Annotated in this window: 50 protein-coding genes (1 of these 50 running past the window's edge); 30 read left to right on the forward strand and 20 right to left on the reverse strand. The window is 58.8% G+C overall.

Annotated features, from left to right (window positions below):
• Window positions 1-111: 111 nt before the first annotated feature.
• Window positions 112-324 carry a hypothetical protein gene (locus tag G6R15_RS21115; protein WP_164661972.1) on the forward strand — a complete coding sequence of 71 codons (213 nt, stop codon included), beginning with the start codon at window positions 112-114 and terminating at the stop codon, window positions 322-324.
• 69 nt (window positions 325-393) lie between these two features.
• Window positions 394-1,158: a metallophosphoesterase gene (locus G6R15_RS21120; RefSeq protein WP_164661974.1), complete on the forward strand. Its 765-nt coding sequence runs from the start codon at window positions 394-396 to the stop codon at window positions 1,156-1,158.
• 26 nt (window positions 1,159-1,184) lie between these two features.
• Here the strand turns inward: G6R15_RS21120 and G6R15_RS21125 are convergent, their stop codons facing one another.
• The 12 genes from G6R15_RS21125 to G6R15_RS21180 all read right to left on the reverse strand — a co-directional run bounded on the left by G6R15_RS21125 (window position 1,185) and on the right by G6R15_RS21180 (window position 13,833).
• Entirely contained in the window at window positions 1,185-2,159 is a 975-nt protein-coding gene (locus G6R15_RS21125) for a GDP-L-fucose synthase (RefSeq protein ID WP_164661976.1), read from the reverse strand.
• Between the two features lie 6 nt (window positions 2,160-2,165).
• Window positions 2,166-3,287, reverse strand: coding sequence for a GDP-mannose 4,6-dehydratase (gmd, locus tag G6R15_RS21130; RefSeq protein WP_164661978.1), 1,122 nt, complete (start codon window positions 3,285-3,287; stop codon window positions 2,166-2,168).
• 225 nt (window positions 3,288-3,512) lie between these two features.
• A complete protein-coding gene (locus G6R15_RS21135) occupies window positions 3,513-3,767 on the reverse strand; it encodes a hypothetical protein (RefSeq protein WP_164661980.1) in 255 nt (84 codons plus the stop codon).
• Window positions 3,768-3,874: 107 nt separating this feature from the next.
• Complete coding sequence (locus G6R15_RS21140; protein WP_164661981.1) at window positions 3,875-4,564, reverse strand: YjbF family lipoprotein; 690 nt, start codon at window positions 4,562-4,564, stop codon at window positions 3,875-3,877.
• Between the two features lie 17 nt (window positions 4,565-4,581).
• Window positions 4,582-6,825 (reverse strand): YjbH domain-containing protein, encoded by a 2,244-nt coding sequence (locus G6R15_RS21145; protein ID WP_240336827.1) that lies wholly within the window; start codon window positions 6,823-6,825, stop codon window positions 4,582-4,584.
• Between the two features lie 177 nt (window positions 6,826-7,002).
• Window positions 7,003-7,896 (reverse strand): UTP--glucose-1-phosphate uridylyltransferase GalU, encoded by an 894-nt coding sequence (galU, locus tag G6R15_RS21150; RefSeq protein WP_164661983.1) that lies wholly within the window; start codon window positions 7,894-7,896, stop codon window positions 7,003-7,005.
• Window positions 7,897-8,060: 164 nt separating this feature from the next.
• Window positions 8,061-9,311, reverse strand: coding sequence for a glycosyltransferase family 4 protein (locus G6R15_RS21155; protein ID WP_164661984.1), 1,251 nt, complete (start codon window positions 9,309-9,311; stop codon window positions 8,061-8,063).
• Entirely contained in the window at window positions 9,308-10,189 is an 882-nt protein-coding gene (rfbA, locus tag G6R15_RS21160) for a glucose-1-phosphate thymidylyltransferase RfbA (protein ID WP_164661986.1), read from the reverse strand. The genes G6R15_RS21155 and rfbA overlap by 4 nt, the downstream gene beginning before the upstream one ends.
• Window positions 10,186-11,031 carry a dTDP-4-dehydrorhamnose reductase gene (rfbD, locus tag G6R15_RS21165; protein ID WP_164661988.1) on the reverse strand — a complete coding sequence of 282 codons (846 nt, stop codon included), beginning with the start codon at window positions 11,029-11,031 and terminating at the stop codon, window positions 10,186-10,188. The genes rfbA and rfbD overlap by 4 nt, the downstream gene beginning before the upstream one ends.
• 115 nt (window positions 11,032-11,146) lie before the next feature.
• Window positions 11,147-12,187 carry a dTDP-glucose 4,6-dehydratase gene (gene rfbB, locus G6R15_RS21170; protein ID WP_164661990.1) on the reverse strand — a complete coding sequence of 347 codons (1,041 nt, stop codon included), beginning with the start codon at window positions 12,185-12,187 and terminating at the stop codon, window positions 11,147-11,149.
• 2 nt (window positions 12,188-12,189) lie between these two features.
• A complete protein-coding gene (rfbC, locus tag G6R15_RS21175; RefSeq protein WP_164661992.1) occupies window positions 12,190-12,744 on the reverse strand; it encodes a dTDP-4-dehydrorhamnose 3,5-epimerase in 555 nt (184 codons plus the stop codon).
• Between the two features lie 72 nt (window positions 12,745-12,816).
• Window positions 12,817-13,833: a replication initiator protein A gene (locus G6R15_RS21180; protein WP_164661994.1), complete on the reverse strand. Its 1,017-nt coding sequence runs from the start codon at window positions 13,831-13,833 to the stop codon at window positions 12,817-12,819.
• A gap of 444 nt (window positions 13,834-14,277) precedes the next feature.
• Here G6R15_RS21180 and G6R15_RS21185 point away from each other — a divergent pair, with 444 nt between their 5' ends.
• On the forward strand, window positions 14,278-15,666 hold the full coding sequence (locus G6R15_RS21185; RefSeq protein WP_164661996.1) for an AAA family ATPase: 1,389 nt from the start codon (window positions 14,278-14,280) through the stop codon (window positions 15,664-15,666).
• 34 nt (window positions 15,667-15,700) lie between these two features.
• Window positions 15,701-16,762: a ParB N-terminal domain-containing protein gene (locus tag G6R15_RS21190; RefSeq protein WP_164661998.1), complete on the forward strand. Its 1,062-nt coding sequence runs from the start codon at window positions 15,701-15,703 to the stop codon at window positions 16,760-16,762.
• 140 nt (window positions 16,763-16,902) lie between these two features.
• On the opposite strand, the gene G6R15_RS21195 is transcribed toward G6R15_RS21190, so the two are convergent.
• The gene (locus G6R15_RS21195; RefSeq protein ID WP_164661999.1) at window positions 16,903-18,207 is read right to left on the reverse strand and encodes a UDP-glucose/GDP-mannose dehydrogenase family protein; all 1,305 of its coding nucleotides are present in this window, start codon (window positions 18,205-18,207) and stop codon (window positions 16,903-16,905) included.
• Window positions 18,208-18,613: 406 nt separating this feature from the next.
• On the opposite strand from G6R15_RS21195, the gene galE reads away from it, so the two are divergent.
• Together galE and glmU are read left to right on the forward strand one after the other, a co-directional pair.
• On the forward strand, window positions 18,614-19,597 hold the full coding sequence (gene galE / locus G6R15_RS21200; RefSeq protein ID WP_164662001.1) for a UDP-glucose 4-epimerase GalE: 984 nt from the start codon (window positions 18,614-18,616) through the stop codon (window positions 19,595-19,597).
• A 120-nt stretch (window positions 19,598-19,717) separates the two neighbouring features.
• Window positions 19,718-21,067: a bifunctional UDP-N-acetylglucosamine diphosphorylase/glucosamine-1-phosphate N-acetyltransferase GlmU gene (gene glmU / locus G6R15_RS21205; RefSeq protein ID WP_164662003.1), complete on the forward strand. Its 1,350-nt coding sequence runs from the start codon at window positions 19,718-19,720 to the stop codon at window positions 21,065-21,067.
• A gap of 79 nt (window positions 21,068-21,146) precedes the next feature.
• On the opposite strand, the gene G6R15_RS21210 is transcribed toward glmU, so the two are convergent.
• On the reverse strand, window positions 21,147-22,901 hold the full coding sequence (locus tag G6R15_RS21210; RefSeq protein WP_164662005.1) for a DUF2793 domain-containing protein: 1,755 nt from the start codon (window positions 22,899-22,901) through the stop codon (window positions 21,147-21,149).
• Between the two features lie 94 nt (window positions 22,902-22,995).
• Window positions 22,996-25,134: a polysaccharide biosynthesis tyrosine autokinase gene (locus tag G6R15_RS21215; protein ID WP_164662006.1), complete on the reverse strand. Its 2,139-nt coding sequence runs from the start codon at window positions 25,132-25,134 to the stop codon at window positions 22,996-22,998.
• 221 nt (window positions 25,135-25,355) lie between these two features.
• On the opposite strand from G6R15_RS21215, the gene G6R15_RS21220 reads away from it, so the two are divergent.
• The 19 genes from G6R15_RS21220 (at window position 25,356) to G6R15_RS21310 (ending at window position 46,200) form a co-directional block, all read left to right on the forward strand.
• The gene (locus G6R15_RS21220) at window positions 25,356-27,197 is read left to right on the forward strand and encodes a nucleoside-diphosphate sugar epimerase/dehydratase (RefSeq protein ID WP_240336828.1); all 1,842 of its coding nucleotides are present in this window, start codon (window positions 25,356-25,358) and stop codon (window positions 27,195-27,197) included.
• Window positions 27,198-27,395: 198 nt separating this feature from the next.
• Complete coding sequence (locus tag G6R15_RS21225) at window positions 27,396-28,514, forward strand: N-acetyl sugar amidotransferase (protein WP_164662008.1); 1,119 nt, start codon at window positions 27,396-27,398, stop codon at window positions 28,512-28,514.
• Between the two features lies 1 nt (window position 28,515).
• Window positions 28,516-29,145: an imidazole glycerol phosphate synthase subunit HisH gene (hisH, locus tag G6R15_RS21230; RefSeq protein ID WP_164662010.1), complete on the forward strand. Its 630-nt coding sequence runs from the start codon at window positions 28,516-28,518 to the stop codon at window positions 29,143-29,145.
• Window positions 29,146-29,195: 50 nt separating this feature from the next.
• Window positions 29,196-29,924 (forward strand): HisA/HisF-related TIM barrel protein, encoded by a 729-nt coding sequence (locus G6R15_RS21235; protein WP_240336829.1) that lies wholly within the window; start codon window positions 29,196-29,198, stop codon window positions 29,922-29,924.
• A gap of 64 nt (window positions 29,925-29,988) precedes the next feature.
• Entirely contained in the window at window positions 29,989-31,464 is a 1,476-nt protein-coding gene (locus tag G6R15_RS21240; RefSeq protein ID WP_205520609.1) for an aminotransferase class I/II-fold pyridoxal phosphate-dependent enzyme, read from the forward strand.
• Window positions 31,465-31,468: 4 nt separating this feature from the next.
• On the forward strand, window positions 31,469-33,295 hold the full coding sequence (asnB, locus tag G6R15_RS21245; protein ID WP_164662014.1) for an asparagine synthase (glutamine-hydrolyzing): 1,827 nt from the start codon (window positions 31,469-31,471) through the stop codon (window positions 33,293-33,295).
• 52 nt (window positions 33,296-33,347) lie between these two features.
• Window positions 33,348-34,196, forward strand: a complete 849-nt coding sequence (locus G6R15_RS21250; RefSeq protein WP_164662016.1) for an aldolase/citrate lyase family protein — start codon at window positions 33,348-33,350, stop codon at window positions 34,194-34,196.
• Complete coding sequence (locus G6R15_RS21255) at window positions 34,193-35,242, forward strand: N-acetylneuraminate synthase family protein (RefSeq protein WP_164662017.1); 1,050 nt, start codon at window positions 34,193-34,195, stop codon at window positions 35,240-35,242. Before G6R15_RS21250 ends, G6R15_RS21255 begins: the two co-directional genes overlap by 4 nt.
• The gene (locus G6R15_RS21260) at window positions 35,232-35,879 is read left to right on the forward strand and encodes an acetyltransferase (RefSeq protein ID WP_164662019.1); all 648 of its coding nucleotides are present in this window, start codon (window positions 35,232-35,234) and stop codon (window positions 35,877-35,879) included. The genes G6R15_RS21255 and G6R15_RS21260 overlap by 11 nt, the downstream gene beginning before the upstream one ends.
• A 25-nt stretch (window positions 35,880-35,904) precedes the next feature.
• Window positions 35,905-37,176 carry a hypothetical protein gene (locus G6R15_RS21265; protein ID WP_164662020.1) on the forward strand — a complete coding sequence of 424 codons (1,272 nt, stop codon included), beginning with the start codon at window positions 35,905-35,907 and terminating at the stop codon, window positions 37,174-37,176.
• 3 nt (window positions 37,177-37,179) lie between these two features.
• Window positions 37,180-38,271: an acyltransferase gene (locus G6R15_RS21270; protein ID WP_164662021.1), complete on the forward strand. Its 1,092-nt coding sequence runs from the start codon at window positions 37,180-37,182 to the stop codon at window positions 38,269-38,271.
• 58 nt (window positions 38,272-38,329) lie between these two features.
• On the forward strand, window positions 38,330-39,265 hold the full coding sequence (locus G6R15_RS21275; RefSeq protein ID WP_164662023.1) for a hypothetical protein: 936 nt from the start codon (window positions 38,330-38,332) through the stop codon (window positions 39,263-39,265).
• Between the two features lie 74 nt (window positions 39,266-39,339).
• On the forward strand, window positions 39,340-40,821 hold the full coding sequence (locus G6R15_RS21280) for a lipid II flippase MurJ (RefSeq protein ID WP_164662024.1): 1,482 nt from the start codon (window positions 39,340-39,342) through the stop codon (window positions 40,819-40,821).
• Window positions 40,822-40,825: 4 nt separating this feature from the next.
• Window positions 40,826-41,752, forward strand: coding sequence for a Gfo/Idh/MocA family protein (locus G6R15_RS21285; protein WP_205520611.1), 927 nt, complete (start codon window positions 40,826-40,828; stop codon window positions 41,750-41,752).
• Window positions 41,749-42,438 (forward strand): acylneuraminate cytidylyltransferase family protein, encoded by a 690-nt coding sequence (locus G6R15_RS21290; protein WP_205520613.1) that lies wholly within the window; start codon window positions 41,749-41,751, stop codon window positions 42,436-42,438. The genes G6R15_RS21285 and G6R15_RS21290 overlap by 4 nt, the downstream gene beginning before the upstream one ends.
• A gap of 15 nt (window positions 42,439-42,453) precedes the next feature.
• Window positions 42,454-43,218 (forward strand): oxidoreductase, encoded by a 765-nt coding sequence (locus G6R15_RS21295; RefSeq protein ID WP_164662027.1) that lies wholly within the window; start codon window positions 42,454-42,456, stop codon window positions 43,216-43,218.
• 11 nt (window positions 43,219-43,229) lie between these two features.
• Window positions 43,230-44,369: a UDP-N-acetylglucosamine 2-epimerase gene (gene neuC, locus G6R15_RS21300; protein WP_164662029.1), complete on the forward strand. Its 1,140-nt coding sequence runs from the start codon at window positions 43,230-43,232 to the stop codon at window positions 44,367-44,369.
• 34 nt (window positions 44,370-44,403) lie between these two features.
• Window positions 44,404-45,051 (forward strand): sugar transferase, encoded by a 648-nt coding sequence (locus G6R15_RS21305; protein WP_164662031.1) that lies wholly within the window; start codon window positions 44,404-44,406, stop codon window positions 45,049-45,051.
• 15 nt (window positions 45,052-45,066) lie between these two features.
• Window positions 45,067-46,200 carry an acyltransferase gene (locus G6R15_RS21310; RefSeq protein ID WP_164662033.1) on the forward strand — a complete coding sequence of 378 codons (1,134 nt, stop codon included), beginning with the start codon at window positions 45,067-45,069 and terminating at the stop codon, window positions 46,198-46,200.
• An 83-nt stretch (window positions 46,201-46,283) separates the two neighbouring features.
• Here the strand turns inward: G6R15_RS21310 and G6R15_RS21315 are convergent, their stop codons facing one another.
• The 3 genes from G6R15_RS21315 to G6R15_RS21325 all read right to left on the reverse strand — a co-directional run bounded on the left by G6R15_RS21315 (window position 46,284) and on the right by G6R15_RS21325 (window position 48,397).
• Window positions 46,284-46,688 carry a hypothetical protein gene (locus G6R15_RS21315; protein WP_164662035.1) on the reverse strand — a complete coding sequence of 135 codons (405 nt, stop codon included), beginning with the start codon at window positions 46,686-46,688 and terminating at the stop codon, window positions 46,284-46,286.
• A 123-nt stretch (window positions 46,689-46,811) separates the two neighbouring features.
• Window positions 46,812-47,147, reverse strand: a complete 336-nt coding sequence (locus tag G6R15_RS21320; protein ID WP_164662037.1) for a hypothetical protein — start codon at window positions 47,145-47,147, stop codon at window positions 46,812-46,814.
• Between the two features lie 119 nt (window positions 47,148-47,266).
• A complete protein-coding gene (locus G6R15_RS21325; RefSeq protein ID WP_164662038.1) occupies window positions 47,267-48,397 on the reverse strand; it encodes a glycosyltransferase family 4 protein in 1,131 nt (376 codons plus the stop codon).
• Between the two features lie 253 nt (window positions 48,398-48,650).
• Between G6R15_RS21325 and G6R15_RS21330 the strand changes: the two genes are divergently transcribed.
• The 5 genes from G6R15_RS21330 (at window position 48,651) to tviB (ending at window position 55,143) form a co-directional block, all read left to right on the forward strand.
• Complete coding sequence (locus tag G6R15_RS21330) at window positions 48,651-50,699, forward strand: glycosyl hydrolase family 28-related protein (RefSeq protein ID WP_164662040.1); 2,049 nt, start codon at window positions 48,651-48,653, stop codon at window positions 50,697-50,699.
• A gap of 201 nt (window positions 50,700-50,900) precedes the next feature.
• Window positions 50,901-51,914 carry an NAD-dependent epimerase/dehydratase family protein gene (locus G6R15_RS21335; protein ID WP_164662042.1) on the forward strand — a complete coding sequence of 338 codons (1,014 nt, stop codon included), beginning with the start codon at window positions 50,901-50,903 and terminating at the stop codon, window positions 51,912-51,914.
• A gap of 19 nt (window positions 51,915-51,933) precedes the next feature.
• Window positions 51,934-52,770 (forward strand): bifunctional 2-polyprenyl-6-hydroxyphenol methylase/3-demethylubiquinol 3-O-methyltransferase UbiG, encoded by an 837-nt coding sequence (locus tag G6R15_RS21340; protein ID WP_164662044.1) that lies wholly within the window; start codon window positions 51,934-51,936, stop codon window positions 52,768-52,770.
• Between the two features lie 354 nt (window positions 52,771-53,124).
• On the forward strand, window positions 53,125-53,850 hold the full coding sequence (locus G6R15_RS21350; protein WP_164662046.1) for a class I SAM-dependent methyltransferase: 726 nt from the start codon (window positions 53,125-53,127) through the stop codon (window positions 53,848-53,850).
• Between the two features lie 18 nt (window positions 53,851-53,868).
• The gene (tviB, locus tag G6R15_RS21355) at window positions 53,869-55,143 is read left to right on the forward strand and encodes a Vi polysaccharide biosynthesis UDP-N-acetylglucosamine C-6 dehydrogenase TviB (protein WP_164662047.1); all 1,275 of its coding nucleotides are present in this window, start codon (window positions 53,869-53,871) and stop codon (window positions 55,141-55,143) included.
• Window positions 55,144-55,220: 77 nt separating this feature from the next.
• Here the strand turns inward: tviB and asnB (G6R15_RS21360) are convergent, their stop codons facing one another.
• Together asnB (G6R15_RS21360) and G6R15_RS21365 are read right to left on the reverse strand one after the other, a co-directional pair.
• Window positions 55,221-57,164 (reverse strand): asparagine synthase (glutamine-hydrolyzing), encoded by a 1,944-nt coding sequence (gene asnB / locus G6R15_RS21360; protein ID WP_164662049.1) that lies wholly within the window; start codon window positions 57,162-57,164, stop codon window positions 55,221-55,223.
• Window positions 57,164-57,671, reverse strand: the 3' portion of a protein-coding gene (locus tag G6R15_RS21365; RefSeq protein WP_164662051.1) for a glycosyltransferase. The gene runs 632 nt beyond the window's last position; 508 of the gene's 1,140 nt are visible here — the last part of the coding sequence; its start codon lies off the right edge, out of view; it ends in the stop codon at window positions 57,164-57,166. Before G6R15_RS21365 ends, asnB (G6R15_RS21360) begins: the two co-directional genes overlap by 1 nt.

Raw genomic sequence — 57,671 nt, forward strand, 5'->3', positions numbered from 1 at the left:
GKATAAGAGACAGGCTATACCCTGCCTTTTGATCGTCAGACGACACTGGCTGACGCGCTGTTCGACGGCAACGGTTTTTCCAGCGAAACCTCGGACCCGTCGGAAATCTATGTGCTGCGCGCGGCCCCCAAGAAGGGCCACCAAGAGCGTGTGCTCGCCTTGCATCTGGATGCCGAAAACGCCGCCGCCTTTGTTATGGCCACCAAGCTGGAACTGCGGCCCAACGACATCGTCTTTATCGCCGAGCAGCGCGTGACCCGTTGGGGCCGCGTCGTCAATCAGCTTGGCCCCGGCCTGATCGCAGCAGCCATCGCCGGGTTGTGATGGCCTAAGACCTACGGCATGAGGGGTCCGGACTGGACCCCTCATGCCGGTTCCTATATTTCCCGGTACATGTCACTTCTCAAACGCCTCTTCTCCGGCAAGCCCAAGGCCGTGCCCTTCATCGCCGAGCTGGCCCCCGATACCCCGTTCTATGTCATCGGGGATGTGCATGGTCGTATGGACCTGCTGGACAGGCTGTTGACCAAGATCGACGCCGAAGATGGCGCCTTGGGCGTGCCGCTGGTCTTTGTCGGCGATTACATCGACCGGGGCGAACAAAGCGCCCAGGTGTTGCGCCATGTCCATGCTCTAAGTCAGAGCGCGGGCCGCCAGGTGATCTGCCTGACCGGCAACCACGAAGACATGCTGCTCAAGTTCCTCGAAGATCCGGCCGAGCGTGGCGCCCGTTGGCTGCGCTATGGTGGGTTGCAGACCCTGTTCAGCTTTGATGTCGGCGCGATTTCCGACCAAAGCACGGATGGCGCGATGGAACAGGCCCGCAATGCGCTCGAAGACGCCATGGGCCCTGAGATGATCAAATGGCTCGAGGACATGCCAACTTCATGGCAGACCGGCAATGTTGCAGTGGTTCATGCCGCCGCCGATCCGGCTGAACCTATCGCCACACAAAGCCCGCGCATCCTGAAATGGGGGCACCCGGATTTCCACCACAAGGCCCGCAGCGACGGTACTTGGGTGGTGCATGGCCATACCATCGTGGACGAAGCCAACGCAACCGACGGGCGTATCGCCACTGACACCGGCGCCTTTGCTACCGGCAAGCTGACAGCGGCTTATATCGAGCCGGGCAATCTGCGCTTTATCCAGGCCTAATAAGGGCGACAAAGCCCTATTAGACCCTATTTTTGGCGCAGATCGGCTGTATCCAGGGACAGGAACCACGCATAGGTCTGGCGAATGCCCTCTTCCAGAGGGATGGTCGCGCTCCAGCCCATGTCGGCCAGACGGGACACATCCATCAGCTTGCGCGGTGCGCCATCGGGTTTAGAGCTGTCAAACGCCAGCCGACCTGTAAAGCCGGTCACCCGCGCCACGGTTTCGGCCAGCTCGCGGATGGTCACATCGGTGCCCGAACCCACGTTGATGTGGCTCAGCATCTCTTGCGTATTGGCCCCATAAGTGTCCGCGTCCAGATCGGCCACAAACAACGAGGCCGCCGCCATGTCATCCACATGCAGGAACTCGCGCATGGGTGTGCCGCTGCCCCAGATCACCACCTCGTCCAGCCCATCGCGGGCGGCCTCGTGGAATCGGCGCATCAGCGCGGGCAGCACGTGGGAATTCTCGGGGTGGAAATTGTCGCCGGGCCCATAAAGGTTCGTGGGCATCACCGAGCGATAGTCGCGCCCGTACTGGCGGTTGTAGCTTTCGCACAGCTTGATGCCCGCGATCTTGGCGATGGCATAAGGTTCGTTGGTGGGCTCCAGCGTGCCAGTCAGCAGCGCGTCCTCGGACATCGGTTGTGCGGCCATCTTGGGATAGATGCAGGATGACCCCAGCTGCAACAGACGCTGCACATCCGCCTGATGGGCGGCATGGATCACGTTGCATTCGATCATCAGGTTTTCATAGATGAACTGCGCCGGATAGGAGTTGTTGGCCACGATCCCGCCCACGCGTGCTGCGGCCAGGATCACCTGATCAGGACGCTCGGCAGCCATGAAATCTTGCACCGCGGCCTGGTTGGTCAGGTCCAGCTCCGCACTGGTGCGGGTGATCAGATCCAACTCTTCGCCCGCATCCTTGCGCGCCTGCAACTGGCGCAGGATCGCGCCCCCCACCATGCCCCGGTGGCCTGCCACATAGATCTTCATTGCGACTTACCCCTCGTGTGAGACCGGCACATCCATGCCGTGCTCTTTCAACAGTGCATGGCGGCGGGCGGTTTTCAGATCCTCGGCCACCATCTCGGCGCACATCTCCTGCACGGTGATCTCGGGCGTCCAGCCCAGTTCCGATTTCGCCTTGGAGGGATCGCCCAACAGGGTTTCAACCTCGGCGGGGCGGAAATAGCGCGTGTCGATGCGCATGATCACATCGCCCACCTTCAGCGCCGGGGCGCTGTCGCCTTCAATCGCCGTCACGGTGGCGATCTCTTCAACCCCCTCGCCGGTGAACTCTAGCGAGATGCCCAGCTCCTCGGCCGACCAGGCGATGAACTGGCGCACGGAATACTGCACGCCGGTGGCGATGACAAAATCCTGGGGCTCATCCTGCTGCAGCATCATCCACTGCATGCGCACGTAATCCTTGGCGTGACCCCAGTCGCGCAGCGCGTCGATGTTGCCCATGTACAGGCCCTCTTCGAGCCCTTGGGCGATATTGGCCAGACCACGGGTGATCTTGCGGGTCACAAATGTCTCGCCACGGCGCGGGCTCTCGTGGTTGAACAGGATGCCGTTGCAGGCATACATGCCGTACGCCTCGCGGTAGTTCACCGTGATCCAATAGCTGTAAAGCTTGGCCACCGCATAAGGGGAACGCGGGTAGAAAGGCGTTGTTTCCTTCTGCGGGGTTTCCTGCACCAAGCCATAGAGTTCCGATGTCGAGGCCTGATAAAATCGCGTCTTCTTTTCCAGCCCCAGAAACCGGATTGCCTCGAGCAGACGCAGCGTGCCCATGCCATCGACGTCAGCGGTGTATTCCGGGCTTTCAAACGACACGGCCACATGGGATTGCGCGCCCAGGTTATAGACCTCGTCGGGCTGGACCTCTTGAATGATGCGGGTCAGGTTCGACGTGTCGGTCAGATCGCCGTAATGCAGCTTGAACCGGGCATTGTCGACATGGGGATCTTCATAGATATGATCGACCCGGGCGGTGTTGAACAGCGACGAGCGGCGCTTGATGCCGTGCACCTCATAGCCTTTTTCCAGCAAGAACTCTGCCAGATAGGATCCATCCTGTCCGGTCACACCGGTGATAAGCGCCGTCTTTGTCATGTGATCCTACCTATTTAACCCGCCCCCCGATTGGGGTCTGTTCAGACTTTGGTCATACCCAGAGCCAGGGCCACTGGCAATGCATCGCCCCTGGCCCCACTACGCTTCCGGCATAGGCCCGCCCGTCCGCGGCTTCAAAGGAAAAGGGGGCAAAAACGAAAACAGGCCCCGAAGCGGGACCTGTTTCCAAATTCATCCAATCCATCAGCTGGATCGCAAAAACGATCAGTTGGTGGTGGTGGTGGTGCTGGCGTTGTTGTCGTCGTCGTCGGCGATAACCGCAACGATGCCGATCACGCCCAGACCGATGGCTGCTGCTGCAACCGGGGCTGCTGCGATTGCGCCGCCCAGACCACCAGCGCCGCCCAGACCCACGGGGGCTGGCTGAGCTTGGGTTACCTGCACGGGCAGATCTTCAGCTACAACAGCGACCGGAGCCATCAGTGCGCATACTGCGATAATTCCTGCAATTTTTTTCATAATCCAGATTCCTTTGACCAAGATGTGACACACGTCTACCGAAACGTTCACGACCTTATTTACATGATACACTTCGGAATTCCAAACGTATTTTTACTTCTGCTTCGTTAATCCGTCAGGCGGCGAAATCGCAGATAACCGATGTTGGGTCCGGCCCATTGGCGCGACTGCATTACCACGCCACGACGCTTGTCGACCCAATATTCATTGGTGATTGAGCCCTTTCGCCCCTCACAGCTCTGGCGAATGTGCTGCGTGGTGTGGCGTCGTTCGACGATTTCGATGGTTTCCTGACCCAAGTCAGTCAACTCACAGCCAAAGGCAAAAGGCACCTCGCGGTTGTCGCGGGCAAGAATCATCTGGATGTGCTCGCCCTCATGGCTGGGTCCGGGTTCAGACCCGCTGACCTGCACCGAGCTCGAGAGCAGGTCGCCCCAGAACCCTCGCGTCGAAATCAGAACACCGTTGCGCATGGCAACCGAAAAATCGTCGTTGGTGCGCCAGACCTGCACCTGGCCCGGCAGATTGTCGCGGGTCTCAAAGTGCTTGATGACATAGGCCACCACATTGCTGCGTTCGACGATCATCTCTTGCACTGGTACATCTAAGCTGTCCAGAAATGCCCGCGTCGGTGCGGGCTGTGTGCCTGTGTCCCGTGCCTGGGTCCGCTTGGCGATGGCCTGCTGACCGGCACGATAGATTTCCACCTGCAGCGGTGCGGGCTCGGGCCCCTCGGCGCAGCCGACCAACACCAAACCGCCCAGCAACAGCCCGGCTGCCCGCGTCCATCGCACCATCTGTCCTGCTCCCGTTCTCATTCCCAGAACCTCGGCCATTGATCCGACAGCACGTTGCGATGCGCGCCGCGGACCTGATTGTACAACCGTCCCGGTACATGTACGCGGGCGCCGCCGTCACGCTGAATCGGCCGGATGGTGGTGCCGACTCCGCGCTTGCTGGGGCTGCCCAGGAACCAGGTGACCGGGATACGGAAGCGGATCCCCTTGTCGAACGAGCCTTCACCGAATTCGGCCGCCGAGACATTGGTTCTGGTAAAGAAGCCGCCCACCGACCAGCCATTGTTGAACACCCGGTCGACACCCAGGGTGGCACCGAAATCTCCGGCCAGATAACGCCCGACATCCAACTGTGCCAAAAAGCCGTTTTCAAAGTCGTAATAGGCCGATGCATGGCCCGTGGCGACGCGGTAATCCCGAAACCCGAACAACTGGTCGTAATCGCGCTTAAGCGCATAGTTCGCCTCGACTCCCAGGGCCAGACGACTGTTGACCGGTTTCCACAACAGCTCGGTCGACAGCCCACCATAGCCATATTCGAAATACCCCGCCGTCACCCGCGCATAGAGATCCGGTGAAGGTTTCCAGTAGCGCGCCAGATACAGCTGGTTCAGCGTGGTACCATATTGGGCATAAAGCACCCGGTCCGTCCGCACCGGCGGCAAGGCCGTGGCCGACGAAGTCCCGCCATCCAGGTTGCCAAAGAGCCGCTGGTTGATACGGCCGGCAATCACCCAGCCCGGCGCGGGCTGATAGCTGCCCCGCAGCGATACGCCCACATCCAGACGGAGGGGCGCTGTAACGTCAAAAAAGCCCGGCGTAAAATAGGGCGCCACCGACCAGCTGGTGTTGGGATAAAGATCTTCGGCCTGAACTGCCGCCTCCGACAGGGGCCGCGGATCGGTAAAGCGGGTTTCCACCAGCATCTGATCCGAAGCGAAATTTTCGAATTCAAGCTGTTCCAGGTCGGACCGGTGGATCACCACCGTCGACAACGGCAAACCCTGCGACACCAGCGTCAGCCGGAAAATCTCGATCGAGGCGGGCAGCACCCGCGTCATCGCCCGCGCCGCACGCCCGATGGCCACCGCGTTTGATCCGTATCGCAGGTTGCGGAATCGCAGCTCGGCAGTTTCAGCCGAGATGTCCAACGCCTCAAGCAGCAGCCCGTCTTCGACCAGCAGCGGGGCCAGCTGGTCGCGCAGATAAGGGGCCACTGCCGCCGTCGAGGCCGTCCATTCGGTCGACCAGGCCACCGGATCGACCTGGGGATCGGGACGCGGCTGTACCGGATAAGGGGCCGGCAGGCGCGGCTGCACGTTGGGCTTGTAGGGACTCAACTGGATCTGAAAGTTCACCCCGATCTCGGAGCCGTAAAGATAATAGGCGCCCACGCGGGTGCGCGGTGTCCACTGATATTCCACACCAAAGTTGAAGGGCGAGCGCCGCTTAAACACCGAGGTGGTCTGAGTCTCGGTCACATAGGCATCCGAGGAATATTCCACCTTGAAGCCCAGCCGGTCATTGGCCTGCCATTCGATCCCGCCAAAGGCGGCAACAGGCCCCCGGAACCACTGGCTGTAGCCCGGATTACCACCCAGATCCCCAGCCGGTCGAGCAGGCCGGTTTCCGGTGCTGCCAAAAGATCCGTACGAGCCGAGCCGCCCCCAACCCAGACCCGCTGTTACCTTGAGCCGCCCCGGCAAGCGCGAGGTGCCCCAGGCCTGAGTGTTGAAGGTCTTTGTCGCAGCGATGAATTCACCCGCATAGATGCCGGTGCCCGCCAAATCCCGCATGCCCAGGGTCACACTGGGAAAGCGCCGGGTTTCCTTGAACAGGCGCATGCGGACGTCAAAGCTGCGGTCGTAATACGTCGCGATATTGCCGATGTTCCAATCTTCGACCACAATATAGCGGAACGAGGCCGTCATCCAGTCAAACGGCTGAAAGGCCAGCGTGATCCGGGTCTGGCCCCCAAAATTCGACACCGTGGTGGCAAACTGCCCCTCGGGCAGCATCTCGGCCGAGGGCATGTCCACGATCCCCGGCATGCCGTAAAAGTTCAGTGTGGTCTGCGGCAGGGGCTCAAGCGTGGGCTCTTCCTGCGCGACCTGTGGGCTCTGACCGGTCTGTGCGGCCTGAGCAACCTGGTTCTCGGCAGTATCCGACGCGTCTTCGGCAAACACGGCACCCGAGCACAGCATCACCAGCCCGCTGACTATTCCCCCAAGCCGCATTTCCAATCCCGTCTTAACTTTCATCACGAACAGAATCCTGTCCGCTCATACCGTCGAATAATTTCTGCTGTAGACCACAGCCGCGCGCACCAAACAATGCGCCACCACCACAAAATAGCGCCACAGACCGGAGTCTGTGGCGCAAATACAGCATGGATTGGGCTGTGGTTCCCGTCCCCCTTCAGACACGCTTCTAGGGGCTTATTCAGCAGCTTTGCGGCTCATTTCGATCTCGCTCAGATAGCGGCTCAGATCATCACGCAGATCATCGCGAGCCAAAGCAAAAGCCACGGTTGCCTGCAAAAACCCCGCCTTAGAGCCACAATCGAACCGCTGCCCGCGGAAGCGATACCCGTAGACAGGCGTGCCCCTGTCGATGTCAGCAGCAATGGCGTCGGTCAGCTGAATTTCACCGCCCGCGCCCGACTTGATCTGGTTGAGCGTCTTGAGCACCGAGGGCGCCAGGATATAGCGGCCAATGACGGCCAGGTTCGATGGCGCGTCTTCGGCGGATGGCTTTTCCACCATGCCCTTGGCGGACACCACACTGCCCATGTCCTCGGCCACATCGAGCACCCCATACGAACTGGTCTGCTCGGGCGGCACCTCCATCGCGGCAACCATATTGCCCCCGGTATCGGCATAGGCTTCGACCATCTGCTGCAAACAGGGTTTTTCGGCCGCGATCACATCGTCGGGCAGGATCACCATGAACGGCTCGTTGCCGATCAGACGGCGCGCGCACCAGACCGCGTGGCCCAGGCCAAGCGCCTTGTGCTGGCGGATATAAGCGATGGCGCCGCTGTCCATGTTGGTGGCTTTCAACGTGTTCAGCAGCTCGGTCTTGCCCTTCTTGCGCAGCTCCTGCTCCAGAATGGGCGAATGGTCGAAATAATCTTCAAGCGCGGATTTCCCGCGCGAGGTGACAAAAATGAATTCCTTGATGCCCGCCGCGCGGGCCTCGTCGATGGCATATTGCACCAACGGACGGTCGACAAGGGTCATGATTTCCTTGGGCACCGATTTGGTCGCCGGCAGGAACCGGGTCCCCATACCGGCTACGGGAAAAATAGCCTTGGTGACTTTGCGTGTCATATGGCTGATCCTCAAATACTGATTAAGTCTGCTCTGATAACGGCGATGTTACACCGCCGCCTTGGTATAGGCGTGAACGGACCCTGCAATCAATGATGTTGCAAGGTTCTGACAGGAACCTGATCACGGTTTCATTCCTCCCCTTCACACCCCCTTGGCGCGCATCATGGGGCCGGGATGTGACACGATTGCGGCACCAATGCGTTCATTTGCCGAATGTGTTCCGGCAGGCAACGGGTCATGAAATCATAAGCCCCCACCACATGGGCCCGCGCCGCAGGCCCCAGATGCGCATAAGCGCCGGGATGGGTCAGCACATCAATCACCTGATCAGCGATGGCCTTGGGATCAAAGAAATCGACCAGCAGACCGGTTTCACCGTGGGTCACCGCCTCGCGCACGGGCGCCACATCCGCAGCCACCACCGTGGCCTGCATCGCCATCGCTTCGAGCACCGACCAGCTGAGCACAAAGGGCATCGTCAGATAAAGGTGACAGCGGCTCAGCTGCACCACCTGGCAAAAGTTTTCATACGGCAACCGGCCCAGGAAATGCACCCGGCTCCAGTCGACGCTGTCGCCCACCTCCTCCTCCATCTCGCCGCGCAGCCCCTTGGGGTGTTTACTCTTGCGCCCATAGGACACATCGTTGCCGCCCAGGATCAGCACCCGTGCGTTGGGGCGGGCCGCCAGGATATGGGGCAGCGCGCGCATAAAGACGTGAAAGCCGCGGGCATGCTCCAGATTGCGCGCCAGATAGGTGAACACCTCATCATCGCGTGTCAGTGGCCGCTCCATCCGCCCCAGCGTCAGCGCCACATCTGTGTTGGGGCGCAGATGGTCGGTGCGGATGCCGTCGTGACAGACATACATCTTGTCATGAAACAGCTTTGGGAAAGCATCGCGCTGCCAAAAGGTCGGTACGTGCCCCACGTCCACCGTGTGCAGGTTCATGTTCGGCACCACATTGCGCGCCCGCATCAGATAAGGCGTGTGCTCCGACACCGGTTCCTCGGGGTCGAACCCCACCAACCCGCCGGTCATGTTGTAGTAAAACTCAAAGAACCCAAGGATTGGCACGTCCGGCCACAGATCCTTGAAGAACGTCAGCTCGCCCCAGCCGGTGTGCCCCAGGATCAGATCCGGGCGAAACCCCTCGTCGCGTTCCAGCTTGCGCGCCGCCTCCATCGCGCCAAAGCCGACCCCGGCGGCGTTTTCCCAGACCTTGGACAACCCATAAGCCTTGTCAGCGGCCACATGGTGGGTCTTGTAAATGCAGGGGGTGACACCGGCGATCTTGGGTGCCGGGTTGCGTTGGGTCAGAAAGACGATCTGATGCCCGCCCTGCGCCACCAGCCATTGCACCAGCTCGCGGTATTGACCGGGCATGTTCTGATGCACGATCAGCAGCTTCATGAAAGCAGCCCCAACAGATACTGGCCATAGGCGTTCTTGGCGAACATCTCGGCCCGCGCGCGCAACTGCTCTGCGTCGATCCAGCCCGCCTCAAACGCGATCTCTTCGGGGCAGCCCGTCTGAAGGCCCTGCCGTTCCTCGAGTGTGCGCACAAAGTTGCCCGCATCCAGCAGGCTGGCGTGGGTGCCCGTGTCGAGCCAGGCATAGCCGCGCCCCATGGTTTCCACGCGCAGCGCGCCCTCTTCCAAATACATCTGCAACAGGTCGGTGATCTCCAGCTCGCCACGCGGCGACGGCTGCACCCGTTTGGCGCGTTCCGGCGCGGTGCCATCCAGGAAATAAAGCCCGGTCACCGCATAGTTCGACGGCGCCACATCCGGTTTCTCGATGATCTCGCGCGCGCGGCCATCATCGTCAAACGCCACCACGCCGTACCGTTCCGGATCGGCCACGTGATAGCCAAAGACCGTGCCGCCCTGGGTCTGCGCATCCGCCACCGCCATCAGCTTGGGCAGCCCGTGGCCAAAGAAAATGTTGTCGCCCAGAACCAGCGCTGCGGGTGATCCGTCAAGGAACTCCTCGGCCAGGATGAACGCCTGCGCCAGACCATCGGGGCTGGGCTGGACCACATATGTCAGCGAAATCCCCCATTGGCTGCCATCGCCTAAGGTCCGCTTGAACTGGTCCTGATCCTGCGGCGTGGTGATCACACAGATCTCGCGGATACCGGCCAACATCAGCACGCTGAGCGGGTAATAGATCATCGGCTTGTCATAAAGCGGCAACAGCTGCTTTGAAACAGCCATGGTGATCGGATAGAGCCGCGTGCCGCTGCCCCCTGCCAAAATGATCCCTTTGCGCCCTGTACGATCGCTCATCCCAAAACCTCTTTCACAATGTCCCGCAGGCCAACCCGCCAGTCGGGACGCTTAATACCAAAAACAGTCCCTAATGTGGCGCAATCCAGCCGGGAATTCAGCGGGCGTTTGGCCGGTGTAGGATAGTCCGAGCTGGGAATATCCGTGACCGCACAAGACAGTCCCGCAACGGCAAATGTTTCGCGTGCGAAATCTGCCCAGCTGACATCTGGCGCACCCGCAAAATGATAGACCCCCGACTTGGCCGGATCCGTCGCCAGCTGCCGGGCCATTTCGATGCAAGCCGCCGCAATATCGCGCGCAGGCGTCGGCCCGCCGATTTGATCACCCACGATGGTCAGCGCATCGCGTTCCGCCCCCAGCCGCAGCATGGTCTTGACGAAGTTGTGTCCATGCGCTGAGACCACCCACGACGTGCGCAGGATCGCATAAGCCCCACCTGCGGCGTGCACTGCTTGCTCCCCTTTCAGTTTGGAGCGCCCATAAACCCCAAGGGGGCCGGTCGGATCATCCACCTGCCAAGGCTGATCCCCCGCGCCGGAAAACACGTAATCCGTCGAGATCGTGACAAAGGGGATGCCCAAATGCGCACAGGCCCGCGCCATGGCGCCGGGTGCATCGCCGTTGATCATGGTGGCGCGCGCCTCAACCTCTTCGGCCTTATCGACAGCCGTGTAAGCTGCCGCATTGATCACCGCATCGGGGCGCCGCACAGCAATCACCGCCGCACAAGCGTCGGGGTCTTCCAGATCCGCCATCGTCCGATCCAGACAAGTCACGCCCTCATACATCGCCAGTTCCCGCGCCACCTGCCCGGTCTGTCCAAACACCAGAATGTTCACGCGCCCTGCCCTTCATCTTTTCTCAAATACTCTCGCCGAAGGCGAAATGAATTGGGTTTTCCCTGAAAACCCAAGCCTCCGGCGGGAGTACTTGAGAAAAGGTGAAGAGAAAGCCTCATGCCTTGACCCCCAGCCGTTCGCCAACTCCGTGACGGTCCTGCAGGGCGCGCCACCAGGGTTCGTTGTCCAGATACCAGCACACGGTCTTCTCTAGCCCCTCTTCCACCGTCACCGAGGGCCGCCAGCCCAGCTCGTCGCGAATGCGGGTCGGGTCGATGGCATAACGCGCATCATGACCGGGGCGGTCGGTGACGAATGTGATCAGGTCGGCATATGGCTGCTCCCCGGGGCGCAGCCGGTCAAGGATGGCGCAGATCGTCTGCACCAGCTCCAGGTTCGACCGCTCGTTCTCGCCGCCAATATTATACGACCGGCCCAGCTGTCCGCGCTGTAGCACCGTCAGCAGCGCATCAGCGTGATCCTCGACATACAGCCAGTCGCGCACGTTGGAGCCATCGCCATAGATCGGCAGCAACTTGCCCGCCAGCGCATTCAGGATCACCACCGGAATCAGCTTTTCGGGAAAATGATAGGGGCCGTAATTGTTCGAGCAATTGGTCAGCACCACCGGCAGGCCATAGGTCTCGGCCCAGGCGCGCACCAGATGGTCGCTGGCCGCCTTGGACGCCGAATAGGGCGAGCGGGGGTCATAAGGCGTGTCCTCGGTAAACTGGCCGGTGTCGCCGAGCGAGCCATAAACTTCATCCGTCGAGATGTGGTGAAAGCGAAAACCATCGGGCCGCCCCTGCCCCAGCCAGAACTCACGCGCGGCCTCAAGCAGCGTATAGGTGCCGGTGATGTTGGTTTCGATAAAGGTGCCCGGCCCGTCGATGGACCGGTCCACATGGGATTCAGCCGCCAGATGCATGATGGCGTCGGGCTGATGCTCGGCGAACGCCGCATCCATCGCCGCACGGTCGCAAATATCAGCCTCTAAAAAGGTATAATTGCTTGCATCGGCGACGCTGGCCACATTGTCCAGGCAGGCTGCATAGGTGAGCGCGTCGAGGTTCAGCACCGCGTGCCCTGCCGCCACCGCCTGACGCACCACGGCCGATCCGATGAACCCTGCCCCACCGGTTACGATCAAACGCATGGCTACCCCTCCCACGTGAAAGGGCTGTCAAACTCGGCCAGCGCGGGCGCGACCGTGTCCTTGTCCGAGAGCACCGGTGTGCTGTCAAACCCCCAATCGATGCCGCAGCTGTCCCACCGCACCGCGCCGTCACAGTCGGGGGCGTAGTAGTCGGTGCATTTGTAACAGATCTCGGTATCCGGGGCCTTGGTGACGAATCCATGCAGGAACCCTTTGGGCACCAGCAGCTGCTTGCCGTTCTCGGCGCTCAATTCGACCCCCACCCATTGGCCATAGGTGGGCGACCCCTTGCGGATGTCGACCGCCACATCAAACAGCGCGCCACGCCCGCAGCGCACCAGCTTGTCCTGGGCGTGAGGCGGAGATTGGAAATGCAGGCCCCGGATGGTGCCCACGCTCGCGGACAGCGAATGGTTGTCCTGTACAAACTCCAGCGCGATCCCAGCCTCAGCCATGCGCTTCTGGTTCCAACTTTCGCTGAAGAACCCGCGCGCGTCGCCGAAACGCTGGGGCGTCAGGATCAGCACCCCTGGCAATACGGTTTGCTCCACCTGCATCTGCAAATCACCTCTTTCAAAATCGTCCGGCAAAAGCTCTTGCCGACATGTACCAAGAGCGCTCGGTGTATGTCACCGGGCCGCGCGTTTTTTCACCCAGCCCAGAAATGCCGCATCCGGCTTACGCAACCGCGGAGACCCCGAGCGCGCCCAGACCCCGCGCCACTCTGCCTCGAGCGCATAGATATCCGCGCCCGGCAGCAGGCGGCGCGCCTCTTCCAGCGCGTCCAAGCCCAGCGTCGGTGGCGGCGTGTCGGAACTCACCAAGCCACCACGCGGGGTGAACCGCATCAGGTCGCCGGGTTCCTCGGTCATCTCGTAATCGGGCAGATGATCGGCCGTGATCATGTCGCGCAGCATCTTGCGAAACACGCGGCGCGGCGAGGCACTGCCGGATTTCTTGAGCAGCGTGTCGACCGAGACGGTCCAGGCCGGCTGGCGGCCGCAGTGCTTGCGCGCCAGCTCATAGATCCGCCGTTCCAGCGGTTTGCGCAGGCGAAAATAATCGCGACTGAGCGTCAGCACCGATTTCGACACCACCGCGCGAAACAGCCAATCCGACAGGGTCACGGATACGCTGACCATGCGGCCTCCGCGGGATTTGCGCACGATCTCCCAGCTTTCGATCAGGCCAAAGCCGCTGGTGGTCTCGGTCTCGCCGGTCACGATGTTGGTGGTGATGCGGGTGCCCGCCAGCCGCTCAAACGCCTCGCGCAGGCGGCGGTAGGCGTCACCGGAGGTTTCACGGTTCGTCGCCACCAGCAGATCATGCGCCTTGAGCTGTAGCGTCCGGCTGACCTGCCGTCCGGCATTGATCGCCGCCATCAGCTGGCTGATGCAGAAGATCAGGATGTCCTTGTCGTGGATCGTGGCCAGCCCCTTGACCGACGGCGTCACGGTGATTTCGGTGCCGTTGTGGTCATACTGCAGGATGCGTCGATCGGGCCGCGTCGCCAGCGAAAACAGCGGATGTTCCATGCTGGCGATGTCGTCCTTGGGGATCGCATCAAAGATATCGCAGACGAAAAAATCGCCCTGTTGGTGGCGGTCCGGCAATAGCCCCCCCGCTGTTGTCACTGCCCTGCTCATTCGCCCTGCCCCGGCTCTTGTCTGGATGGCCCGTTTTTCGGTCGGTTGGCCGACTCATGTACGGGCTCGTTTTCTTTCGTGGTTTTAGTAACGCCACCCTAGAGTTATCCACAAGCCCAGACAACTGCCTGACAACGGGGGTTCGGAGTCACTTCATCGGGGGTTCAGAGTCACTCTTTCGGGGTTTCAGAGTCATCATGATCTGGGAATTTAGGTTTTGAGCATTGAATTAAAAGAGTTTTCTTTCAAAAGCAGTGTCCTGTAACTGAAGATAACACACATTTAACACCCTAAAAAAATTTCGCCACGCAAAATCTTGCGCTATATTCGCAGCACCATCCCCTTATTTTGCTAAGAAAATTCAGGTGACCTGCGCCTTTTTCTTTCATGTGCCACCTTTTTGGGTATCATGGGGGAAACACGACACATCGAGCGGATTTCATCATGGCCAAGGACAGCACCTCCCTGCCCCCCTATTTCAACATCGATCCTGATGCCGCGCTTAGCGAGCTGGACTTACCCACAGATACCGGCGGCTTTGCTGAAATCGCCGAAGCTTGCACTCGGGGTCGGGCGGACCTGGCCAGCCGGGGTATGGATGACGAGGGGCGCAAAAGCCTGCGCCTGTTTTCGACCTGGGAAATCACCCGCTATCTGATCCCCGTGGCCCAGGCCCATTTCCGCCGCGTGCTGAAGCAGAACCCCGACCTGCCCCAAGGCCAGTCCGAGACTGAAGGCGGCGCCAAATGGTTCACCCTGGACGAGGTGCTGCGCCTGCGCGCCTTCTTTGGGGCGCAGGGATCAAAGGCCAAGAACTATCTCCCCTATCGCCCCGCTGGACAGCCCGCCAAACTGGTGGCCGTGGCCAACTTCAAGGGCGGCGTCGGCAAGACATCCACGGCGGCCCATCTGGCAATGTCCGCCGCTTTGGACGGCTACAAGGTACTGGTGGTGGATCTGGACAGTCAGGGCTCGATGACCTCGATCTTTGGCGGCCGGGTCGAGGATGAGTGGAATACCGCTTTCCCTCTGCTGGCGCGCCACTACGGCGAGCATCTGCGCATCGAGAACCAGCGCCGCCTGGATCGCGGCGACGCGCCACAGCCCCTGGACGAGGCGCTGAGCGCCGCCATGGACATGACTGCCCAAGACGTCATCCAATCCACCCACTGGCCAAACATCGACCTGATTGGCGCGCAGCTGAACCTCTACTGGGCCGAGTTCCAGATCCCGGTCTGGCGCATGCAGGCGCGCGGATGGAAGCTCTGGGATGCGCTCACAGACCGGCTCGAGGCGGACGGGGTGCTGGATGATTATGATCTGGTGTTCATCGATACGCCCCCGGCCCTTGGCTATCTGACCATCAACGGGCTGGCGGCGGCCGACATCCTGCTGGTGCCCATGGGGGCATCGTTTCTGGAGTTCGACAGCACGGGTCGTTTCTTTGACATGCTGCATTCTACATTTGCCAGCATCGAGGATGGCGAAAACGTCGCCGCCCGCGCCCTGGGGCGGCCCGAGATGGGCTTTGAATGGGACGCGGTGCGCACGGTGATCACCCGCTATGACGGCGCGCAACAGGGTGAACTTTCGGCTCTGATGCAGGCCTATTTGGGCAAAACGCTCTCGCCGCACCGACAGGATTTCACCGCGCTCATTGGCCAGGCCGGCGAGCAGGTGAACGGCATCTACGAGGCCGATTATCGCGATTTCAACCGCGAGACCTATGCGCGAGGTCGTGAGACATTTGACGCCACCTATGCCGCCTTCAAACGCCTGCTTCTGGGTGTGTGGCGGCGTGGTGAGCTCGAAACCCAACAAGCAGCGGAATAACAGACCCTAACAGGGGCAAACAGGAGGATTTCAGATGGCAAAGCGCAAACGGCTGACCCCCGCACAACCTGGCTTTCTAGGGACATCGCAAGCCGCACCTGAAACCAAAGCTATGCCAGTGGGGATGAACGCCCCCATTGCGCAGGTCGCGGGCGAGGCCTCTGCCACCGCTGCGCTGGCAGAGGTAAGCGAGGCGCTGGCCACAGCACGCGCCGAGGGGCGGATGTTGGAGCTGCTGGATCTCGATGCCATCGATGAACGCCACCTTGTGCGCGACCGTCTGGAGCAGAACGAAGAAGAGATGGAGTCGCTGGTCGAAAGCTTACGCGCACGGGGTCAGCAGATGCCGGTCGAGGTGGTAGCCCTGCCCGATCCAGCCGGTGGACGGACACATGGTCTGATCTCGGGCTGGCGCCGTTTGACGGCGCTAAAGAGGCTCTACAAAGAAACATCAGAGCCGAAATTCGCCCAAGTCCGTGCCATGGTGATCACACCGGACACGGCCCAGGACGCCTATGTGGCGATGGTCGAAGAAAACGAAATCCGGGTGAACCTAAGCCACTATGAGCGCGCCCGCATCGCTGTACGCGCGATGAAGGAAGAGGTCTATCCGACACAGCGCGCCGCCCTTCAAGGGCTCTTTGCCAATGCCACCCGGTCCAAGCGGTCCAAGATCGGCACCTTCATGATGCTGGTCGATGCCTTTGACGCGACGCTCTGGTATCCGTCAGCGATCAGCGAAAAGCTGGGCCTGGCCATGGCGCGCGAGATGGTGCGTGATCCAGGGTTCGCAGATGCGCTGAAAGAGCGGCTGAAAGAGACTCCTCGCGACAGCGCCGGTGCCGAGATGCGGATCATCGCCCAGGCCCTGGCTGAGCGTCAGACCCCTCCTCTGGCGGCAGATCCAGAGCCTTCGCCGCGTCCTCGCGTGCGCTCGACTGCGCAGAACCCGGCGAAGGGCGAGCGCATCGTCACCCAGGTCACGACCGGCATCGAAATGCGATTCACCCCGGATCAGAGCCGCATTGAGCTGGTGGGCGAAGGCGTCACCGAAGACCTGGTCGAGCTGATCCAGGACGCGATCCGCCGCGCCTGACCCGTCTCTTCATTTGGCCAAAAATATCCTGGGGGAGTCGCGCATCGCGCGGCGGGGGCAAAGCCCCCTCCCCTCTTTTTTCCGTTAACCAGACTCTGTTTGAAGCAAAGTGTTTCGCGTGCGAAACGTTTCCTTAACCTTCAGCGCCCCACCCCAAGGTACATTTCAAACCCGGCCCGCTTGGCGGATTTCTCGGTGTAGATGTTGCGCAGGTCGACCATGCGGGGCGTTTCCATCTTCTTGGCCATCTGCTTCAGATCGAGCGCCCGGAACTCGTTCCACTCGGTCAGCAGCACCACCAGATCGGCGTTGCGCACAGCGTGATAGGGATCGTCCATCCATTTGACCCCTGGCAACAGATCCTCGCCTTCGGCAAATCCTTGGGGGTCCACCACGCGGACTTTGGCGCCGCCGCCGATCAGGGCCGGCACGATGGTCAGGCTGGGTGCGTCGCGCATGTCGTCGGTGTTGGGTTTGAATGTCACCCCCAAAACGGCAACGGTCTTGCCGTTGAACGTGCCATCCAGCGCATCGCGCAACTTTTCGACCATGCGGGATTTGACCTCGTCATTGACGCGCATGACCGTCTCGGTGATCTGCATCGGAAAGGCATTGTCCTGCCCGATCCGCGCCAGGGCTGCGGTGTCCTTGGGAAAGCACGAGCCGCCATAACCGGGGCCTGCGTGCAGGAACTTGTTGCCGATGCGCCCGTCCATGCCAATGCCGCGCGACACCTCTTTCACATCTGCCCCAACCCGCTCACACAGGCCTGCGATCTCGTTGATGAAGGTGATCTTGGTCGCAAGAAACGCGTTGGCCGCGTATTTGATCATCTCGGCGCTTTCCAGATCAGTGGTCAGGATTGGGAAATCACGCAGATACAAGGGACGATAGATGTCGGCCATCACCTCACCTGCGCGCTCGTTCTGCACCCCCACAACCACACGGTCGGGGTGCATGAAATCGTCGATCGCCGCCCCTTCGCGCAGGAATTCTGGGTTTGATGCCACGTCGAACTCGGCCTTGGGATTGGCCTTGAGAATGGTCTGTTTCACCTGCCGGTTGGTGCCAAGCGGCACGGTGGATTTTGTCACCACCACAGTATAGCCGGTCATCGCCTGTGCGATCTCTTTCGCGGCGGCCATCACGTATGTCAGATCCGCGTGCCCGTCGCCGCGTCGCGTGGGCGTGCCGACGGCGATGAACACCGCATCGGCCCCATCCACGGCGGCCGTCAGATCAGTGGTAAAGCTCAACCGCCCCGCCGCCACGTTCTTGGCCATCAACGCCTCAAGCCCCGGCTCATAGATTGGCACCTGGCCTGCCTGCAGCATCTCGATCTTGGCTTCGGCCTTGTCGACGCAAATCACGTCATGGCCAAAATCCGAAAAACAAACGCCCGAGACCAGCCCCACATAGCCTGTTCCTATCATCGCAATGCGCATCTTGCCTCAATCCTTCTTGTTGTCCGGGGCGTCCTGTTGCCCGGGCCTTATGCTCTGGCCGCACAATCGGCAATCCGGGGCAAGGTTTCAATGGCCTGTGTTGGGAGGGGGCGGTTCCGGTCGTGCTTACCGTCCGGTTGTGCGTGCTTCCTGGCTGCATGACCCCTTTTTACAAGCTGCGGAACAACCGCTGCAGCCAGCTTCAGTCCATCTTGGACGGGCGTAAAGATTTCTCAAATCATATTTTTCCAAATATTGACCTGTTCTTTTTTGCCCCCCTGTCGTGGGCCGTTTTCTGTTCAGGGGCGGATCAAAGGCAGCATTCGGAGCGCATGGTTTTGATCTTGGTCGTTTCGTAAGTCACGTGGTATTAGGCCGTCCAAAACATGGTTTAGAGAGATTATGCGTGACGTATATTTTGGTGACCGGCGGTGCAGGATACATTGGTTCATATGCCTGTAAGGCGCTGAAGACGGCGGGCTTTGTGCCTGTGACTTACGACAATCTTGTCACGGGGTGGCGAGACGCGGTGAAATTCGGCCCCTTTGAACAGGGTGACCTGAATGACCGGGCACGATTGGATGAGGTGTTTGCCACATACAAACCCTCGGCTGTCATTCATTTTGCTGCGCTCAGTCAGGTCGGTGAGGCCATGCAGGAACCGGGCCGATACTGGGCGAACAATGTTGGCGGATCTCTGACGCTGATCCAGGCCGCTGTGGCCGCAGGCTGCCTGCAGTTCGTGTTCTCGTCGACCTGTGCGACCTATGGGGATCACGACAACGTTGTTCTGGATGAGGGGACACCGCAACTGCCGCTGAACGCTTATGGGGCCTCGAAACGTGCGGTCGAAGATATCTTGAAAAACTTCGAGGCCGCATTTGGGCTGCGCTCGGTCATCTTCCGGTACTTTAACGTCGCCGGGGCCGACCCCGAGGCCGAAGTGGGCGAGTTCCACCGCCCGGAAACGCATCTGATCCCCTTGATGCTAGATGCCATCGATGGAAAGCGGGATGCATTGACCGTGTTTGGAACGGATTACGAGACCTCCGACGGCACCTGCATCCGGGACTATGTGCATGTCTGCGATCTGGTGGATGCGCATGTTCTGGGGCTGACATGGCTGCAAGAGGGCAAAGAGAGCCGTGTTTTCAACCTGGGCACCGGCACCGGTTTTTCCGTGATGGAGGTGATCGATCAGGGGCGGGTGATCACCAATCGCCCGGTCCCATATTCTGTTGGTCCACGTCGGGCGGGAGATTGCACCAAGCTGGTGTCTGGCAGCACCCGCGCTGCCGCTGAATTGGGGTGGACTCCGGGGCGTTCGACCATGAAGCAGATGATTTCGGACGCTTGGCGGTGGCACCAGACGGGGCATTACGAGAGCTGATGTAACCGTCTTGGGGCACGGCTTGGGCGGCAGAAGAGCTTGGGCTGTGTCTTGGCAAGGGGGGGATTATTGGCTAGGAGTTTTGCGACCCGGAACAGCCCTTATTGAAGACATTTTATCATGACACTTGCCCTGATTATCCTTGCCGCCGGCAAGGGCACCCGCATGCGCTCGGACCTACCCAAAGTGCTCCATCCCATTGCCGGTGCGCCACTGGTGGTGCATGCGATGGAAGCAGGCAAACCGCTGTCGCCTGAACGCTGCGTGGTGGTGGCAGGCCACGGTGCCGAGTTGGTGCGCAAGCGTGTGCTGGCGCATGATCCCGCAGCTGAGATCGTGTTGCAGACCGAACAGTTGGGTACGGCCCATGCGGTGGATCAGGCGCGTGCCGCGCTGCAAGGGTTCGAGGGCGATGCCATCGTGCTTTATGGCGATACACCCTTTGTTAGTGCCAAAACCTTAGGTGATATTCAGGCCGCCCGCACCAGTGGCGCCGATGTGGTGGTCCTGGGGTTCGAGGCGGCTGTGCCCGGAAAATATGGTCGTCTGGTGGTCGAAGGCGATCGTCTGACTCGCATCGTTGAAGCCAAGGATGCAACGCCCGCCGAGCTGGGCATCACCCTGTGTAATTCGGGTGTGGTTTGTGCCGACAGCGCGACGCTGTTTGATTTGATTTCCAAGGTGGGCAATGACAACGCCAGCGGTGAATATTACCTGACGGATATTGTCGACATCGCCAATGCCGATGGCAAACGCTGTGTCGCGGTGACCTGTGACGAGGCCGAGACGTTGGGTGTGAACTCGCGCGTGGATCTGGCCGCAGCCGAGGCCGTGTTCCAGGCCAGCCGCCGCCGTCAGGCGATGGAGGAGGGGGCCACGCTGGTGGCGCCCGAAACCGCGCATTTTGCCTATGACACCAAACTGGGCCGCGATGTGCTGATTGAGCCCAACGTGGTCTTTGGCCCCGGTGTGGTGGTCGAAGACGGCGTCGAGCTGCGCGCGTTCAGCCATCTTGAGGGCTGCCATGTGGGGCAGGGTAGCATCGTGGGCCCCTACGCCCGTTTGCGTCCCGGCAGCGATCTGGCCGAGGGCGTCAAGATTGGCAACTTTGTCGAGACCAAGAACGCGGTTCTGGCCAAGGGCGCCAAGGTCAACCACCTGTCCTATATCGGGGACGCTTCGGTCGGGGCCGAGGCCAATATTGGTGCGGGTACGATCACCTGCAACTATGACGGGGTTCTGAAGCATCACACGGAAATTGGTGAAAACGCCTTTATAGGGTCGAATTCTGCCCTGGTGGCCCCGGTCAAGATCGGCGCCAGGGCGTTGGTCGGGGCCGGATCGGTCATCAGCCGCGATGTCCCGGACGAGGCACTGGCGATGACCCGCGCCAAGCAAGAGGTCAAACCCGGTCTGGCCGCCAAGCTGCGCGCGCGACTGCTCGAGCTCAAGGCCAGCCGCAAAAAGTAAGACGACCGCTTAAAGAAAATCCCCGCCACGTCAAAGTCAGGCGGGGATATGTGGCTCTAATTCAGGTATATTTGACCTGTCAGGCCTCTTTGACCGATTGTGCCGCGGCCGCCAGCGTGATGGTGCCTGCCGTGTGATTGGGTTGGGGCACCTTTAGCTCTTTGACCCCAGATGTGACCCCGGATGTGATCGCCTGTTGCGTGGCCAGAGGATCGGCTGCGACCGAGACGCCGGCAAACCAGACCTTGTGGTTCACCCCGGTGTCAGGATAGCCGCTGATGCCACCGCTGGTGTTGGTCTGATTGGGCAACCAGAAGGGCTGAGCATAGACGGTGCCCGGGGCAAAGTTGAGAGCTGCGTTTGTCCCCGACGTATCGATGCCACCAATGTATCCGGTCGTGTGGTACCATTTGTCGGTCTGAGGCACATGCAGGCCGTTGTAAAAGGCGTATTTGTAAGTGCTGCCGCTTGAACAATTGGCAAGATGTGTGCCTGCAGGCCAGGTGCCCGAGGCGTGATCGGGATTGCCCAGCGAGGCCGGGAGCGGCTTGTTCATGGTGATGACATTGGTGGTCTTGTTGATTTGTCCCAGATCGAACAGATCCGTGGCAAGCACACGGCTATAATACGGGTAGGTGTAGCCGCCGCTGTTTTTGTACCCAAAGATGATCAGGCCGCGATAATAGGCAGGGGATTGGCTTTCATTCCACCCGGCGGCATTGGTGAGTTGAACCGTGGTGTCGCCAGGGGTCAACGGTGCGGCCAGCGTGGTCAGACTGTCGACGCCCCCATGTTTGTAGCGCATGTGGTTGTTGGAATAAATGATGTTGCGGTCCGCATCCAGGCAGATCAGGCCCATGTATTGGGCATGGCGTTCGTCGTTGGCAAAGGCGGACCAATCGCCGCTGACGCTTTCCTGGCGCAGGTATGAATTCAGCCGATAGACTTGATTGGGGTCTACTGCGACCAGTTCTGACATGGTTGCGGGGCCTGCATGGTGGCCCTTGAACTGGACGCTGGCGGGCAGGTTGGGCGACGTTGTGGCGTCATAGCTGAAGGCCGAAGGGAAATTATAGGCATTGCCCAGCAGGCAGGTGCCATTGGCCACTAGCCCATCCCCTTTTGCGGTCATGTAATTGGTGGTCAGCAGGGCGCCGCTGCCAAATTCGGATGGGGCCAGCCCGCTGGCGCCGGATGGAAAGCTGACTGTACCAGTATCTTTGTCGGCCACGATGGCCTGTTTGAAACTGCCGCCATCGGCGCTGACCTTGATCTCAAAATCATCTGAACCGGTTGTGCCCATTTCGGCCCGCCCCGACCAATTCGTCTGAAACAGCAGGCTGGCGGTGTCGGCGGCGGCAGCTTTGTTCAGCTTGAGCTGATGGCCCGCGCCTGCATGGCTGAGCAGTGTGGCCGGACCTGAGACCGCCAGCGGGTTGTCGGCGTCCGCCGTGGTGCCAACCCCCACCTGCGTCAGGTTCTGAAAATCAGGGGGGCTGACCGCCTTGACCCAATCGGTGCCGTCAAAGGCCAGAAGCTCCTGGGCGTCTTCATCCCAGGCGATCCAGCCACCCTCGGCCGGGTAAAAGGCCCAAGATGTGTCTTCGAACACCGCCAGCTCGCGGCTGTGTCCGGACCAGTCGCCGTCAGCGCCGATGGGCAGGATGTAGCGCGCGCCATCGTCAGGTGTTGCAGGCGGCGTGGTGATCGAAGCCGAGGTGACGGACAGTTGCACCAGCGCATCCAGACGCCGCATGCCCTCGTTATGGGTGACATGCTTCTGGGCTTGCGATGGCTGGATGTAGGGCAGGGACAAATTAGGTGAAACAGGCATGAAACCCCCCGTTGAATGGAACGGGGGGCAGAATTAAGCCAAATCACTTTATGGCTGGTGAGAGCACCGAACGTTGCGCGCGTCTCTGTCTGGATCAGTTGTCGTAATAGGCGCTATAGGCCCCATGGCTGTCGCCATAACCGTATTGCTTCATGCCTTTGACGTTGATCTGGCCCAGCACCAGGCCGGTGACTTTGACGTTCACCGTCTCAAAGGACTTCAGACCTTCGCTGACTTGACGATGCGTGGTCTTGTCCCAGCGGACGGTGTACAGGATCGCATCCACCGACTGACCGATCACACGGGCATCGGGCACTGCCAGCACCGGCGGGGTGTCGATGATGATGTAGTCGTATTTCTTGCGCACCTCGTTCATGAATTCGCGGAACCGCGTGGATGAGTAGAGGTCAGCGGCGTTGGTGGCGGATTTTTCGCCGATCAGGATGTCCACATTCATGGTGGGCTCATGTGCCACCGTTTCCTCGAGTGTCCGGTCGCCGGACAGGACCGAGATCAATCCACGTCGTTCCTTGATGTCGAAGTATTCCGAGAAGACGCGGCGGCGAATGTCGCCTTCGATCAGCAGCACCTTCTTGCCCAGGCCGGACAGGTTCTGCGACAGAGCCAGAGACTGTGTGGTCTTGCCCTCGCCAGGGATCGACGAGGTCGACATGATGATCTGCGGCGGGTTGTCGATGTTGGACAACAGGACCGAGGTGCGCATGTTGCGGATCGCTTCGGCTGCGGCCGAGGTGGGTTTTTCGACCAGATACTGCAGCACGTTCTTGCGGCGGCGGGCGCTGATCGCTGGGATCTGGCCCAGAACCGGATAACCGGTATAGCTTTCCAGGTCTTCGGCCGCGCGGAAGGTGGTCTGTGTGAACTCGCGCAGCAGTACAAGGCTGCCGCCAACAAACGTGCCCATGATTATGGATAGGGCCACGATGATCATTTTACGCGGGGCGGATGGGCCCAGGGGGACAACGGCCTGCGACAGGATGCGGGCATCAGCCTGCTGGATGCCCTGTTGCACGCTGGTTTCTTTCAGGCGCGACAGGAAATACTCATAGATCAGTTTGCTGGCCTCGGCCTCGCGTTCAAGCTGACGCAATTCGACCAGATCGATCGACTGAAGCCGGATCTGCTCCCGCTGATCCACAATGGTGGCCTCAAGCGCCGATATCTGGTTGGATACGCGGCTCTGTTCCAGCTCGGCCCGTTCCTGAACTTGCTGAAAACGCGCATCGAACGTGGTGCGATCTGCGTCCGGGTCATCTTTGATCTGGGTGTAGATGCGGGTCAGCGTTCGGTCCGCGGCGGCTTCGGCCATCTGCTTGAGGTCCTGGCTGTCGTATGCCAGCTCAATTTCCTTGACCCGCAGTCGGGCGTTCACTTCGGTTTCCTTGGCTTCTCCAAGCCGGTCGCGGAGTTCCTTGATCTGCCGGTTCTGCTGGGCCAGGTCTTCGGGGCTGACCAGGTCGGTGGAGGCGTTGAAATCCTTGGCGGCAGCCTCGGCCTGCTCAAGCTCGACCTGAAGGTGGCTGACCCGGTCCGTCAACCAGGTGGTGGCCTGCTCGGTCGCTTCGAACTTGGTCTCAAGCTGATCAAGGATGTAGAGCTCGGCCAATGTGTTGGCGATCAGGGCCGATTTTTCGGGGTCTTCGGTTTGTGCGGTGATGGCAAAGACATAGCTTTGGCGCACGTTGATGACCGAGATCTTGGCCAGAAGGACATCGATGATCGAATCCAGGATTGCGCGGTCCGACAGGGATGGCGGAGGGGAGGTGTCGGTTGCCACAAAGCTCGTGACATAACCGATCAATGCGCCGAGCGAGAATTTGCTTGGCGGCTGCAGGGTGGAGTTGAATTCTGGATCGTCGACCAGGTCGAGTTGGACGGCCAGCTTGTCTAGCAGCCCGCGTGAGCGCAGCACTTCGACTTCGGTGTTGATGGTGATTTGGTCACCACCCAATCCAGAAACGACGCTTTCCAGGTCGACAACCTGTTCCTGGCGGCTTTCCAAGGCAACCACCGAGCTGGCCGTATAGGTCGGTGTGGCCATAACAAAGGCGTAGTAGACGCCAAACGCCGACATGATGAAGGCACAAAATGCGATGAAAAACTTGCCGCGCCACAAAGTGCGAAAAATTTTTGACAGGTCAATGTCTTCGCTGCCCGCTACGGCGGCGGGGGGCTGCACCGTAGTGGAACTGAATTTTGGGAGCGATGTCATATTCAATCTCAGAAGTTAAAGCAGTGTTGAACCTGCTTCCCACACTGGCCCCATAATGGCAATTGCGGATTTCTAGCACCTGCGGGACTGGGGCTCCAATGTGTAAAACATTCATTCCTCTGGTTTTCTTTTACGAGACCGAGTACAGATACCAACAGTTGAACATATTTGATCTGAAGTTTCCGATGCCACATTCCAATTTGCACGATATGCCGCGGGCGATGAAGCGCCTTATCTTTTTCGCGACCGATACCGCGCTGATTCCAATCAGTCTCTATATCGCCAGCGCCCTCAGATACGGCAGCGCCGCGCCTGACATGCAGGGGCGGGTGGGCCTCTTTTTGACGATCACGGTTTTGGGAATGGGGCTGATCGCCTTTTTCCGGTTGCCGCAGATCAAGCTGGATGCGTTCGAAAACCGGGCGGTGATGCAGATTGGCCTTGTGGCGGTCATGCTGGCCTTTCTGGCAATGGTGTGCAGCTACATGCTGGGCAATCAGGGGCCGCGGTCGGTGCCGTTGATTTTTGGATCGGTCTTTTTCCTGTTGTCCCTGGCGACGCGCATATCGGGACTGTATCTGCTGAACTATCTTTATGATCGCAGCAGCGACCGCGAGGCGGTGCTGATCTATGGCGCTGGCGCCGCAGGTATTCAGCTGGCGTCGGCTCTGACCCGCTCACGCGAGGCGCGCCCGGTTGGCTTTATCGACGATAACCCGAACCTGCATGGGCTTATGGTTGCAGGTCTGCCGGTCTGTGCACGTGCAAAGATTAACCTGATGATGGCCAAGCATGACGTGAAACGCATCCTGCTGGCGATTCCGTCGGCCACGGCGGTCCGGCAGGCTGAGCTGCTGCAGATTTTGTCGGATTATGACGCCGAGGTGCAGGTGCTGCCCTCTTACGTGGATCTGATGGCGGGCCGCGGGCTTGAGACCAAGCTGCGCACGGTGACCCCGGATGAACTCTTGGGCCGTGACAAGGTGGATCTGGATATTCCAGAGATCGCCAAGACATATGCGGGTCGTGTTGTCATGGTGACGGGGGCCGGTGGTTCCATCGGGTCCGAGCTGTGCCGCCAGCTGATCAACTGTGCCCCTGCGCGCATCGTTCTGTTTGAGCAGAGCGAATTTCAGCTCTATTCGATCGATCGCGAATTGCGCCCGCTAGCCAAGGCTGCGGGCATTCCGGTGACAACCCGTCTGGGCTCGGTCACCAACAAGGCGCGCGTCTCGGGTGTGATCGCCGAAGAAGTCGTCGAGATCATCCTGCACGCGGCCGCCTACAAACACGTACCGCTGGTCGAGGACAATGAGCTGGAAGGCGCGCGCAACAACGTGCTGGGCACGCAAGTTGTGGCCGAAGCCGCCGCCGAGGCCGAAATCGAACGTTTCATCCTGATTTCCACCGACAAGGCCGTGCGCCCGACCAATGTCATGGGCGCCTCCAAACGGATGGCGGAACTGGTGGTGCAGGATCTGCAATCACGCAGCACGGTCACCAAGTTTGCCATGGTCCGCTTTGGCAACGTGCTGGGCTCGTCCGGCTCGGTCCTGCCGCTGTTCCAGAAACAGATCGAGGCTGGCGGCCCGGTTACCGTGACCCATGCCAATGTCACGCGCTTCTTCATGACCATCCCCGAAGCCGCCCGTCTGGTGCTGCTGGCGGGTGCCTATGCGCGGGGCGGGGACGTCTTTGTGCTGGACATGGGCAAGCCGCAAAAGATCATCGACATCGCGCGCCGCATGATCGAGCTGTCGGGGCGCACCGTGCGCGATGAGCAGACCGGACAGGGCGACATCGCCATCGAAATCACCGGCTTGCGTCCGGGTGAAAAGCTCTATGAAGAGCTGCTGATCGACGATGACAGCCTGGTGCCGACGCCGCATGAAAAGATCCTGCGCGCCGAGGAAAACAAACTGTCCCAGATCGAGGTCGTGGCCATGGTACGCGAGCTGCAGAACTGCATCGCCGAGGCTGATACCCAGCGTCTGCGGGATCTGATTGCCACCCGGGTCGAGGGTTATCACATCCAGGAGCTCGAAGCCTCGCAGGTGGGTTGACGCCCCCCCCTTTTCTCGTTCCGAGCATTCGCCTTTGGCGGGGCGAATTGTTGTAGTCTTTCTTACAAAGTTTGCCTGATTTGGCGGCAGGCCTGCCTGATCGGGCAGGTCGTTGTTTGGGTGTGTCCTGAAACCAATAGACGGGATTATGGAACTTTGATACAAGCCCGTTAAAACGATCTGAGGGAATAAATTTTCATGTTGGATTCAATCACTTGGTGTACCAACTGCCTGAATATGTCGACGCGACCCCGTATTGCTTTCGATGACCGCGGTTGGTGCAATGCCTGCCAGTGGATGGAAGAGAAAAAGACACTGGATTGGGACTCGCGTCAAAAAGAACTCGAGGAACTGCTGAAAAAGTACAAATCCACCGATGGCGGATTTGACTGTCTGGTTCCGGTCAGCGGCGGCAAGGACGGGTCCTATGTGGCGCACCAGCTCAAGCATGTCTATGGGATGAACCCGCTGGCAGTGACCATCCGCCCGGCGCTGTCGCTGGAGCTGGGGGATCAGAATCTCAGCAATTTCATCAATTCCGGCTACAACCACATTCACGTCTCGCCCGACGCCGAGGTCATGCGCCGCTTCAACCGCTATGGTTTCATCGAAAAGGGCTTCCCTTACTACGGCTGGCTGACGACCATTCTGTCGTCGGTGATCCGTGTGGCGCTGAACTTTGACATTCCGCTGATTTTTTACGGCGAGGATGGCGAGGTCGAATATGGCGGGTCGACGGAATCCAAGAACCGCGCCCTGTTCGATATCGAATACATGAAGCGGGTCTACCTGGAAGGTGGCTATGAAAAGGTTCTGAACCTCTTCGATGACATCGATCCGGCAGATCTGTATTTCTGGCAATTCCCCAAGGATGACGCTCTGGAAGGACGTGATCTGTACCTGACCCACTGGTCCTACTTTGAACCGTGGGATTCCTATCGCAACTATCTGGTAGCCAAGGAGCACTGCGGCCTCAAGGAACAGGACGAAGGCAACCAGGGTACCTTCACCAATTTTGCCCAGAACGATCAGGCGCTTTATGCGCTGCACGCCTACCTGATGTACCTCAAGTTCGGGTTTGGCCGCGCCACCCAGGACGCGGGCATCGAAATCCGCCGCGGTGCGATGACGCGCGAGCAGGCGGTGAACCTGGTGCGCATGTATGACGGGCACTATCCGGAAGAGTTCATCGACATGTATCTGGAATACTATGAGATGACCAAGGACGAGTTCGACGCCGTGCTGGACAAATGGGCCAACACAGAGCTGTTCGAAAAGGTGGACGGTATCTGGACCCCCAAGTTCATGGTCACCTGACATGACGGTTGTCAGCATCGTCGATTACGGCGTCGGAAACCTGCGGTCTGTCATCAATGCGCTTGAACACATTGGTGCCCAGGCTGAACTGGTTTCCGATCCGGTTGCCTTGCGCAAGTCCGGCAAACTGCTCTTGCCCGGAGTGGGTTCTTATCGCATCGCGATGGAGCAGTTTCAGGCCAGCGGTCTTGCTGACACTTTGATGGAGCGCGTGACCCAGGATCAGATCCCCATGTTGGGGATCTGTGTGGGCATGCAGCTGATGACCGAGCACGGGACCGAGGACGGCGGCGCACCGGGCCTGGGTCTGGTGCCCGGGGTGATCGACAAATTCGATGCCGACACCATGAAGGCCAAGGGGCTGAAAGTGCCCCATGTCGGGTTCAACACGGTTCGGCCCAAATCGGGTTCGCTTTTGTTCAAGGATCTGGGCGACGGGATCGACGTCTATTTCACCCACAGCTTCCGGCTGGCCTCGACCGGCGACGATCATGTGGGGGCCTTGTGCAATTACGGTGTGGATTTTGTCGCGGCCGTTGAACACGAGCATGTGGTCGCCACCCAGTTCCACCCCGAGAAAAGCCAGGCAAACGGGCTGGCGATCCTTCGCAATTTTATGGACAACTTCTGATGCTGAAAAAGCGGCTGATCTTCACTCTTTTGTATTCAAAGGGGAGTTTTATGTTGAGCCGCAATTTCCGCCTGCAGCGGGTGGGAAACGCGGATTGGCTGAACCGGAACTACAATTTCAGCACCATCGCCACCTCGATCGACGAGTTGATCATTCTCAACACAGAACGCGCCGAGGACGGCACCACGCTGTCGCATGAGAAATTTCTGAGTGACGTGGAAAAGGTGACCAAAGGCTGCTTCATGCCTTTGGCTTTGGGGGGCGGGCTGACCTCGGTCGATCAGATCCCCCAGTTGATGCAAAGCGGCGCGGATAAGATCGTGGTCAATACGGCGCTGTTTCGCAACGCCGAGTTTGTCCGCGCGGCCGTGGCGAAATATGGCAGCCAATGCGTCGTGGCCTCGATCGATTATCGCCACACCCAGGACGGGTTCGAAATCTATACCGCCTGTGGCAGCGAACGTGTCGAAGGTGAGTTCACCGATCTGCTGGCCTATGTGGCCGATCTGGGCGTGGGCGAGATCTATCTCAACTCCATGGACAAGGACGGCACTGGCCAGGGCTATTGGATGGATGTGCTGGATCAGATCAGCGCAATTGAACACCTGCCGGTCATCATGGCCGGGGGGGCGGGCAATTTCGAACATCTGATGGAAGGGCTGGGCAGCGCCAACATCGATGCTGTGGCCACCGCCAACCTGTTCAACTTTGTCGGGGATGGCTTGCCCAAAGCGCGCGAAAAGCTTCTGGCGCATGACCAGAACCTTGCCCGCTGGTAGCGGCTCTAATTTGGTGTTTTCCCCGTGACCGGGGATATTTGAAATTTATTGGGATGACATGGTGATGAAAGATCAGCTCGTTCAACAGAGCACATCCATCAGGGACGTGATGCAGCAGCTTGAAGCTGCCAGCACGAAGATCGTTGTTGTTGTGGACGCGGCAGGTCATGTGATCCGAACCTTGACGGACGGCGACCTGCGCCGCGGACTGTTGCAAGGCGCCACGATGGATGCGCCTGTGGGCGATTTGGCTGCCCCGTCTGCGCCACCGGTCACGGCCCTGGCCGGCAGCGACGTTCAGGATATCAGCGATCTTTTCGCCCGCACCCAGGTCAACAGCATTGTGCTGGTCGATGAGGCCGGGCAGCCGGTGGGCATCGAAGAAGCCACGCATGTGCATGACCGCATCCTGTTGTCGCCGCCGCATCTGGGTGATGCTGAGGCGGGTTTTGTCGAAAAAAGCTTTGCCGACAACTGGATCGCACCTGCGGGTCCCAACATCGATGCCTTCGAGGTGGCGCTGGCGCAAGAGGGGGGACGCACCCATGCCCTGGCGCTGTCTTCGGGCACGGCGGGTCTGCATCTGGCCTTGCGGGTGCTGGAAATCCAGCCGCATGACCGGATCTATGTCTCGGACCTGACCTTTGTCGCCTCGCTGCAGCCGATCCTTTATGAACATGCACAGCCGGTGCTTATCGACAGTGAACCGGACACCTGGAACATGTCCCCGCAGGCCCTGGCCAGCCGGTTGGACAAGGATGCAAAACTGGGACAGCTGCCCGCCGCGATCGTGGTGGTGCACCTTTATGGCCAATCCGCCAAGCTGGATGAGATTTGCGCGCTGGCCCAAACCTATGACATTCCGGTCATCGAAGACGCCGCCGAAAGCCTGGGCGCCCAGTATCGCGGCCGTCCCAGCGGTGCGCATGGGTTGCTGTCGGTCTATTCCTTCAACGGCAACAAGATCATCACCACCTCGGGTGGGGGTGCGCTGGTGTCCGATGACACAGGGCTGATCGACAAGGCCCGCAAACTGTCGACCCAAGGTCGTGACGCGGCTGAGCATTACCAGCATTCCGAAGTGGCCTATAACTATCGCATGTCCAATGTTCTGGCCGGGATCGGTCGGGGACAGCTTGCGGTTCTGGGCGACCGGGTCGCGCGTCGTCGCGAGATCTATGAGATCTACAAGGCCGGGTTCCAGTCGCTGCAGGGTGTCTCGTTTCAGGCCAATGCGCCGGGCTCGGTGGGCTCGCGCTGGTTGACGGTTCTGCGCTTTGACCCCGATCAGGTCGACGTGCACCCCTATCAGATCATGCGTCATCTGGGGCGGTTGGGGATCGAAACACGCCCGGCGTGGAAACCCATGAGCATGCAGCCACTGTGCGCAGGCTATGAGTTTGAACCCCACAGCCCGACCGAGCCTGTATCCGGCAAACTGTTCATGCAGTCGCTGTGCCTGCCTTCGGGCAGCGCCATGTCGCGCAGCAGCCAGGACCGGATCATCAACGCCATTTGCGATATCATTTCAGGAGCGTAAAGACATGTGCGGTATCTTTGGAAGCTTCGGCTATGATGGCACACAGCTGTCGGATGATGTGATTGCCCAGGTGTCGGGGGCGATCCGCCACCGGGGCCCGGACGCAAACGGCTATTATTCGGATGATCGGGTGGTGCTGGGCAACACCCGTCTGGCCATTCTCGACCTCAGCACGGCCAGCGATCAGCCGCTTTATTCGGATGACCGCGACATCGTGGTGGTTCAGAACGGCGAGATCTACAATTACATCGAACTGCGCGAAGAGCTGCGCCGACTTGGCGCGCGCTTTGACAGCGAAGGCGACACCGAGGTTCTGTTGCGCGCCTTTGAACAGTGGGGGCCTGATTTTGTCACCCGGCTGAATGGCATGTTTGCCATCGCCGTGTTCGAGAAAAAGCACCAGAAACTGTGGCTCTACCGCGACCGTCTGGGGGTCAAACCGCTTTACTTGGCGGGCGGCGAGAATGGCGAACGTCTGTGGTTTGCTTCGGAAATCAAGGCGATCTTGGCCAACGACAACAGCTATACCCCCGATCTGGATGCTTTTGCCCAGTTCTTTGCGCTCAATTACATCCCGCAGCCCTCGACCGCTTTTGCCGGCATCCGCCATCTGCCGCCGGGGCACCGGGCCGAGATTTCGGCAGATCAGGGCGCGCAGATCACCCGCTATTGGGATCTGGCCGATGTGGCAGAGCAAACGGATATGAGCGAGGCCGACGGCCAGGCCGGGTTGGTGCGTATTCTCGATGATGCGACCCGGATCCGGATGCGCTCGGATGCGCCTTTTGGGGCGTTTTTGTCCGGCGGGCTCGACAGCAGCTCGGTCGTGGCCTTCATGAGCATGTATCAGACCGCCCCGGTTCGCACCTTTTCCATCGGCTTTGATGATCCGCGCTTTGATGAAACACGCTATGCCCGGATGGCGGCCAAGCGGTTTGGAACGCTGCATGAGATGGGCACTCTGACTCATGATTCCTACACCATGTGGCCCCGGTTCATCTGGCACTGCGACCAACCCCATGGCGATGTCTCGTTCATGCCCACTGACCGGGTTGCATCCCTGGCGGCGCGCGACGTCAAGATGGTGCTGACGGGTGATGGCGCGGACGAGCTGTTTGCGGGGTATGAAAAATACCTTGATCTGTTCCCGAATGGTCAGACCGATCATCTGGGCGCGAATTGGGAAGACGATTTTGTCCGCAGCTCGGGCCTGTTGGTGGGCTCGCAGGCGGATGATCTTTTGGCCGGCCCCCTGAAAGAGGCGTTCAACGACACCGATCCCTATCGGGCCCTGTCCAGCGAAATACGCCGGGCCGATCACCTGGATCCGATCAACCGGGTGCTGTTTGCTGAAACCACGACCCTGCTGCCGGGCAACAACTTGGTCAAACCCGACCGGATGGCGATGGCCAACTCGGTCGAGGTGCGCTCGCCGTTCCTGGATTACCGGATGGCGGAGTTTGCCTTCTCCATGCCCGGCGCGCTCAAGCTCAAGGGCGGCGAGACCAAGGCGCTGTACAAGCGGGCCGTGGAACCCTTCCTGGGCAGCGAGCTGACTTATCGACGCAAGCAGATGTTCACCGTGCCGGTTGGCGAATGGCTGCGGCAGGCATTGGCAGGCTACACCCGCGACATGCTGCTGGATGGCCGTCTTGAGGCGCGTGGCCTGTTTGACATGGACACTATCGACGCCATGCTGACCCAGCACATTGCGGGAACCGCGAATTTCACCCGCCAGTTGCGGGCGCTGATTTCGGTTGAAACCTGGTTCCGTCTGTTTGTGGACCGGGATGCAGATGTTCTGGAGCAGGCGGGTCAGGCCCCAGTCTGATACGCCCTCGCGCTTGTTTTTCCCTGATTAGACCATTGGATTTGAGGCCCACATGCAGTTTTTGATGATCGTCGACGATCCCGACATCGCCCGCTACGCCAGTGAAAATGGTGTGGATCGGTTGTTTGTGGATCTGGAATACATCGGCAAGGATGTCCGCCAAAAGGGCATGGCCACCTGGAAAAGCAAGCAAACGCTAGAGGATGTGACCAAGATCCGTGAAGCTGCGCCCGAGGGGCACGTGCTGGTGCGGATCAACCCGCTGTATGACGGCACCAAGGCCGAATTGGACGAGGCCATCGCACGTGGCGCCGACAGCATCATGCTGCCGATGTTCCGCACCACGGATGAGCTGGCCCGCTTTTTTGATCTGCTGGGGGATCGCGCCGAGGCGCTGCCGCTGGTGGAAACCAATGATGCGCTGCAGGCGATCCCGGATATGGTCGAGAAACTGCCACTGACCGGGCTGCACATCGGGCTCAATGACCTGCATCTGGATCTGGGGCTGGATTTCATGTTCCAACCCATCGCCGACGGCCTGCTGGACGCGCCTTGCGCCGCGATGCGGGCAGGCGGCGTGCCCTTTGGCATCGGCGGCATTGCCCGCGCGCGTGAGGGCATCGTCAGCCCCGATTACCTGCTGGGCGAACATGTCCGACTGGGGTCATCGGCGGCGATCCTGTCGCGGACCTTTCACCGCGAGGCCCAAAGCCTGGCAGACCTGCAGAACAACATGGATTTCCCCGGCGAAGTGGCCAAACTGCGCGCCATCTATGCTGCGTTCCAGACACAGGATGCGGACGCGCTGGAGCAGAACCGCAAGGACACCAGCAGCCGCATCAATGATGTGGTAGCACTTGTGCGCAAACAGAAATCGGATCAGGGACAGGCCTCGACATGAGCGCATCTATTGAACTTGGGGGGCGACGGGTCTCGGCGGATGATCCTTGCTATGTCATTGCCGAGGTGGGGGTGAACCACAACGGGGATGCCGATCTGGCGCATAAGATGATCGATGCCGCCAAAGAGGCGGGCGCCGATGCGGTCAAGTTCCAGACCTACAAGACCGATGCGCTGATCACCGCAAACACGAAAAAGGCCGATTACCAGACCGGCACCACCGGCGAGGGCTCGCAGGATGCCATGCTGCGCAAGCTGGAACTGCCGCAAGAGGTTTTTGGCGAACTGGCCAAACATTGCCGCGAGGTGGGTGTTGATTTCATGTCGACCGCCTTTGACAGCGAAAGCCTGGAGGCGGTGTCGAAACTGGCCCCGGTCTGCCTGAAATGGCCCTCGGGCGAGCTGACCAACACGCTGTTGCTGCGTCAGGCGGCGCAATATGATCTGCCGATCCTCTTGTCGACGGGCATGGGCACGCTGACCGAGATTTCGACCGCGCTGGATCTGCTGGCCGCACATGGCACCGATGACGTGGTGATCTTGCAATGCGTGTCGAATTATCCGGCCGCGATCGAGGAACAGAACCTGCGCGTGCTGCCCCATATGGCCGCTGTTTTTGGCAAGCCCACCGGCTTTTCCGATCACACCGAAGGCCCCTATGCGGCGCTGGCGGCACGCGCGCTTGGCATGTCGGTGCTGGAAAAACACTTTACCATGGACCGCACGATGGAAGGGCCTGACCATCGCGCCTCGATCGAGCCTGCGGAATTTGGCCAGATGGTCACCGTGCTGCGTCAGGTCGAACAGGGTCTGGGCGACGGGGTGAAACGACGCCTGCAGTCGGAACAGAACATCCTGAGCGTGGCCCGCAAGAGCCTGGTTTATCTGCGCGACCTGCCTGCGGGCCATGTTCTGGACCTGCAGGATCTGACCGCCAAACGCCCCGGTACCGGCCTGCCACCTGACGAGGTCGACAGCTTTATTGGCCGCACCCTGGCCGCTGACGTCACCCGCGACGAGCAGGTACAACGTGGTCATGTCCGCTGAGAATACGCCTCCTCTTTGCCTCTTTGGGGCAGGTGGGCACGGCCGTGTGGTCGGGGCCATCGCGGCGCGTATCTGGCCCGCAGATGTGGTCTTTGGCGACGGGTCGCGCCCTTTGGGCAGCTTGGTTGATGGAATCCCGGTGGGTGTTTCGGACTTAAGCGATCTGGGCGAACATCATGTGATCGTGACCGTGGGCAACACTGCCGCCCGGCGCAAGCTGCAGACCCGCGCCGAGGAGTTGGGGCTGAGCTGCACCTATCTGATTGCTGATCCGGTGGGTTATTTTGCCCAAGCACCAGGGGCAGGCAGCATGATCCTGACCGCAGCCGTGGTGAACCCCGGTGCCCGGATCGGGCGGGGGGTGATCGTCAACACTGCGGCCGTGGTCGAACATGACTGCGTGATCGGTGATTTTTGCCATCTCGCGCCAAACTCGGTGGTGTTGGGCGATTGCACCTTGGGTGATGATGTCTGGTTGGGCGCCAATGCCACGGTCGTGCAGGGGGTGTCCATCTGTTCGAATGTCACCATCGGCGCCGGCGCTGTGGTCACACGCGACATAACTGAGCCGGGCACCTACGTCGGTGCCCCCGCCCGCAAAATCAACGATACGAGCGCTTTGACCCCGTCACCCTGAGGCCGGTCAACTGGAGAACCCCCATATGTCACATTCGATTACTGCCCGCCCAGCCAACGTTCCCGAACCGGGCACGGTCGATGTGCTTTTTGTCACTTACGGGGGTGGTCACTGCCGGATGGTGATCCCGGTGGCCCAAGAGCTTGAGGCGCGCGGGATCAATACCTGTGTGTTTGCCTTGACCCTCGCCATCCCCCCGGTCCGGGACAGCGGGTTGGACTGGTTCGGCTATTCGAACCTGCCACAGGCCCAGGACCCGCATGTGCAATCCATGGGCAAAGAGCTGTCCAAAGGATTTCCGACCGATGGCCCCGTGGCGATCGAGGAAACCGTTGCCTACATGGGGCTGAACTATCGCGACCTAGAGCTGACCCATGGGGCCGAGGCCGCCGAGGCGCTTTATGCCGAAAGCGGTCGGTTCAAATTCCACCCCTATCACATCATGCTCGAAACGCTGGAACTGATCCGGCCCAAGGTGGTGGTGGCCACCAACTCGCCCCGCTCGGAGCGGGCCGTGATCGAGGCGGCCAGCCATCTGGACATCCCGGCGCTGTGCATGATCGACATGTTTGCCATCCAGGAAAAGGAATGGATCAAGGAGCCGGGATACGGCACCAAGGTCAGCGTGCTGAACGAATGGGTCCGGGACATGCTGATCGAAAACGGCCGTCCCGCAGGCGACATCCATATCACCGGCAACCCCGCTTTCGATCAGTTGCAGACCGACGAGGTTCGCGCCAAGGGCCAGGCGCTGCGCACCGACCGTGGTTGGGGGCAAGAGGGACGCACGACCCTCCTTTATGCCTCGGCCCCGGAATCCCTGACCGATCCCTACACGGGCGAGCCCGCAGATATGGAGCTGCCGCTGAAGGTCGAAAACGAACTCAAGGCGATTGTGGCTGCAAACGAGGAACTGGAGCTGGTGATCCGGCGTCACCCCAGCGAGGACCAGACCGTTGCCCTGGCCCCACGCGTGCACCAAAGCACCATGGCCGATGACATCGACGTTCTGTTGCATGCGGTCGATATCGTTGCGGTGACCTGCTCGACGGTGGGTTTTCAGGGCTATCTTGCGGGCCGGGATGTATTGAGCGTTGAATGTTCTGTGGTCTCACGCGATGCACCATACGGGGCGTTCGGGATCAGCCGGGCGGCCATGAGCATAGGTGACATCGACGCAGTTCTGCGCGATATCCTGGAAACACCCGGAGACGCCAAGGACACGCGTCGATCGCCCGCTGGACAAGAAATCTCCGATCTCATCGAACAGCTTCTTCCTCAGCAGCGGCAGGCCTGAGACATGTCAGACACAACAGCACATCCCGAGCAGACCGCGACCTCGATCCCGCAGGCCAGACAGGCCGCGCGCATTCATGGACTGGATCTGTTGCGCGGTGTGTGCGCAATCTTTGTGGCGACCTATCATTTTATGCTGTGGCAGGGATATGGAGAGGTCGAAAGCCTTGGCACCTTTCCCGTCTACACTTTCTTTGTGCTCTCGGCGCTGACGATTTCCCATATCTACCAGCACAAGTTTTCCGAGGTGATCAGCAAGCGGGACCTCTATGTCTTCTTGTACAAACGCATGAGCCGGGTGTTGCCGCTGCTGGCGATTGTAGCTCTGGTCATGGCGCTGTTGCGGGTGGCGGTGAAGCCCGAGTTTGATATCGACGTGATCACGCGGTTCATCATGACCGCAACCGGGGCCTTTGCCTTTCACATGCCGGCCTTGATGTCCAACACCATTGGGGCTTGGTCACTGGGGATCGAGTTTGTCTTTTACATTCTGTTCCCGATCGTGGCTCTGCTGATGCCAAAGCAGTTGAACGCAAAGCTGTTCCTGGTTTTTGGTGCGTTGGTGCTGCTTCAGCTTGCTTCGATCCACAAGGTTCTGGCGTTCGAGCCCGAGTTTGCCTGGTACAGCTTTGTTATGCCTGTGACCTTTGCGCCTTTCTTTCTGGGCGGGATGCTCATTCTCTATTTCAAGAAGCGTGAACAGCGGGGGTTTGCCTTGGCGGCCATGGTCTGTTTGAGCGTGATGTCGTTCTGCTCGCTGATCACCCCGGTCCAGATCGGCAAGGACCCGGTTCTGTTCACCGCCTTGATGGGGTTATCCATTGCTGCGGTCTATTTCTCGTACAACTGCAAACTGTCCGGGATCGGCGAGAAGATCGCACATGAGGTCGGGCGGCTGAGTTATCCCTTGTATCTGACCCATTGGTTCAGCTTTCAGCTGGTATCGAAGCTGGGCGGGCACCTCGCGCTTGAGGGGGTTGCCCTCTGGGTTGTGTTCTTTGGTGTGGCGATGGGGGTTGCGCATGTGGCCAACATCCTGTGTGAGATGCCGATGCAGCGATACTTGAATGGCCGTTTGCGCCAGCGCAGCGGTTAAGTCAGTATGCGTGGATCGTTTACCCCCATGAACACTCTATTGAAGGTGAGGCGCTAACGTGTTGGTCGTTCGAAAAACCACCGTTTTGTGGATGGGCTTGTTCCTGATTTTTGCCATGGCAGGAATAGTCATTTTGCCGGACACCGAGATCGACAACCTTCAGTTTCTGGGGTGGCAAGATGGGTTCTTCTCGCAGATGAACCACATCCAGTATTTTTACATCTGGTCAGATTTCGAGCCTCTGTCACAGCTGAATGCGCATTTGGTCCGGTGGCTTCTTTATTACCCCATCTTTCATTTCGGCCCACATGACTACTTCTTTTATGCGCTCTATGCGGCGCCGATCTCGTTTCTGCTGGCGCGCCAGAAAATGTGGCTGGTGATTCTGATTTTGCTCTTGATGCCCTTTGCCTTGAGCTTGCGGTCGGGGCTGGCGGCCATCGGGTTGGTGAGCGTCTATTTTGTTATGTTCCACCGCCTTAACGCCGGGCTGGTGCTGACGTTTGGGGCGCTCTTGTGTGTCTTCAGCAGCGCCACCTTGCTGCAGGCGTCGATCTTCTTTTGCTACGTCGTCTACAAGCGTGGACTGCGGCTCAAAGAGGTCATTCCGCTTCTGATCATGCTGGCGTTTCTGGTGATCGGTGTCAGTGACAAGGTGATCGGTGCTTTGGCAGGGGATGTCGGGTATGTGGATGTCGGGGGAAGCAGCAATATTCTGATTGCTTACGTGATGCGCGGCACCATCATTGTCAGCTTTCTGCACAACAACCCAAGGGCCTATGTCTATCTTGCGCTCCTTGTGGTCCTGCTGATCTATGTGGTCCGCCTGCTGATCAAACGCGGGGTCGTTCAGGGGATGCGCCGGGTGATGCTGTTGTGTCTGTTGCCTGGGTTCATACTGGAAGGGCTCGGTGTTGTTGCGGCCTTTCCGATTGTGGTCTGGGCCTTGGTTCCAAAATACTGGCGTGGTTTGTCCGAGGAGAAACCCCTTTGAGCATTCCCGTCGCCTGGGTCGGCTGAGACCTCTGCAAGATATATCATCAAACGCTTTGAATTAGAGAACCATCTATGAAATCCGCTCTGTCCGCCTCTGCCCTGATCAGCTTTGCCTTGCTGTTGGGGCGTCTCTCTGGGTTTCTTCGTGAAACTCTTTTGGCGGGGCGTTTGGGCACAACGGCCGAGGCAGACGCTGCGATCCTGATCCTGACCCTGCCTGATTTCATGGTGGGGCTGTTGCTGGCAGGGGGCTTCAGTGCAGCCCTTGTGCCAGTGCTCAAACAGCACAAGGGCACGGATCGGCTGTTTCTGACGCGCCGGTCGAGCCTGGTGATCGCGTTGGGGTTTGTGGTGCTGGCGTTGTTGATCGCAGTGTTCGCCGAGCCGGTTATTCGCCTGTTCATCCCGAGGGTGGATTTTGCCGCGCTGCCGGATTTTGTCCCGGGCTTCAACCTGAGTCTGATGGCGCTGCCGGTGGCGGCACTGATCGGGGTTTCAACCAGCTATCTCAACACCGTGGGCCGCTTTACCATTCCCAGCCTCAGCGTGCTGGTCTTCAACGGGACGATCTGTATCTATCTGGCGCTGCCCTTCGTGGACCCCGCCCAGCTTGTGGGCTTTGCCGGGGTGGTGCTGCTGGCGGCGGTGCTGCGGCTTCTGTTTCAGTTGCGTGCGATGCCCGAGACGATGCGCAAACCGACAGGCACCCCGCCGCCCTGGCCGCCGGGGCTGATGCGCAAATTTGTCGTGGGCACCCTGGGGTTCAGCGTCATCGTCGGTGCGGCCATCGTGTTCCGCTCGCTGCATGCCCTGAACGGTGAGGGGTATATGGCGGTTTTCAATTACGCTCAGAAACTGTTCGAACTGCCCGCTGCCCTGCTGATCGCGCCGGTGGTGATCGTGCTTCTGCCGACGCTTGCGGGGCTGGACCCCGCCGACACCGACACGTTCGAGGATTACGCCCGCAAGGGGATGCTGGCCGGTCTGACCCTGGCCTGTGTGGCCGCAGCAGCAGGCGGGCTGTTCATGCCCACCATCGTGCGCATCATCTTTGAACATGGCGCCATGACGCCCGCGGAAAGCGCCCGCATTACCCAGACCGCGCGGGTGCTGGTCGCCGCTCTGCCGCTGTATGCGCTGTTGCAACTCAGCGCCACGGCGCTCAACGCCCAAGGGCGTCCGACCCTGATGATGATCAACAGCTTTATTGGTCTGGGCGCAGGCGTGGCCTTTTACGGCGTTGTGCTCGCTTTGGGATGGGGCGAAAACGCGGCTGCCTCGGGCTTTGTCATGTTCCATATTGTTGCCGCCGCCCTGTGCATGGGGGCCACGTTCGGATGGGGGCTACCCAGCGGGGCGACGGTGCGGGCGGTGCTGTTCATGCTGGTGAAACTGACCCTGGGGCTGGCACCTTTTGTCTATCTGGCAACGGTGACACCGGATATGCCGATCTGGCTGGGTTTTGCTTCTCTTGTGGGGGCCAGCTTGCTACTGACCGCAGTGAACCTGCCTTTGATCAAGCCTTTGATTAAGATGAAGATCGACAGAAGTTGAGAGAATGACACGGATGGCGCAACAGGCTCTGGTGATCGGCTATGGTTCTATCGGCAAACGCCATGACGCGGTGCTGAGCGAGCTGGGATTGAGCACGGCCATCTACAGCCGCCGCGCCATCGACCATCCCTGCAGCTATCAATCGCTGGACCTGGCGTTGAGCGATTTTGCCCCCGATTACGTGGTGATCGCCAACCGCACATCGGAACACCTCAGCACGCTGCACGCGCTGAAATCGCTGGGTTACGCGGGCCGCATCCTGGTGGAAAAGCCGCTGTTTTCCGAGTTGGACGACATCCCCGAGGGGATGGGGGACGCCATTCGCGTTGGGTATAACCTGCGCTTTCACCCGATCCTGCTGCGCCTGCGAGAGCTGTTGCAGGGGCAGACGATCTGCACCTTTCAGGCCTATGTCGGGCAGTATCTGCCGACTTGGCGGCCGGGCACGGATTACCGCGACAGCTATTCGGCGCGCGCCGACGAAGGCGGCGGGGCGCTGTTGGATCTCAGCCACGATATCGACTACACCATCTGGCTTTTGGGCGGTTGGTCGCGGGTCACAGCCATGGGCGGCAAGACCAGCGCGCTTGAGATCGACAGCGACGATGCCTTTTCCCTGCTGCTGGACACCCCGCGCTGCCCGGTGGTGCATGTGCATGTGAATTACCTCAACCGCACCGCCCGCCGCGAGATCGTGGTCAACACCACCACCCGCACCTATGTGGCCGATCTGGTGGGCAGCCGGATCCTGATCGACGGTGCCGCCGATGATCAACCGATTGAACGAAACGAGACCTATGCCGCCATGCACCGCGATGCCATGGGGCCGGACACCGGGCTGTGCTGTACCGCGCCCCAGGGGCTGGCGCTGATGCGCCTGCTGGATGCGGCGCGGCAGGCCTCAATAGAACATGTTTGGATAACACCGTGATACTTTCTTCGATTTGTGCGCGTGGCGGCTCTAAGGGCGTCAAGAACAAGAACCTTCGCATAATCGCGGGTCGCCCGTTGATTGCGCACACTGTTCAGCAGATCCTGGACAGTGGCCTGTTCGAACATATCGCCATCAGCAGCGACAGCGACGCCATCCTTGACGCCGCAGGCAAGGCCGGGGCCGACATCCTGATCAAACGCCCCGATGAATTGGCCACCGACACAGCCGCCAAGCTGCCGGTGATCCAGCACTGTTTCCAGCAGGCCGAGGCCACAACCGGCAAGACCTTTGATCATCTGATCGATCTGGATGCCACAGCGCCTTTGCGGGCGGTGTCGGACATCACGGCGGTGGCCGACCTGCTGAAACAACCCGGCACCACCAATGTCATCACCGGGGCGCCCGCGCGCCGCTCGCCCTATTTCAACCTGGTGGAATGTGACGAAAACGGCGTGCCAAGCCTGTCCAAGGCCCCCAAAGGCGCCGTGGTGCGCCGTCAGGATGCGCCGGAATGTTATGACATGAACGCCTCGATCTATGGCTGGACGCGGGAGGCGCTGTTTGATCAGGCCTCGCTCTTTGAGCCGGGCACGCGGCTGCATGTGATGCCCGAGGACCGCTCGGTCGATATTGATAGCGAGCTGGATTTCCAGTTCGTCGAAATGCTGATGAACGCGCGCTGAGCCGGGAGAGAGATCATGTTGCAGGATAAGGTTATCGTCGTCACAGGTGGGGCCGGGCTGATCGGGTCGCGGTTCTGTCAGGCCATCGCCGATCAGGGCGGCATCGCCGTTGTGGCGGATCTGAACCTTGAGGCTGCGGAAAAGACCGCGCAAACCGTGGGCGGGGACACAGGCCGTGCCATCGCACTGAAACTTGACATCACCGACAAGGCCAGCCTTGAGGCCGGGATCGCCACGCTGCACGACCGCTTTGGCCGCATCGACGGGCTGATCAACAACGCCTACCCGCGCAACAAGAACTATGGCCGCCGCCTGGAAGAGGTGGAATATGCCGATTTCTGCGAAAACATGTCCCTGCACCTGGGCGGTTATTTCCTGACCAGCCAGGTGTTTTCGGCCTATTTCGCCGAGCAGAAAGGCGGCGCAATCGTCAACATGTCCTCGATCTATGGCGTCATGGCCCCAAGGTTCGAGGTCTATGACAACACGCCCATGACCATGCCCGTGGAATACGCCGCGATCAAATCCGGGGTGGTGCATCTGACCCGTTATTTCGCCCAGTATTACAAGGCGTCTGGCGTGCGGGTGAACACGCTCAGCCCAGGCGGGGTCGAGGACGGGCAGGCGCCATCGTTCCTGGCGGCTTATGCGCAGTTCTGCGGCACCAAGGGAATGCTGGATGCCGATGATCTGACCGGCGGTCTGGTGTTCTTGCTTTCGGATCACGCGCGATACGTTACGGGCCAGAACTTGGTCATTGACGATGGCTTTTCGCTGTAAGGGAGCGGGTGATGAAGATCCATTACGTCACGGGCAGCCGCGCCGATTTCGGCCTGATGCGGCTGGTGTTGCAGCATCTGAACGCCCAAGCGGGTCTGGATGTCGCCTGCGTGGTGACCGGTCAGAACCTGCTGGAAAAATACGGCAACAGCCGCGCCGACATCGTCCAAAGCGGGCTGCGCATCGCGCGCGACATTCCGGTGGAACTGAGCGGTCGTGATGGGGCCGAGATGGGCCAGGCACTGGCGCATGAACTGCTGGGCTTTCTCGATTGTTGGCAAGACGACCGCCCCGATCTGGTGCTGGTTTTGGGCGATCGGGGCGAGATGCTGGCGGCTGCGCTGGCGGCTGTCCATCTGGGCATCCATGTGGCCCATATTCACGGCGGCGAGGTCTCGGGCACGCTGGATGAAAGCTTTCGCCACGCGATCAGCAAGCTGGCGCATTTCCATTTCCCCGCCAATGGTGACGCCGCCGACCGCCTGCGCCGCATGGGCGAGCAGGCAGATCACATCTGGACCACAGGCGCGCCGGGTCTGGTTGGGGTGAGAGAGGGCACCGCGCGCGACCCGAACTGGTTGCGCCAGCGGTTTGATCTGAAGGTCACCGGCGCCCCGGTTCTGGTGGTGTTTCACCCGGTGGTACAGCAGGCCGCGCAAGCCGCCGAGCAAACTGCGCAGATCCTGCAGCTGCTGTTGGAGCAGGACTGTCACGGGCTGATCATGCGCCCCAACTCGGATGCGGGTGCCGAGCTGATCGACCAGGAGCTGGATCGTTTTGCTGCCAGCCCGGAACACGGGGGACGCTTCCGCATCCTGGCGCATCTGGAGCGATCGGAATACCTGAATTGTCTGGCCAATTGCGATCTGATGATCGGCAACAGCTCGTCGGGGATCATCGAAAGCGCCAGCTTTGATCTGGCCTGTCTGAACCTGGGCGATCGTCAGAATGGCCGTTTGCGCAATGCCAATGTGGTGGATTGCCCGGACATCGATCTGAAACAGATGCGCGCGGCCTTTCAGACGGCGCTGACCTTGCAGCCCCCGTTTGAAAACGCTTATGGGGATGGCAAAACGGCTGAGCGGATGGCCAAGATCCTGCCCGATCTGCCGCTGACGCAAGAGACCCTGTCCAAGATAAACGCTTATTGAACGCTAAAACCCTTTGTTAGAGAAAGACCCTGACATGTCGCAGTCGCACAGCTCTATTCGGAAACCCAAAACCGCGACCGTGGTGGCCCTGCGCCTGTGCGATCTGTGCATTGCGGTGCCCATGGCGCTTTTGTTTGCCATTCCGATGTTGATTGCGGCACTGGCGATCTGGCTAGAGGACCGCGACAGCGTGCTGTTCAAGCAGATCCGGGTCGGGCAGGGGACACGCCCCTTCAAGATCTTCAAGTTCCGCACCATGTACACCGATAAAAGCCGGATGATGGGGGATGAACACAAAGGCGCACCCTCAGAAGAGGCGCGCGCGCAATTTCAGACCACATCGGCCAACGACAGCCGGATCACCAAGGTGGGCAAGGTGCTGCGCCCCACCCATATGGACGAGCTGCCACAACTTTTGAACGTGGTGTTGGGGCATATGTCGCTGGTGGGTGTGCGCCCTGACGTGCCGGTGCAAGAGGCCGATTACACGCCCGAGGTCTGGCAGGACCGCCACCTGCTGCGCCCCGGCATCACCGGCTTTGCCCAGGTGGATTCCACGGTCGAGACCACCGAACAGCGCACCGCCCAGGATCTGCGTTGGGTGCGCAATGCTTCTGTCGCGGCTTATGTTCAAACTCTGCTCAAGACCGTGACCAAGGTTCTCAAACGCAACAGTCTCTGAAAGGTCCACGCCTGCATGACCAGCCCAAAGACGCCAACGCCGAAGACCCCACTACGGATTTCTTCCGAAGGCAAATACACTTTGGATCTCATGCGTGCGCTTGCGGCACAGATGGTGTTGTTGGGGCATATCTTCGGGATATTGGGGAGCAGCGCTGCTTTGCGGGACATCGCTGCCGTGCCGGTGGTGGTGTTTTTTGTCCTGTCGGGGTACCTCATTACACATTCAGCCGAGAACCTGCGGCACAGAGGAGCAGGGTTCCGGGCCTTTTTCATCTCGCGATTTTCAAGGATTTTCCCACCCTATCTGCTCTGCCTGTGTCTGATTGCCCTAGTAGATGTGACCATCGTTCGGACCGGGGTTTTCGGGGCGTATGAGTTTGCGCCGCAGGTGACGCTCAAGGAATTCCTAGGCAACATCTTCATGTTGCAGGTTCGCCCTGTGGTTGGGTCTGTAGGACGCGCGTTGTTGTGGGAGGTGAACCAGTTCGGGTCTGCGCGCCCGTTCTGGACGATCAGCTTTGAATGGTGGCTCTACATGAGTTTTGGCATCGTCTTCTTTTTTCGCCATCAGTTGGGGCGGCCCTGGATTCTGCTTGCCCTTGGCATCTGCGGGGCGGTGCCGGCCTTGAACATCCTGAGTGAAAACGAGTTTTCCAGCGGATTGACATGGGTCTGGCTGGCGGGGGCAGGGCTCTATTACCTGAACAGACGATGGAACCCAGGGTGGATGTCCGCCCGAACCCTGTTGATTATGGCCGGGATGTTCGCGATGTACGTGCTGGTCGATTACGCGGCCAACATCAAAAAGTTTTCCATGGTTGATGTCTATGATCTGAGCTTCATGGTTCTTTTGGTGCTCCCTGTCGCGCTGATGATCATCTACAGCCAATGGTTCCCCGGTCGTGCCCGTAGATGGGTGGTCGCGCCGCGGGTCGTGTCCTTTCTGGCAAGCTACTCCTATTCGCTTTATCTGATCCATTTCACGGTGATTGTTGTGGTCTCGCAGATCATGCCCGACGCATCCATCTGGATATCCGGAGCCTGCATGGTCGTGTCGGCAAATCTGGTCGCGATTTGCGTGGCGAGCGTCACGGAATTCAGATTGCACAACATCAGGGACCAGATGAGCCGTCGTTGGATCTCTTGAACAAGCGAGGCCGCAAAGGTACTCAAGCGTAACAATCTGCTACGAGATTTCTTTTCCATACCTGCTGGTTAACCCGTTCCTGATCACGCCGAGATGGTTGGTTTGGACTTTGCTCTCCGCCGTTCTGACATCCCCCAAAAGATCAAGACGGCAACCGGAATTACCCATTTTAGGATGTCCAAAGTAAACGCTAGGATGAACCTCTTGGGGCCAGACAGGAGAAGATCCAATTCGCTTTCTGGCAGCTCAAGGATTTCGTTATCGTCTTGCGTTGAAAAGGCGGTTTTCAGAGCTGCGTACATACCTGAAAATGCGTCTTCATCTCTGTTGTCTATTTCAGGCCGATAAAAGGCTTCAGCCTGTGCCCAAATGATGTCCTGAACCGACAGGATTTCGCCAGAGCTGTTTTGTATCGTGACTCCGTAGTCCGGGTCGAGCATGTGCCACTCATTATCCCAGAACGCTTCGACAACGACATGTCCGTTCAATCCCACAATGCGTGATTTTATGCCGAACCTGTTCAAGGTGCGGGCCAACAGGTGAGAAACCTGACTGCAGAAGAACGAAGCATTGCCCAAAAGCAGATCGCGTTCTGACTGCCGGACTGCAAATCAGTTATCGTATGCCGCTAACATAGTAGAAAGCCAGTTCGACTGCAGGTTATGCTGTCCGGGACCAGTTCGCAGGTGGATGGCCCGTCGGTCCGCAAGATCGAGAAGATGCAAGGCAGTTTCTCTTTGGTCGGTCGTTTCGCCAACGACATTTTTCGTCTCTTCGGTCCATTCTGATAGCGTTTGCGTTCGCCAATACAGATCAGCATCAAAGGCATCGTTTGGCTCTTGTTGAGACAAAGGTGGCTTTGCCGGGAACAGGTAGCCGGAAATCGAAATCACCAGAAGAATGGCGGCGACGAAGGCAAGAAAACGCCATATATTAACGCGTAACACTATACGAAGTCCCTTGGACTAACTTATTGAAGAAACGTTGAGTTTCAATAAGCGCGAAATCGCGGGTCGAACAACCGTTTGCACGACATAGAGTTTCGACCGAGCTTCCTCAAACCGGCCTATCCTTGTAGAGTCTGTTTCAGGGTGTCCAGATATTTCCCGATGACGGTGCGTTCGTCATATTGCGCTTCCATCTTTAGTCGCCCCTGCCGTCCCATTTCAATGCGTGCATCCGGGCCTAGAAGGATCATCTGTTCCATTTTTTGCGCAAGATCGCGGCTGTCTTTGGGCGCACACATGAAGCCGTTCACGGCATCATCCACCACATCCCGGCATCCTACGGCGTCCGCCGTGATGATCGGCCGCCCGATCGCGCAGGCTTCTAGCAGGGTTCTGGGTGTCCCTTCGCGGTAGGACGGCAGGACCACGCAATCGGCTGCGATGATCTCGGGAATGACATCCTCTTTGAAGTCCAGGTAGGAAACGATTCCCTCCTTCACCCAGCGTTGGATGGTTTTGGAGGGAATGGACGCCGGGTTGTCGATGCCCATGGATCCTAGCAGGTAGACTTCGGTGTTGGGGTGGCGTGTCTTGATGTCCCGTGCGGCGTCAGCGTATTCACCGATGCCCTTGTCCCAAAGCATTCGACTGACCAGAAGAAACCGGAAAGGAGTATGGGGATCATTCTGTACGCGGGGCGTGTATTTGAAACGCGTCAAATCAACGCCTGATCCCGGTAGAATGTCGGTGCGATCGTGGCGCAGGATTTTTTCATCGCGGAACAGGGCGTGGTCGTCGCGGTTCTGAAAAAAGACCAAGGCCGACTTCGCCAGCCCTGCCCGATACAGTTGTTTCACGATGCGCGTGATGGCGGATCTCGTCACAAAGGGAGCACCAAGCCCAGCGATGTTGTTGATGACCGGGATGTTCAGGACATTGGCGGCCAGCGAGCCGTAGACATTGGGTTTGACCGTGAACCCAAGATAGGCGTCTGGTTTGCTCTGGCGCATGGCGTTGAGGAATTTGAGGAAGATCCCGAAATCCGACACGGGGTTGGTGTTCATGCTCATCGGGATTTCGATGTATTCGGCACCAATGGCCGAGAACTTCTGTGAAAACTGATCGCGCGGGGCCAGCACGACAACGTGATACCCCCTTTCTATCAGCACTTTGATCAGTTCAGAGCGGGTAGACCAGACATATTGGGAGGTGTTTGCGCCCAAAGCAATCGTGCGCTTTTTCTCGTTCATGTTCGGCGTCCTATCCGTTCTGTTGCAATATCTGTGTGTCAGGCAAAGGTGATTTTCTGTAAATTTCGGAAGGAGCCATCGCACAGAGATTGATCCATGCGCAAGAGACTGTTTTCAGGCCGGTGTTGCGTATGCGTCGCGCGTTCTGGTGTCCCGCTGTAAAGAGCGCATGTGAAAAATAGTTTCTCACTTCAATCACAAGGGCTGGGGATTGCTTTGTTGTCTTGGCAAAGGCCCCTGGAGGAGACACAGAGTGGGATTACTACATCTCAAAAATGGTGCGCGTGCAGAAAGAAACGGGCAAGCACTTGAAGGTGCACGTCGATACATCTTCGTCAAAGACCAGGATATTTTGGCCAACATCTACAGGGACAGCAATCTGACGCACAAGCAGGCCAATCCGATCCTCTCGGGGCCAGATGGTGTGTTCGACCTGTGCTACCTGACTGATGGAATCTATCGGGTCGTGACAAAAGATTTTCAGGGCAATGTCCTGACGGAGCATGACGCTGTACAGATCGGGACCTCAAGCGCGATGTTGTTGTCGGGACAATGGGACTGCTGTCAGGATGTCCTAGAGGACACTGTCTTGTGCTACGAAGAACGTCGGGGCGCGCGCGTGGTGCGGGTCGGTGAAAGCTTTTCGGTTGCCGGAAATACGGTCACCTATCGTGTGGTAGAGGCAGAGGCCACAGATCACCATCTGACGACGGCGGGAGGGGTCAAGTTCCGTGTGATGGGTGGTGAGCGGGGCTATAACGTTCGCGCTTTCGGGGCGTTGGGGGACGGGGTGGTGGATGACACTGCTGCCATTCAGGCTGCCATCGATACAGGCAGCGATGTGTTCTTTCCAAAGGGCACGTACCGGGTATCGGGTTTGGTCATGCCCAACAATGACCAGCGGTTGGTGGGTGCTGGCTCGGCGATCTTGCAGAAAAATGCTGATGGTCCGCTGATCAGCGGCAGCGGGGATCGGGTGACGCTTGAAGGTCTGATCCTGCAAGGTGGCACCGATGCCATTCCGGAATACAGCGGTGACAATGTGGTTATGTCCGGCAACGGTTTCCAATTCCTGCGTAGCGCATCTTATTGGTGCCAGGGGCGTGCGATCAAAGCCACCGGGGCGCATGTTCTTGTTGTTGATCCCATCCATACCATTGCAACGGCTGACACCAGTGGCGATGGCTATGATATCGAGATCGGGCAGGCGGGGACGGCCACTTTGTACCATCGGATCTCCAACTGGTATGCAGGCAGCTTTAATGGTGGAATTCTGTTGGTCGACACCGGGTCCCACATGCTGTCGAATTGCCTGTTTGGCAAGTTGACAATCCAGGCAGGGACAAGACCCGGCGGTACTAATGGCGGGATGACCACGGGGTGTCGGATCGGGGGCGACGTTCTTGTCGAGATGTCGAATGCCGTATTCACCGGGAACCAACCGTCATCAAGTGGTTGTAATGTGACCTTTGCCCTGGGGACCTCTGGCTGTCGCTGGGATGTCAGCAACACCAGAGCTAAATCGATTTCGAATCTCGGGAATGCCAACAACTTGATTTTGCGCGAGACCTCAGAGGGTGGCCAGTCGACATTGGCGTTCGGGGATGACGGTTGGGATGCGCCGACTTCTGTATCGGCTCAGGGGGGATGGAGTTTTCCGGAAAACATCTATCTGAAAAACCAGTACAGCCTGCGCATCAAGGACAGTTCAGGTACTGATCGCATGGCGGTGTCTCTGTCGAGCAGTGATGATTGGTTCTTTGGTTCAGATACCGGGGCAAATTTCGCCAACTTCTCTTCGGGCTCGGGCGGTATTTATCTGGCCCCCGGCGGCAGTTCGGTGGTTCAGTGTTACGGGGGCGGTTTGCGGCCGACGGCGGACGGGGCTTCTAACCTTGGGACTGCGTCGCAACGCTGGGGCAATATTTATGCCACCAATGGGGCTATCAACACGTCGGATGAGCGGGAAAAGCGGGACATCCGCAGCCTCAACCGGGCCGAACGCCGTGTGGCCAAGAAGATCAAGTGCATGATCCGTGCCTTCCGCTGGAAGGATGCCCATGCGCAAAAGGGTGACGAGGCGCGGATTCATTTCGGAGTGATCGCGCAAGAGGTCCGCGATGCTTTTGTTGCTGAGGGGCTGGATGTCACCGAGTACGGAATCCTGTGCCACGATGTTTGGGAAGCCAGCCCCGGGCGCACCGATGGTGCGGACGACACCGTCTCTCCGGGGGTCGAAGCGGGCGAGCGCTATGGTGTGCGCTATGACGAGCTGTTGGCTTTTGTGATCGCAGCGTTGTGAACCTGGTTTGAAAATCTGGAACCATGCTTGGGGCCGTGCTTTCGCGGCCCCAAGCATGCTATGATGGAACGTTCTCTCTCTGGTACGGTGATGGGCTTGCATGTCGCACAGGAGTTTCAGGAATTGCCTGTATGGACAATTCCCAATCAGTTCCCAGTCGGGTAAGAGCAGGTGGAGAATTGATTGCGGTTGAGGATTAAAATGCAAAAGGTATTGGTCACAGGTACGGCCGGTTTTATCGGATTTCACCTAGCGAAATTGCTCCTGTCTGAGGGATACGAAGTTCACGGTTTTGATGCCATGACGGATTATTATGACGTCACCCTCAAGCGCCGCCGTCATGAAATGCTGCTGCAGAACCAGGGGTTTTCGGCGACCGAGGCCTATCTGGAAAAGGACGAAGCCTTTGCCAAGGCCGTGCAGGCGTTCAAGCCCGATGTCATCGTGCATTTGGCCGCACAGGCCGGGGTTCGCTACAGCCTGGAAAACCCGCGCGCCTATCTCGACAGCAACATTGTCGGCACCTTCAACGTGATGGAGGCCGCGCGCGAACTGGAGGTCAAGCATCTGCTTATGGCCTCGACCTCGTCGGTCTATGGGGCCAACGAAGAGATGCCGTTTGACGAGGTCGAAAAATGCGACACGCCGCTGACATTCTATGCCGCCACTAAGAAGGCCAATGAAAGCATGGCGCATTCCTATGCGCATCTGTGGAACTTGCCGACGACCATGTTCCGGTTCTTCACGGTCTACGGCACCTGGGGGCGCCCCGATCTGGCGCTTTATAAATTCGTGGATGCGATCCTGGATGGACGCCCGATCGACATCTACAACCACGGCGATATGTATCGCGATTTCACCTATGTCGATGATCTGGTGCGTGGCATCCGTCTTTTGATCGACGCAGTGCCGGAACGTCCCGCTTCGGCCGAAGATATCGAAGAAGGCGATAGCCTGTCCCCTGTGGCACCCTACCGGATCGTTAACATTGGAAACTCTGACAAGGTCAAGCTGCTTGATTTCGTCGACGCCATTGAAGAAGAACTGGGGCAGAAAGCCATCCGCAACTACATGGAGATGCAGAAGGGTGACGTGCCAGCCACGTGGGCCAATGCCGACCTTCTCAAGCGTTTGACCGGCTATTGCCCGGACACGGATGTCAAAGAGGGGATCGCCAAATTTGTTGCCTGGTTCAGGGATTATTACGATAAATAATTTGTTGCGGGAGATTGTTATGAATCAACATATGCATGAAGTGAATAGTGGTGAACGTTTTGGTTTTGGAGCCAATTGGGCGAGTTTTCTTAAAGTCCTGGATGACGATCGCATTGCCGAAGCAGAGGCGTCGCTGAAGGATCGGTTGGATGTCGAGCGCTTGGATGGCAAGACCTTTCTAGACATCGGTTCTGGCAGCGGTCTATTCAGTCTTTCAGCGCGCAGGCTGGGAGCAAAAGTGTTCTCTTTTGACTATGACCTCGATTCTGTGGGCTGTGCACAGGAATTACGTCAGCGCTATTTTCCCGATGACCCAGATTGGAAGATCGCGGCAGGTTCTGTGTTGGACACGGCCTATGTGGAACAGTACGATAAAGCTGATATTGTGTATTCTTGGGGTGTGCTGCATCACACCGGGTCCATGTGGGAGGCGATTGAAAATGCGCAGTCCCGCGTTGCCCCCGGTGGCATCTTCTTCATCTCAATCTACAATGATCAGGGCTTTCAATCGAGGGTGTGGACTTTTTTCAAAAAAATTTACAACAAATTGCCGGCGTTTTTGCGTCCAGCTTGGGCTGTTCTCATTATGGGACCATACGAACTTTGCAGGCTTTTGGTGCAAACCGTAAAAGGTCGACCGTTTGAGTACTTCCGCGGGATCATCAACTATCGATCCGCGCGCGGGATGTCGTATTGGCACGACCTGGTTGATTGGATCGGCGGATACCCTTTCGAGGTTGCCAAGCCCGATGAGATTTTTGCCTTTCTCAAGACGCGCGGATTTGTGCTTGAAAAGTTGAGAACTTGCGGTGGTGGATTGGGGTGTAATGAATTCGTATTTAAAAAAGTTTCGTAACCCGCTCAACGAAAGAACACCTGGCCAGTGTCATTAATCTGGTATGTTCCAAGCGCCATAATTAAAAAATCTATAGGAAAACATCTATGCCACAAAACGACAAAATCGCCGTGATCGGCCTTGGTTATGTCGGCTTGCCTCTGGCTGTGGAGTTCGGAAGAAACGCTCCAAGGGTGATCTTCATGCAGTAAGGTCGACTCGGTTGAGTGAGAATATCAAAATCAGAGAAAATTTGATCACCTTACCGATTGGGGTAACCTAATAATTTGAAGATTTACGGCAGGGAATTTTGGACTAATCAACTGATATTTTCATAAATTTCTTGACCGTCAAAATGGAGAAGACACTATGAGAATGACTAACTACGAATACGTCGTGCAATGGGCCGAGAAAACGACTCCAAAAAATGGGAAAATGCTTGATTATGGTTGTGGTGCTGGTGCTATTGTTGATTTAGCGCGACGCCATGGGGTAAATGCGTTTGGTTGTGATGTCTTTTACGATGGCGGTGATTATTCAGGGGAAGTTTTGGGGGAAAAGTTTGGAGAAACCATCTTTCGTATGGAGGGAGACACCATCCCATTTCCGGAAAACTACTTTGACATTGTGGTGAGTAACCAAGTACTTGAGCATGTGCCTGATCTGGATGTTGTGGTATCAGAAATGGCTAGAGTGCTTAAGCCGGGCGGTAAAGTTCTCAGTATGTTCCCGGATCGAGGGGTTTGGCGTGAAGGCCATTGTGGTGTTCCGTTTTTACATTGGTTCCCTAAGGGAAGTTCATTCAGAGTAAATTATGCGATGTTTTGGCGTGCTCTAGGCGGTGGTTATCATCATGGGGAAAAAAATGTTCGGCAATGGTCGGAAGAATTCTGCAAGTGGCTCGACGATTGGACGTATTATCGTAGTGTTGAAGAGATAGATGAAGTTTTCGAGAAATATTTTTCTCCGCGAACACCGTTGGAAGCTGATCTGTTTGTGAAGCGTACGGGCCGCAGAGGGATTCCGTTTAAGTCTATAATCGTCAGAAAGATGGCTCATTTAGCCTTTGAAAACGAAAAGATAAATTTGGAAAATGAGTGAGTGATTTTTGAAAAAATGATGAATTTTTCTGGCGCCAAAATCGCCGTTATCGGCCTTGGCTATGTCGGCCTACCTCTGGCTGTTGAATTTGGAAAGAAACGCTCCATAGTGGGTTTCGACATCAATCAACCTCGCATAGACGAGCTGCGCGCAGGCGAAGATCGCACACTTGAGGTCGAGCCCGAAGAACTGAAGGCCGCCAGCCAGTTGAGCTATACAGCCGACATCGAAGATCTGCGGGACTGCACCATTTTCATCGTCACAGTGCCGACCCCCATCGACGCCAATAAGAGCCCGGATCTGACACCGTTGCGCAAGGCTTCGGAAACCGTGGGGCAGGTGCTCAAGCCCGGCGATACCGTGATCTATGAAAGCACCGTCTTTCCCGGCGCCACCGAAGAGGAATGTGTGCCGGTGCTCGAGCGCGTCTCGGGCCTGACGTTCAACGCCGATTTCTTCGCCGGTTACAGCCCCGAGCGGATCAATCCCGGCGACAAGGAACACCGCCTGCCCACCATCAAGAAGGTCACTGCAGGCTCGACGCCCGAAGTGGCCGAAATGGTCAATGCGCTCTACGCCGAGATCGTGACTGCGGGCACGCATATGGCGTCTTCGATCCGGGTGGCCGAAGCGGCCAAGGTGATCGAAAATACGCAGCGCGACCTGAACATCGCGCTGATCAATGAACTGGCGATTATCTTCAATCGTATGGATATCGACACCGAGGCGGTTCTGGAAGCGGCCGGCACCAAATGGAACTTTCTGCCGTTCCGGCCCGGTCTGGTGGGGGGGCATTGTATCGGGGTCGACCCCTATTACCTGACCTCAAAGGCGGAATCGATCGGCTATCACCCCGAGGTGATCCTGGCCGGACGCCGGATCAACGATGGCATGGGCGCTTATGTGGCCAGTCAACTGGTCAAGACGATGATCAAGCGCCGCCTACATGTCGAAGGGTCGCGGGTTCTGGTTCTGGGGCTGACCTTCAAGGAAAACTGCCCCGACATCCGCAACACCAAAGTGGTCGATGTGATTTCCGAGTTGAAGGATTACGGCGTCCAGGTCGATGTGCATGATCCCTGGGTCGACGCGGGTGAGGCGATGCATGAATATGGTCTCGCTCTGACGCAGACCCCTGAAACAGGCAGCTATGATGGGATCATCCTGGCGGTGGCCCATGAAGAGTTCAAATCCCAAGGGGCGGCAGGTCTGCGCGCCCTGGGGCATGAAAACGCAGTGCTCTATGATGTGAAATCGGTACTGCCCGCGCAGGACGTGGATCTGCGGCTGTAAGAGGTTTTACCCTCGAATAAGACAAAGCGCCGGGGCAGGGATCTGCTCTGGCGCTTTTGCGTTCCAGGGAATGCGGGTTAGACGGGCGCGCGCTGTTCTTCTAGCCAAGCCTGGAACATCAGGATGTCCCACAGGTAATAATGCCACCGCCGGGCGCCGGATTGATGTTCGTCCCACAGGCGACGGACGTAGGCCACATCAAAGAAACCCTCGTTTTTCAAGCGGGTCTCATCCAACAGTGCTTCGCCCCAATCGCGCAGCGGGCCGCTGAGCCAATGTTCGATCGGCACCCCGAAACCCATCTTGGGTCGATCCATGATCGCCTTGGGGACATGGCGATAGAGCACCTGACGCAAGAGCCATTTGGCCTGTCCGTCGCGCACCTTCATGTGCATGGGCACGTGTTGTGCAAATTCCACCACTCGGTGATCCAGCAGTGGGATCCGGCCTTCAAGGCTGACAGCCATGCTGGCGCGGTCGACTTTGGCCAGGATGTCGTCGGGCAGATAGGTCTTCATGTCCAGATACATCATCCGTTCCCGGAAATCGGACACCGGTGGCCAGCTTTGCGGATCGGTTAGAACAGTTCCTACCTCTTGCGACCCCGGAACCAATTGTTCGGGGTTTTTTTCATGTGAGACGAGGGCGCGGTAGAAGCTTTCTCCAGAGCCGTATTCGAGCACTTCGGCCAGCTTCTGCATCCGGTCTCCAGCAGCTGGGAACCGCAACCTCTGAGGCATCATACGCATGGCGCCATCGACCAGCCCCGGCGGTGTGGTCCGCAGCACACCTGCCAGCCCCTTGCGGGCAAAACCGGGCAGGACACGCAGTTTGTTCCAGACCCGATAGCCCAACCCATAGCGACTATAGCCGCAGAACAGCTCGTCGCCGGCATCGCCCGACAGGCTGACGGTCACATGCTCGCGTGCCATCTTGCTGACCAGATGGGTTGGGATCTGCGAACTGTCGCTGAAGGGTTCGTCATACATTGCAGGCAGCTTGGGGATCACCTCCAGAGCGTCCTCGGGGGTGACATACAGCTCGGTGTGATCGGTGCCGAGATGTTCAGCCACCGCCTTGGCGTGTACGGCTTCGTTGTACCCCTCTTCGTGGAACCCGATCGAAAACGTGCGCACCGGGCGTTGGGCCTGTGCCTGCATCAGGGCCACGATGGTGGTGGAATCAAACCCACCCGATAAAAAGGCCCCCAGTGGCACATCGGCTGCCATACGCAGGCCGACTGCATCCATCAAAAGCGCCTCGAGCTGATCGGTCGCCTCTTGATCCGAGCAGGTTAGCGGGTCGTTCTGTCCTTGGGTGACCGCGTCTTCCAAGCTCCAGTAGCATATGGGTTCGGACACCATGCGACCATCTTCAGAGACCACCAAGAAATGGGCAGGTGGCAGTTTGAACAGACCCTCATAGATGCAATGCGGGCCGGGGACATAGTTGTGTCGGGTGAACGAGGCGAGAGCATTGCGGTTGATGGTGCCCTGCCAATCGGGGTGACGGCGCAGGGTTTTCAGTTCCGAGGTGAATAGAAAGCTGTTGCCATTGCGCCCATAGTACAGGGGTTTTTCCCCCATCCGGTCGCGCGCCAGAAACAGCTTTTCGCTGTCCCGGTCCCACAGGGCAAAGGCGAACATGCCATTGCAACGTTGCAGGGCGCCCTCAAGCCCCCATTGGGAAATCGCCGCAAGCAGGGTTTCGGTGTCCGAATGCCCCCGCCAGGTGCTGTGCCCTTGGATCTCAAGTTCGGTGCGGATCTCAAGGTGATTGTAGATTTCACCATTGTAGCTAAGGATGTAGCGCTCGTTGTTGCTCTGCATCGGTTGGTGTCCGCTGGGGGATAGATCGATAATGGCAAGACGGCGGTGTGCCAAAGCCAGCCCGCGCGTGTCGTCGGTCCATTCCCCGCAAGAATCGGGGCCGCGATGGATCATGGCCTCGGCCATATGCCGGGCGAGATTGGCGGGGGCGTCAATAGGATTGGCTGACCAAAAGCCGGTAATTCCACACATTACAATTGCCTATTTAATAAATTTTCATAGAGCGAGATATACTGATCATTGGTACTTGTCAGGCTGAAATTCGCCTCAATACGCTTCCGAGCGCGTACCCCCATCTGGGCGCGCTCTTGGGGTGAGAGACCCAGAACCTGTGACAGGCCCTGCGCCAGGGCATCGGAATCGCGTGGTGGAACCAGAATACCTGCCTGATCAAGGACATGGGCGGCATCCCCCACATCGGTCGAGACACAAGCCAGACCGCTGGCCATGGCTTCGCCGAGGACATTGGGAAAGGCCTCGGCGGCTGAACTCAAGCACAGCAGGTCAAATCCGGTCATGACAGCGGGGATGTCACTGCGCTGCCCCAGAATATGCACCCGATCCATGTCCAGTGCGGCGTAATGCGCCTGCAGGTCTGGACGCGTGGGCTCGCAGTCTCGGCCGACGATGACGGCGTGTGCATCGGGATCCATGGACATGCTGCGCTGCAGGGCCCGCAGGAAATTGATGAGATCTTTG

It is taken from the genome of Tropicibacter sp. Alg240-R139, assembly GCF_900537075.1.
Classification (GTDB): Bacteria; Pseudomonadota; Alphaproteobacteria; order Rhodobacterales; family Rhodobacteraceae; genus Falsiruegeria.

Coding starts and splice junctions, on each gene's coding strand:
- G6R15_RS21325 (WP_164662038.1), bottom strand. CDS start 48,397: ATGAACGAGAAAAAGCGCACGATTGCTTTGGGCGCAAACACCTCCCAA.
- G6R15_RS21135 (WP_164661980.1), bottom strand. CDS start 3,767: ATGAAAAAAATTGCAGGAATTATCGCAGTATGCGCACTGATGGCTCCG.
- rfbC (WP_164661992.1), bottom strand. CDS start 12,744: ATGCAGGTGGAGCAAACCGTATTGCCAGGGGTGCTGATCCTGACGCCC.
- G6R15_RS21155 (WP_164661984.1), bottom strand. CDS start 9,311: ATGAAGCTGCTGATCGTGCATCAGAACATGCCCGGTCAATACCGCGAG.
- rfbA (WP_164661986.1), bottom strand. CDS start 10,189: ATGAGCGATCGTACAGGGCGCAAAGGGATCATTTTGGCAGGGGGCAGC.
- G6R15_RS21145 (WP_240336827.1), bottom strand. CDS start 6,825: ATGAAAGTTAAGACGGGATTGGAAATGCGGCTTGGGGGAATAGTCAGC.
- G6R15_RS21220 (WP_240336828.1), top strand. CDS start 25,356: ATGAAGCGCCTTATCTTTTTCGCGACCGATACCGCGCTGATTCCAATC.
- G6R15_RS21255 (WP_164662017.1), top strand. CDS start 34,193: ATGAGCGCATCTATTGAACTTGGGGGGCGACGGGTCTCGGCGGATGAT.
- G6R15_RS21280 (WP_164662024.1), top strand. CDS start 39,340: ATGAAATCCGCTCTGTCCGCCTCTGCCCTGATCAGCTTTGCCTTGCTG.
- G6R15_RS21215 (WP_164662006.1), bottom strand. CDS start 25,134: ATGACATCGCTCCCAAAATTCAGTTCCACTACGGTGCAGCCCCCCGCC.
- neuC (WP_164662029.1), top strand. CDS start 43,230: ATGAAGATCCATTACGTCACGGGCAGCCGCGCCGATTTCGGCCTGATG.
- tviB (WP_164662047.1), top strand. CDS start 53,869: ATGAATTTTTCTGGCGCCAAAATCGCCGTTATCGGCCTTGGCTATGTC.
- gmd (WP_164661978.1), bottom strand. CDS start 3,287: ATGACAAAGACGGCGCTTATCACCGGTGTGACCGGACAGGATGGATCC.
- galU (WP_164661983.1), bottom strand. CDS start 7,896: ATGACACGCAAAGTCACCAAGGCTATTTTTCCCGTAGCCGGTATGGGG.
- asnB (WP_164662049.1), bottom strand. CDS start 57,164: ATGTGTGGAATTACCGGCTTTTGGTCAGCCAATCCTATTGACGCCCCC.
- G6R15_RS21240 (WP_205520609.1), top strand. CDS start 29,989: ATGAAAGATCAGCTCGTTCAACAGAGCACATCCATCAGGGACGTGATG.
- G6R15_RS21265 (WP_164662020.1), top strand. CDS start 35,905: ATGTCACATTCGATTACTGCCCGCCCAGCCAACGTTCCCGAACCGGGC.
- glmU (WP_164662003.1), top strand. CDS start 19,718: ATGACACTTGCCCTGATTATCCTTGCCGCCGGCAAGGGCACCCGCATG.
- G6R15_RS21310 (WP_164662033.1), top strand. CDS start 45,067: ATGACCAGCCCAAAGACGCCAACGCCGAAGACCCCACTACGGATTTCT.
- asnB (WP_164662014.1), top strand. CDS start 31,469: ATGTGCGGTATCTTTGGAAGCTTCGGCTATGATGGCACACAGCTGTCG.
- rfbB (WP_164661990.1), bottom strand. CDS start 12,187: ATGCGTTTGATCGTAACCGGTGGGGCAGGGTTCATCGGATCGGCCGTG.
- G6R15_RS21225 (WP_164662008.1), top strand. CDS start 27,396: ATGTTGGATTCAATCACTTGGTGTACCAACTGCCTGAATATGTCGACG.
- G6R15_RS21190 (WP_164661998.1), top strand. CDS start 15,701: ATGGCAAAGCGCAAACGGCTGACCCCCGCACAACCTGGCTTTCTAGGG.
- G6R15_RS21305 (WP_164662031.1), top strand. CDS start 44,404: ATGTCGCAGTCGCACAGCTCTATTCGGAAACCCAAAACCGCGACCGTG.
- G6R15_RS21285 (WP_205520611.1), top strand. CDS start 40,826: ATGACACGGATGGCGCAACAGGCTCTGGTGATCGGCTATGGTTCTATC.
- G6R15_RS21270 (WP_164662021.1), top strand. CDS start 37,180: ATGTCAGACACAACAGCACATCCCGAGCAGACCGCGACCTCGATCCCG.
- G6R15_RS21195 (WP_164661999.1), bottom strand. CDS start 18,207: ATGCGCATTGCGATGATAGGAACAGGCTATGTGGGGCTGGTCTCGGGC.
- G6R15_RS21180 (WP_164661994.1), bottom strand. CDS start 13,833: ATGAGCAGGGCAGTGACAACAGCGGGGGGGCTATTGCCGGACCGCCAC.
- G6R15_RS21235 (WP_240336829.1), top strand. CDS start 29,196: ATGTTGAGCCGCAATTTCCGCCTGCAGCGGGTGGGAAACGCGGATTGG.
- hisH (WP_164662010.1), top strand. CDS start 28,516: ATGACGGTTGTCAGCATCGTCGATTACGGCGTCGGAAACCTGCGGTCT.
- G6R15_RS21250 (WP_164662016.1), top strand. CDS start 33,348: ATGCAGTTTTTGATGATCGTCGACGATCCCGACATCGCCCGCTACGCC.
- G6R15_RS21335 (WP_164662042.1), top strand. CDS start 50,901: ATGCAAAAGGTATTGGTCACAGGTACGGCCGGTTTTATCGGATTTCAC.
- G6R15_RS21350 (WP_164662046.1), top strand. CDS start 53,125: ATGACTAACTACGAATACGTCGTGCAATGGGCCGAGAAAACGACTCCA.
- G6R15_RS21260 (WP_164662019.1), top strand. CDS start 35,232: ATGTCCGCTGAGAATACGCCTCCTCTTTGCCTCTTTGGGGCAGGTGGG.
- G6R15_RS21120 (WP_164661974.1), top strand. CDS start 394: ATGTCACTTCTCAAACGCCTCTTCTCCGGCAAGCCCAAGGCCGTGCCC.
- G6R15_RS21125 (WP_164661976.1), bottom strand. CDS start 2,159: ATGAAGATCTATGTGGCAGGCCACCGGGGCATGGTGGGGGGCGCGATC.
- G6R15_RS21210 (WP_164662005.1), bottom strand. CDS start 22,901: ATGCCTGTTTCACCTAATTTGTCCCTGCCCTACATCCAGCCATCGCAA.
- G6R15_RS21140 (WP_164661981.1), bottom strand. CDS start 4,564: ATGGTGCGATGGACGCGGGCAGCCGGGCTGTTGCTGGGCGGTTTGGTG.
- G6R15_RS21185 (WP_164661996.1), top strand. CDS start 14,278: ATGGCCAAGGACAGCACCTCCCTGCCCCCCTATTTCAACATCGATCCT.
- G6R15_RS21295 (WP_164662027.1), top strand. CDS start 42,454: ATGTTGCAGGATAAGGTTATCGTCGTCACAGGTGGGGCCGGGCTGATC.
- G6R15_RS21340 (WP_164662044.1), top strand. CDS start 51,934: ATGAATCAACATATGCATGAAGTGAATAGTGGTGAACGTTTTGGTTTT.